The organism is Hoskinsella mucinilytica, assembly GCF_045223415.1.
In the GTDB taxonomy this organism is placed as follows: Bacteria; Bacillota_I; Bacilli_A; order Erysipelotrichales; family Erysipelotrichaceae; genus Hoskinsella; species Hoskinsella mucinilytica.
Window position 1 is genome coordinate 1 of the sequence record NZ_JBEQZJ010000024.1, and the last position, 57,671, is coordinate 57,671.

General features: G+C 36.1%; 55 protein-coding genes, 1 tRNA gene and 1 riboswitch (1 of these 57 running past the window's edge). Of the genes, 22 read left to right on the forward strand and 34 right to left on the reverse strand.

The window, feature by feature from the left end:
- Positions 1-56: 56 nt before the first annotated feature.
- Positions 57-620, reverse strand: coding sequence for a DUF402 domain-containing protein (locus UGRO018_RS09910; protein ID WP_416326322.1), 564 nt, complete (start codon positions 618-620; stop codon positions 57-59).
- A gap of 109 nt (positions 621-729) precedes the next feature.
- Between UGRO018_RS09910 and UGRO018_RS09915 the strand changes: the two genes are divergently transcribed.
- The 3 genes from UGRO018_RS09915 to UGRO018_RS09925 are packed head-to-tail and all read left to right on the forward strand — an operon-like array spanning position 730 to position 1,738.
- Positions 730-927 carry an oxidoreductase gene (locus UGRO018_RS09915; protein ID WP_416326323.1) on the forward strand — a complete coding sequence of 66 codons (198 nt, stop codon included), beginning with the start codon at positions 730-732 and terminating at the stop codon, positions 925-927.
- A complete protein-coding gene (locus UGRO018_RS09920; protein ID WP_416326324.1) occupies positions 924-1,205 on the forward strand; it encodes a spore coat protein in 282 nt (93 codons plus the stop codon). Before UGRO018_RS09915 ends, UGRO018_RS09920 begins: the two co-directional genes overlap by 4 nt.
- A gap of 59 nt (positions 1,206-1,264) precedes the next feature.
- Positions 1,265-1,738 carry a GAF domain-containing protein gene (locus tag UGRO018_RS09925; RefSeq protein WP_416326325.1) on the forward strand — a complete coding sequence of 158 codons (474 nt, stop codon included), beginning with the start codon at positions 1,265-1,267 and terminating at the stop codon, positions 1,736-1,738.
- On the opposite strand, the gene UGRO018_RS09930 is transcribed toward UGRO018_RS09925, so the two are convergent.
- From UGRO018_RS09930 to UGRO018_RS09955, 6 genes are all read right to left on the reverse strand, one after another.
- The gene (locus UGRO018_RS09930) at positions 1,707-2,516 is read right to left on the reverse strand and encodes an AAC(3) family N-acetyltransferase (RefSeq protein ID WP_416326326.1); all 810 of its coding nucleotides are present in this window, start codon (positions 2,514-2,516) and stop codon (positions 1,707-1,709) included. The genes UGRO018_RS09925 and UGRO018_RS09930 overlap by 32 nt on opposite strands.
- Entirely contained in the window at positions 2,489-2,923 is a 435-nt protein-coding gene (locus UGRO018_RS09935; protein WP_416326327.1) for a membrane lipoprotein lipid attachment site-containing protein, read from the reverse strand. The genes UGRO018_RS09930 and UGRO018_RS09935 overlap by 28 nt, the downstream gene beginning before the upstream one ends.
- Positions 2,924-3,117: 194 nt before the next feature.
- A complete protein-coding gene (locus UGRO018_RS09940) occupies positions 3,118-4,323 on the reverse strand; it encodes a tetratricopeptide repeat protein (RefSeq protein WP_416326328.1) in 1,206 nt (401 codons plus the stop codon).
- Between the two features lie 294 nt (positions 4,324-4,617).
- Positions 4,618-5,397 carry an ABC transporter permease gene (locus UGRO018_RS09945; RefSeq protein WP_416326329.1) on the reverse strand — a complete coding sequence of 260 codons (780 nt, stop codon included), beginning with the start codon at positions 5,395-5,397 and terminating at the stop codon, positions 4,618-4,620.
- Positions 5,390-6,025 (reverse strand): ABC transporter ATP-binding protein, encoded by a 636-nt coding sequence (locus UGRO018_RS09950; RefSeq protein WP_416326330.1) that lies wholly within the window; start codon positions 6,023-6,025, stop codon positions 5,390-5,392. The genes UGRO018_RS09945 and UGRO018_RS09950 overlap by 8 nt, the downstream gene beginning before the upstream one ends.
- Positions 6,026-6,090: 65 nt before the next feature.
- Positions 6,091-6,900 carry a Cof-type HAD-IIB family hydrolase gene (locus UGRO018_RS09955; RefSeq protein ID WP_416326331.1) on the reverse strand — a complete coding sequence of 270 codons (810 nt, stop codon included), beginning with the start codon at positions 6,898-6,900 and terminating at the stop codon, positions 6,091-6,093.
- Between the two features lie 143 nt (positions 6,901-7,043).
- Between UGRO018_RS09955 and UGRO018_RS09960 the strand changes: the two genes are divergently transcribed.
- The 3 genes from UGRO018_RS09960 to UGRO018_RS09970 all read left to right on the forward strand — a co-directional run bounded on the left by UGRO018_RS09960 (position 7,044) and on the right by UGRO018_RS09970 (position 9,205).
- Complete coding sequence (locus UGRO018_RS09960) at positions 7,044-7,814, forward strand: HAD family hydrolase (protein WP_416326332.1); 771 nt, start codon at positions 7,044-7,046, stop codon at positions 7,812-7,814.
- Between the two features lie 72 nt (positions 7,815-7,886).
- Positions 7,887-9,110 carry an EAL domain-containing protein gene (locus UGRO018_RS09965; RefSeq protein WP_416326333.1) on the forward strand — a complete coding sequence of 408 codons (1,224 nt, stop codon included), beginning with the start codon at positions 7,887-7,889 and terminating at the stop codon, positions 9,108-9,110.
- Between the two features lie 18 nt (positions 9,111-9,128).
- Positions 9,129-9,205: transfer RNA gene (locus tag UGRO018_RS09970), tRNA-Arg, on the forward strand.
- 43 nt (positions 9,206-9,248) lie between these two features.
- Here UGRO018_RS09970 and UGRO018_RS09975 read toward each other — a convergent pair.
- From UGRO018_RS09975 to UGRO018_RS09990, 4 genes are all read right to left on the reverse strand, one after another.
- Positions 9,249-9,596 carry an MBL fold metallo-hydrolase gene (locus UGRO018_RS09975; protein ID WP_463667557.1) on the reverse strand — a complete coding sequence of 116 codons (348 nt, stop codon included), beginning with the start codon at positions 9,594-9,596 and terminating at the stop codon, positions 9,249-9,251.
- 15 nt (positions 9,597-9,611) lie between these two features.
- Positions 9,612-9,923: an MBL fold metallo-hydrolase gene (locus tag UGRO018_RS09980; RefSeq protein WP_416326335.1), complete on the reverse strand. Its 312-nt coding sequence runs from the start codon at positions 9,921-9,923 to the stop codon at positions 9,612-9,614.
- Positions 9,924-10,283: 360 nt separating this feature from the next.
- Positions 10,284-13,532 (reverse strand): FtsX-like permease family protein, encoded by a 3,249-nt coding sequence (locus UGRO018_RS09985; protein WP_416326336.1) that lies wholly within the window; start codon positions 13,530-13,532, stop codon positions 10,284-10,286.
- Complete coding sequence (locus UGRO018_RS09990) at positions 13,532-14,236, reverse strand: ABC transporter ATP-binding protein (RefSeq protein ID WP_416326337.1); 705 nt, start codon at positions 14,234-14,236, stop codon at positions 13,532-13,534. The genes UGRO018_RS09985 and UGRO018_RS09990 overlap by 1 nt, the downstream gene beginning before the upstream one ends.
- A gap of 156 nt (positions 14,237-14,392) precedes the next feature.
- Here UGRO018_RS09990 and UGRO018_RS09995 point away from each other — a divergent pair, with 156 nt between their 5' ends.
- The 3 genes from UGRO018_RS09995 (at position 14,393) to UGRO018_RS10005 (ending at position 17,571) form a co-directional block, all read left to right on the forward strand.
- Positions 14,393-14,938 carry a chromate transporter gene (locus UGRO018_RS09995; protein ID WP_416326338.1) on the forward strand — a complete coding sequence of 182 codons (546 nt, stop codon included), beginning with the start codon at positions 14,393-14,395 and terminating at the stop codon, positions 14,936-14,938.
- Between the two features lies 1 nt (position 14,939).
- On the forward strand, positions 14,940-15,497 hold the full coding sequence (locus UGRO018_RS10000; RefSeq protein WP_416326339.1) for a chromate transporter: 558 nt from the start codon (positions 14,940-14,942) through the stop codon (positions 15,495-15,497).
- Positions 15,498-15,612: 115 nt separating this feature from the next.
- Complete coding sequence (locus tag UGRO018_RS10005) at positions 15,613-17,571, forward strand: penicillin-binding transpeptidase domain-containing protein (protein ID WP_416326340.1); 1,959 nt, start codon at positions 15,613-15,615, stop codon at positions 17,569-17,571.
- A gap of 60 nt (positions 17,572-17,631) precedes the next feature.
- Here UGRO018_RS10005 and UGRO018_RS10010 read toward each other — a convergent pair whose 3' ends face one another.
- The 5 genes from UGRO018_RS10010 to UGRO018_RS10030 all read right to left on the reverse strand — a co-directional run bounded on the left by UGRO018_RS10010 (position 17,632) and on the right by UGRO018_RS10030 (position 23,095).
- Positions 17,632-19,347: a phage tail sheath family protein gene (locus tag UGRO018_RS10010; protein WP_416326341.1), complete on the reverse strand. Its 1,716-nt coding sequence runs from the start codon at positions 19,345-19,347 to the stop codon at positions 17,632-17,634.
- A 187-nt stretch (positions 19,348-19,534) separates the two neighbouring features.
- A complete protein-coding gene (locus UGRO018_RS10015; RefSeq protein ID WP_416326342.1) occupies positions 19,535-19,918 on the reverse strand; it encodes a hypothetical protein in 384 nt (127 codons plus the stop codon).
- Positions 19,919-20,157: 239 nt separating this feature from the next.
- Positions 20,158-20,427 (reverse strand): zinc ribbon domain-containing protein, encoded by a 270-nt coding sequence (locus UGRO018_RS10020; protein ID WP_416326343.1) that lies wholly within the window; start codon positions 20,425-20,427, stop codon positions 20,158-20,160.
- 106 nt (positions 20,428-20,533) lie between these two features.
- Positions 20,534-21,694 carry a M20 family metallopeptidase gene (locus UGRO018_RS10025; RefSeq protein ID WP_416326344.1) on the reverse strand — a complete coding sequence of 387 codons (1,161 nt, stop codon included), beginning with the start codon at positions 21,692-21,694 and terminating at the stop codon, positions 20,534-20,536.
- Between the two features lie 9 nt (positions 21,695-21,703).
- Positions 21,704-23,095 (reverse strand): YfcC family protein, encoded by a 1,392-nt coding sequence (locus tag UGRO018_RS10030; protein ID WP_416326345.1) that lies wholly within the window; start codon positions 23,093-23,095, stop codon positions 21,704-21,706.
- A 72-nt stretch (positions 23,096-23,167) separates the two neighbouring features.
- Positions 23,168-23,339: riboswitch (Lysine riboswitch) on the reverse strand.
- A gap of 129 nt (positions 23,340-23,468) precedes the next feature.
- Here UGRO018_RS10030 and UGRO018_RS10035 point away from each other — a divergent pair.
- The 4 genes from UGRO018_RS10035 to UGRO018_RS10050 all read left to right on the forward strand — a co-directional run bounded on the left by UGRO018_RS10035 (position 23,469) and on the right by UGRO018_RS10050 (position 28,063).
- Positions 23,469-24,176: an ABC transporter ATP-binding protein gene (locus UGRO018_RS10035; protein ID WP_416326346.1), complete on the forward strand. Its 708-nt coding sequence runs from the start codon at positions 23,469-23,471 to the stop codon at positions 24,174-24,176.
- Complete coding sequence (locus UGRO018_RS10040) at positions 24,166-25,776, forward strand: hypothetical protein (protein ID WP_416326347.1); 1,611 nt, start codon at positions 24,166-24,168, stop codon at positions 25,774-25,776. The genes UGRO018_RS10035 and UGRO018_RS10040 overlap by 11 nt, the downstream gene beginning before the upstream one ends.
- A 35-nt stretch (positions 25,777-25,811) precedes the next feature.
- Positions 25,812-26,183 carry a VOC family protein gene (locus UGRO018_RS10045; protein ID WP_416326348.1) on the forward strand — a complete coding sequence of 124 codons (372 nt, stop codon included), beginning with the start codon at positions 25,812-25,814 and terminating at the stop codon, positions 26,181-26,183.
- A 146-nt stretch (positions 26,184-26,329) separates the two neighbouring features.
- Positions 26,330-28,063 carry a GNAT family N-acetyltransferase gene (locus UGRO018_RS10050; protein ID WP_416326349.1) on the forward strand — a complete coding sequence of 578 codons (1,734 nt, stop codon included), beginning with the start codon at positions 26,330-26,332 and terminating at the stop codon, positions 28,061-28,063.
- Between the two features lie 18 nt (positions 28,064-28,081).
- On the opposite strand, the gene UGRO018_RS10055 is transcribed toward UGRO018_RS10050, so the two are convergent.
- Entirely contained in the window at positions 28,082-28,522 is a 441-nt protein-coding gene (locus UGRO018_RS10055; RefSeq protein ID WP_416326350.1) for a nucleoside 2-deoxyribosyltransferase, read from the reverse strand.
- Positions 28,523-28,642: 120 nt separating this feature from the next.
- Between UGRO018_RS10055 and UGRO018_RS10060 the strand changes: the two genes are divergently transcribed.
- A complete protein-coding gene (locus UGRO018_RS10060) occupies positions 28,643-30,346 on the forward strand; it encodes a plasmid pRiA4b ORF-3 family protein (RefSeq protein WP_416326351.1) in 1,704 nt (567 codons plus the stop codon).
- A 53-nt stretch (positions 30,347-30,399) separates the two neighbouring features.
- Here UGRO018_RS10060 and UGRO018_RS10065 read toward each other — a convergent pair whose 3' ends face one another.
- The 3 genes from UGRO018_RS10065 to UGRO018_RS10075 all read right to left on the reverse strand — a co-directional run bounded on the left by UGRO018_RS10065 (position 30,400) and on the right by UGRO018_RS10075 (position 34,409).
- The gene (locus tag UGRO018_RS10065; protein WP_416326352.1) at positions 30,400-31,245 is read right to left on the reverse strand and encodes a DegV family protein; all 846 of its coding nucleotides are present in this window, start codon (positions 31,243-31,245) and stop codon (positions 30,400-30,402) included.
- A 120-nt stretch (positions 31,246-31,365) separates the two neighbouring features.
- Entirely contained in the window at positions 31,366-31,674 is a 309-nt protein-coding gene (locus UGRO018_RS10070; protein WP_416326353.1) for a hypothetical protein, read from the reverse strand.
- A 281-nt stretch (positions 31,675-31,955) separates the two neighbouring features.
- Entirely contained in the window at positions 31,956-34,409 is a 2,454-nt protein-coding gene (locus UGRO018_RS10075) for a leucine-rich repeat domain-containing protein (protein ID WP_416326354.1), read from the reverse strand.
- A gap of 184 nt (positions 34,410-34,593) precedes the next feature.
- On the opposite strand from UGRO018_RS10075, the gene UGRO018_RS10080 reads away from it, so the two are divergent.
- From UGRO018_RS10080 to UGRO018_RS10110, 7 genes are all read left to right on the forward strand, one after another.
- Positions 34,594-35,487, forward strand: a complete 894-nt coding sequence (locus UGRO018_RS10080; protein WP_416326355.1) for a helix-turn-helix transcriptional regulator — start codon at positions 34,594-34,596, stop codon at positions 35,485-35,487.
- 58 nt (positions 35,488-35,545) lie between these two features.
- Positions 35,546-36,202 carry a GyrI-like domain-containing protein gene (locus tag UGRO018_RS10085; RefSeq protein WP_416326356.1) on the forward strand — a complete coding sequence of 219 codons (657 nt, stop codon included), beginning with the start codon at positions 35,546-35,548 and terminating at the stop codon, positions 36,200-36,202.
- A gap of 2 nt (positions 36,203-36,204) precedes the next feature.
- Positions 36,205-36,960: a GNAT family N-acetyltransferase gene (locus UGRO018_RS10090; protein WP_416326357.1), complete on the forward strand. Its 756-nt coding sequence runs from the start codon at positions 36,205-36,207 to the stop codon at positions 36,958-36,960.
- Positions 36,941-38,308 (forward strand): effector binding domain-containing protein, encoded by a 1,368-nt coding sequence (locus UGRO018_RS10095; RefSeq protein WP_416326358.1) that lies wholly within the window; start codon positions 36,941-36,943, stop codon positions 38,306-38,308. The genes UGRO018_RS10090 and UGRO018_RS10095 overlap by 20 nt, the downstream gene beginning before the upstream one ends.
- Positions 38,309-38,318: 10 nt before the next feature.
- Positions 38,319-38,774 carry a hypothetical protein gene (locus tag UGRO018_RS10100; RefSeq protein ID WP_416326359.1) on the forward strand — a complete coding sequence of 152 codons (456 nt, stop codon included), beginning with the start codon at positions 38,319-38,321 and terminating at the stop codon, positions 38,772-38,774.
- Positions 38,775-38,882: 108 nt separating this feature from the next.
- Entirely contained in the window at positions 38,883-39,683 is an 801-nt protein-coding gene (locus UGRO018_RS10105) for a MerR family transcriptional regulator (RefSeq protein ID WP_416326360.1), read from the forward strand.
- A 65-nt stretch (positions 39,684-39,748) separates the two neighbouring features.
- Entirely contained in the window at positions 39,749-41,083 is a 1,335-nt protein-coding gene (locus UGRO018_RS10110; protein ID WP_416326361.1) for an MATE family efflux transporter, read from the forward strand.
- A gap of 46 nt (positions 41,084-41,129) precedes the next feature.
- Here the strand turns inward: UGRO018_RS10110 and trhA are convergent, their stop codons facing one another.
- The 12 genes from trhA to UGRO018_RS10170 all read right to left on the reverse strand — a co-directional run bounded on the left by trhA (position 41,130) and on the right by UGRO018_RS10170 (position 54,670).
- Positions 41,130-41,783 carry a PAQR family membrane homeostasis protein TrhA gene (trhA, locus tag UGRO018_RS10115; protein ID WP_416326362.1) on the reverse strand — a complete coding sequence of 218 codons (654 nt, stop codon included), beginning with the start codon at positions 41,781-41,783 and terminating at the stop codon, positions 41,130-41,132.
- A gap of 14 nt (positions 41,784-41,797) precedes the next feature.
- Positions 41,798-42,658, reverse strand: a complete 861-nt coding sequence (locus UGRO018_RS10120) for a DegV family protein (protein WP_416326363.1) — start codon at positions 42,656-42,658, stop codon at positions 41,798-41,800.
- Between the two features lie 133 nt (positions 42,659-42,791).
- Positions 42,792-43,229: a VOC family protein gene (locus UGRO018_RS10125; protein WP_416326364.1), complete on the reverse strand. Its 438-nt coding sequence runs from the start codon at positions 43,227-43,229 to the stop codon at positions 42,792-42,794.
- 35 nt (positions 43,230-43,264) lie between these two features.
- Positions 43,265-43,612, reverse strand: coding sequence for a hypothetical protein (locus UGRO018_RS10130; protein WP_416326365.1), 348 nt, complete (start codon positions 43,610-43,612; stop codon positions 43,265-43,267).
- Positions 43,613-43,757: 145 nt separating this feature from the next.
- On the reverse strand, positions 43,758-45,236 hold the full coding sequence (locus UGRO018_RS10135; protein WP_416326366.1) for a sulfatase: 1,479 nt from the start codon (positions 45,234-45,236) through the stop codon (positions 43,758-43,760).
- 2 nt (positions 45,237-45,238) lie between these two features.
- Positions 45,239-46,654 carry a PTS transporter subunit EIIC gene (locus UGRO018_RS10140; RefSeq protein WP_416326367.1) on the reverse strand — a complete coding sequence of 472 codons (1,416 nt, stop codon included), beginning with the start codon at positions 46,652-46,654 and terminating at the stop codon, positions 45,239-45,241.
- A gap of 98 nt (positions 46,655-46,752) precedes the next feature.
- A complete protein-coding gene (locus UGRO018_RS10145) occupies positions 46,753-47,583 on the reverse strand; it encodes a PRD domain-containing protein (protein ID WP_416326368.1) in 831 nt (276 codons plus the stop codon).
- 221 nt (positions 47,584-47,804) lie between these two features.
- Positions 47,805-49,661, reverse strand: a complete 1,857-nt coding sequence (locus UGRO018_RS10150; RefSeq protein WP_416326369.1) for an ABC transporter ATP-binding protein — start codon at positions 49,659-49,661, stop codon at positions 47,805-47,807.
- Complete coding sequence (locus UGRO018_RS10155) at positions 49,661-51,385, reverse strand: ABC transporter ATP-binding protein (protein ID WP_416326370.1); 1,725 nt, start codon at positions 51,383-51,385, stop codon at positions 49,661-49,663. Before UGRO018_RS10155 ends, UGRO018_RS10150 begins: the two co-directional genes overlap by 1 nt.
- A 14-nt stretch (positions 51,386-51,399) precedes the next feature.
- Positions 51,400-51,828: a MarR family winged helix-turn-helix transcriptional regulator gene (locus UGRO018_RS10160; RefSeq protein ID WP_416326371.1), complete on the reverse strand. Its 429-nt coding sequence runs from the start codon at positions 51,826-51,828 to the stop codon at positions 51,400-51,402.
- A 240-nt stretch (positions 51,829-52,068) separates the two neighbouring features.
- Positions 52,069-53,274, reverse strand: a complete 1,206-nt coding sequence (locus UGRO018_RS10165; RefSeq protein ID WP_416326372.1) for an RtcB family protein — start codon at positions 53,272-53,274, stop codon at positions 52,069-52,071.
- 208 nt (positions 53,275-53,482) lie between these two features.
- Entirely contained in the window at positions 53,483-54,670 is a 1,188-nt protein-coding gene (locus UGRO018_RS10170) for a DUF4272 domain-containing protein (protein WP_416326373.1), read from the reverse strand.
- Between the two features lie 202 nt (positions 54,671-54,872).
- Here UGRO018_RS10170 and UGRO018_RS10175 point away from each other — a divergent pair, with 202 nt between their 5' ends.
- Positions 54,873-56,090 (forward strand): iron-containing alcohol dehydrogenase, encoded by a 1,218-nt coding sequence (locus UGRO018_RS10175; RefSeq protein ID WP_416326374.1) that lies wholly within the window; start codon positions 54,873-54,875, stop codon positions 56,088-56,090.
- Positions 56,091-56,157: 67 nt separating this feature from the next.
- Here UGRO018_RS10175 and phnX read toward each other — a convergent pair whose 3' ends face one another.
- Both phnX and phnW read right to left on the reverse strand, forming a co-directional pair.
- Entirely contained in the window at positions 56,158-56,931 is a 774-nt protein-coding gene (gene phnX, locus UGRO018_RS10180) for a phosphonoacetaldehyde hydrolase (protein ID WP_416326375.1), read from the reverse strand.
- Positions 56,928-57,671, reverse strand: partial view of a 2-aminoethylphosphonate--pyruvate transaminase gene (gene phnW, locus UGRO018_RS10185; protein WP_416326376.1) — the 3' portion only. Its footprint extends 366 nt past the window's final position; the window shows 744 of its 1,110 coding nt (coding positions 367-1,110); the start codon falls outside the window, past its right edge; its stop codon occupies positions 56,928-56,930. Before phnW ends, phnX begins: the two co-directional genes overlap by 4 nt.

The following is a 57,671-nucleotide window of genomic DNA, read 5'->3' on the forward strand; positions in this document are numbered from 1 at the left end:
CATACTTCTTCCTGTCAACGCTTTTTTAAATTTTTTTTATTTTTTTCATAAAGCCTTCATCTATGCTGTTTTCCTACAAAACCAGATTTTCCTTCTTCCATAAAACTCAAGTACTTATCATATAGTCTAGATATCTCCTGATGATCAAAAGGTGAATTTCTTAAATGGATATCTACCATTAATCGATCCAGACCTTTATGAATGGCACGATCTAAATCGACGGAATAACGCATTTCTTGCTTATGCTGCTCATATTCATCTTCATCCAGTAAGGTTGTTTTTCCAATTGGGTTCACTTTAACATCTAAATCATAATCTATATTTTTAATGGCCTCTCCATCATATAAAGAAGGGCTGGCTAAATTACAATAATAATGAATCCCGGTCTTTCTTATCATGCAAATCACATTATACCATTTATCTGGATAAAAGAAACAAATCGCCGGCTCTCTTGTGATCCACTTTCTACCATCAGCCTCACTAACCAATGTACGATTCGTAACTGCTACGATTCTTTTATCATTTGCCTCGATTACATACCCCTGTGCCCAAGTACGATGCAGACTTCCATCATGTTTAAAGCTTTGGATATATACATAATCTTTTTCCTTTACCTGCATGCTCTTTCCTCCTTGCGAGTCATTATTATACCATACTTTCTTTTTTGTTGTCGTAAGGAATAGAACTGATTTTAAAGAGCATACTAAAAAACGAAAGGAGTTGTTGAACATGTTAACACCAAAGGACGTCTTATATCTGGAAGATTTATTGGATCAAACATTGGTATTGAACAAACGAATTGCCAATGATGTAACCATGCTTTCTACCCCAGAAGTCAAAACCTGTTTTGAAGATGTAAATGAAAAATTAAAGGAGCATTACCAAGCAATGGTCAAGATCCTTGAAAAGGAGGCAAAAGAATCATGAGTCAATCTAGCAAAAGCTATAGCGAAAAAGATATTGCCACTAACTTATTGGTTACTTTAAAACATATGAAAGCAGAATACAATACCTTCACACAGGAAGCAAGCAATGAAAGCTTATATAGTGAAATCAAGGAATTGTATGACTGTATTTCCACACAACAGCGTAATGTATTTGAAATGATGTGTTCTCAAAGCTGGTATCAAATGACTGCAGATAGTGCAAAAAATATTTCTAAGGCATATACAAAATTCAGTAAAAGTGAAAGCGAGTTATCTTAATTCGCTTTTTCTTTTACTTCCTTCATGATAAGATAACATAAAGAGAAAGAAGGAACTATATGAAAAAAGAAACATGTTATGAGGAGCTATTGGAAAATGCTTTGACGCTTTGTAATCCAGAAGATGATGTAATTGCACGTATGGCAAATATATCTAGTTTAATATATCATCGCCTACCTCATATTAATTGGGCTGGATTTTATCGTAGTCATGAACAACAATTGATCCTTGGTCCATTTCAAGGAAAACCTGCTTGTACTCCGATTGCTTATGGCAAAGGTGTTTGTGGCACTTGTGCAAAGGAAAAAACAGTTCAATGTGTTCCTAACGTACATGAGTTTTGCGGTCATATCGCTTGTGATGTCGATAGTAAATCAGAAATCGTTATACCGTTAATGGAAAAAGACACCCTTATAGGTGTCCTTGATATAGATTCTGATGTTTATCATCAATTTGATGATGTAGATATCTATTATTTGTCTAAATTAGTAAAGATATTACTTACTCATAATGTATATGAAAATAAGATTTAGCCAGATTGACTGCTTCTCTTGCGGAAAACATTCTGCAACGAGTGTTACCAACATAGGTTGATCTAACTGTTTTTCGATCTTCCATGACTTCTCCGATATCTGAGAAGTCTTTTTTATCGTGTTCGATATCTAATAGGTCGATCCAAGTGCATTTATGGTTACTTTCAATTGGTGCAGATACCAACTTGATCGGAAATAGTTCTTCTTGATATTGAGCCATTTCAAACATGGTGCAATCATCATAGCCACTTCCAATCAAAACACAATATCCATTCATTTCATAAATCTTGCCTAAAGGAGAATCTTTTCCAAGTGCAAAATGGAGAGGGTGTTTATCACAAATCAGTTTTGCATATTTTCCCCATGCCGCAAAGCTATAAAGAGGATGATAGCTTCGTATAACCGCTTCGTTTCTTAAAAATTGATAGACAAAATCATCACTTCCCATTGGCTCGCTCAGTTTTTTATCAAACGGTATCGCATGTTCTCTGATTTCCTTCCAATACTGGCGTGGGGCTTTTATCGATTGACAAGCGGGATCTTTATGCTGTGGAGTAAAGCATGGCACTACCAAAGTACCTTCATAACCAACTGTTTCCATTAATGCTTCCACGATTGCTTGTGCTCCTCCATTGATATTTTCCATCATCTTCATATCAACATTCACAAACAACAGCATACCTTTTTGTATACCTAAGTGCTCTAATTGTGTCTGTATATCCTCTTTATGTAGGACACTACCCATAGGGTCTATAAAATATGTAGATTTTTCAGCCATGTTTCATAATCCTCTTTTTCTATATAACCCTGTTTGATATTTTCAGGCTGTAGATTGCCCTTATAGAAATAATACGTCATAGGGTATGTCGTATATTCTCCAATGAATACCTCAAGTTCACTTAATGCCTCTTTGACATCTTCATCTTCTTCCTCAAGATGGATGGTTAGTTCATAAATTTCAAAAGGTTTGATGTTCTGTAATTCTTCAATCACCTTTTTATATTCATCACAGGAATAACAGCTATTGGTCGTAATATATAGTAGAAACGTATCCTGATCTTGATCTTGTAGACGGTCAACAACTTCTCGTGCACTTACTTCAATTGGTTCATGAGATGGTTTATCTGATCCGCTACAACCTGATATAAGGAAGAGAGATAGGATTGCGCATAATATTTTTTTCATAAGCAACATCCTCCTGTTTTTTTTATTTTACCACATTTTTCAATTTTATAATATGTTATCCTAAGAAAATGAATGACACTTTTCAAGCAAGCGTTTATTCTTTCTGTATAGGATCGAGATCATGTGTCAATTCATACTCATATCGTGGAATCTTCTTTTCGTGAAAAAGAAAGAAACATGATCGTCTCTTTCTTTCACTTACTTAATCGTAATAATTCTCTTAGACATTTGCTTTCGTTTTCGTACTTGTTTTCTTTTTGAAAAATATCAGCCAGATCCATCAATATAAACTTTTGAAGCTCATAAAATTCTTCTTCAACAAGATATTCATATAACTTCTGAAGAAAATGTGTACAGCTTTTTTGTTCCATCAGCAATTGTGCATAATACATCATTCCTTGTGCCGCTTTATCCATATCAATCTGTTTGCTGGCAAGAATCCAATGACTAGCCTCATCATTCTTTCCAAGCATCAGATAGGAATAGGAAAGATAAAAATACAAATAAGCATAATTCGTATTTTTCTCTATTGCTTTGCTAGCATAACGTATACATGTATCATAATCTCGCATCTTAAAGCTATTAAATGCCAAATTATCATATGTAGTTGAAATGACATAATCATTTTTATATTGTTGTGCTAAGCGAATGGTTTCTTCTAATTGATTCTTTGCTAATACAAATTCCGCCATTCGTATATAACAGATACCAATGCTTCCATGAGTATATAGAAGACGATTGATATTCCAACTTTTTTCAAACATGCCATATGCCCTTCTGAAATAGTGTAACGCTTTCAAAGGTTCGTTTAGCTTATAATGGAGCATTCCCATATGATAATATAGCATATCCTTATGTTCCAAAGTTGCCAATGCTTCTGCTTTTTTATAATACTTCTTTGCTTGATCATATTGCTTCGCCTTTTGAAGAATAAAGCCATAGTAATCATAGTAAATACATTGTTCTGAAAGAGAGTAAACATCTTTGAATAGTTCAAGATAGCCCATGAGTTTATCGGATGGTCTTTCTTTATTCATCGCTTCATAGATAAAGCGTACCAGAACAAATTTTGGAAATAGGATGGATTGTTTCAATTCTTCTTCTTTTAGCTTTACAAAAAGTTTTTGTTGCTCGTTCATATCATCATAAAGCAAAGCGTGAAGACTATCTTTATATAACTCCTCATAAACATCTTCATTTTTAAACAAGTAAACAAAATCAATGCCTACAGCATCACAAATTCTTTTCCAGGTGCTTAGTAAAACTTCTTTCTTTCCTTTTTCTAATTCTACATAAAGTGGTTTTTGTATGCCTGTCTGTATGCAGATCCTGCCTATGTCCATTCCTTTCTGTTCTCGATAAAAACGAATCATAGGTCCACAAAATTCTAGATTTTTCACACTGAGTCTCTCTGCTTCTTATCCACGATAGTCATGAGTATCCTCCATACGGTATGGAAAATTTGTTGGCGCCTTGATCAGCCTAATCAGGTTGCCATACAATGATGATTTCATTTTCTCTCTCCTCCTTTTCAAGACACACTCATATCATCTTTAACTTATGATAACTGAACACTTAAAACATATATCACAAATACATATGCATTACAAGCAAATAGTATTAAAAAAGCTAAAATGGACATAAAATGTGACCAAAAAGAGATAATCGTTCATATGTCACATACATGTCACATATCACTTCAAAGCATCGCTGTTATTGAAAAACGTGCGATATCCCAAAGAAACGAATACAACAACCGTGATGGCAGTACATCCCAGTATCGCAAGCATGATACCAATTTGATATTTGATTGCGGTCAAGGGAAAGGTTCCGGATAAGATCTGCCCTGTCATCATTCCGGGTAAAGAAACGATACCCATGGTAAGCATATTATTCATGGTTGGTAGGATTGCGGCATCAAAGGCGTCATTGACATATTCATAAACGGCATCTTTACTGCTTGCTCCTAACATGAGTGAATTTTCTATTTCGGCATGATGATCAATCATATTGGAACATAAACGATTGGCTCCCAATGCAATTCCTGTCATCGCATTGCCAACGATCATCCCACTGATCGGAATGACGTATTGCGGATCAAACCATGGCTCCACTTGTAGTACAAACCATAGGAAGACCAAGGATATGATAAGGTATCCAAAGATCATAGAAAAAACCATCAAGCGTTTTAACTCTTTTGACATATCATATTTCACTCGTTTGATTGCATTATATGCCGCAAAGGAAAGCATAACAACGAGCATTGATATCGTGATATACCAGCTTGGATGATCAAATACATACATTAAGATATATCCCATCACGGTTAATTGAAGGGTCATTCTCGTTGTGGCAATCAAGATCAAGCGTTCTCTGCGTATTCCTCGATAGCGAAAAATCAAAAGCAGAACAAGTACAAAAACATATGCAAAGGTCAATTGTAAGATCGATAGATCCATCACGGTATCATTCATGTTCATACCCCCTACATTGTCCATGTTCTATCCTTAAAATATCATCGGGATAGCTTTTTGCTATTTCTTCTGAGTGTGTCACCATGATCAACTGTTTATGATGTTCCATGGCAAATGTTGCCATATTTTCCATAACAAAGCGTTCTGTTCCTTTATCTAAAGCACTACTTGGCTCATCTAATAAATATAATGAAGCATCCATTAGCATGATTCTTGCCAAACAAAGACGTTGTTTTTCACCACCGCTTAATTTTTCAACTGTTTGATCTAAGGATAAGGTAAGTTGCATTTTTTCTAAATATTCTTTCATACGTTTTTGTGATGCAGGTGGTCGTTTGCTGAAGCGCAATCCGATTTGAAGATTATCTTCCACATTACCATGATACATTACAGGTGTTTGAGCTAGCATTACGATATTTCTTCTTAATTCTGTCGGATTCCAAAGTTTGATATCCTTACCTTGATAAAAAATGGTTCCTTCATCAGGATCACTCATTCGATTCAACATGCGCAATAGTGTTGTCTTTCCACTCCCGCTGCCGCCAACGATGCAACTGATATCATGATCGATCTGAAGATGTTCGATATCTAAGATCGTTTTAAATTTCAAGTGTTTGATTTCAATCATATTACCCCTCTTTTCCTTTTATTTCCTTCTTCTTTTAATATAGAAAAGAGATCAAAACGATCTCTTTATGACAGATATGGTTGAATTACATGTGCAATGCCATCTTCGTCATTGCTATAAGTTACTTCATCAGCAATGAGCTTAATCGGCTTAACTGCATTTCCCATTGCGACACCATGTCCTGCGTATTGAAGCATCGTCAAATCATTCATTTCATCACCAAAGGCAATGACCTCTTCTTGAGAAATACCGAGTGTTTCACAAAGCTGACGTAGACTGCTTCCTTTATCGATGCCGTTATCCACCACTTCAATATAGAAAGGTGCAGAAGTACAAATCGTCAACATATCGCCAAAGGGAAGTCGAAAATCTTCTAATTGTGTTTTTAGATAATCGGCAGGCCCGCTTACCAAAAATTTATTCGGATCAAAGTGGTCCACATAAGCATTCAGATCTTCAACCACTTTGATGTTCATATGGCAGATACTTGCTTCATAGTCTGCCTTATAACAGTTTTCATCATCTGTAACTACAAATTCTCCGTCATGGATCATGACCGAAAGATTCAATGCTCTGGCATTGTTGATGATCGGACGTTTACATTTTGGTAGCACTACATGATTATATAATACCGTTTCTTTCGGATATTCTATGACCCTTGCGCCATTAAAGGACATTAGGATACCACCGAATTCATCCATTCTAAGTTGTTTTGCTTCTTTATATAGTCCATGAGTAGGTCGTCCACTGGCTAGTACCAGTTTTGCACCTTGTCGTTGTGCCTCTATCAATATTTCTTGCGTATAAGGTGAGATTTCTTTTTTGCTATTGGTTAAGGTCCCATCCATATCCATGACGATCAATTTATATTTCATAATCCTTTTCCTCTTTTTCTTTCATGTTCATTATAGGGAATCAATCCTGAGATTGCAATATCCGATTGGCTTTGATTTTGTATTTTTTGATTGCTCTTTTCGTATTTTTTTCATACAATGAAGCTGTAGAAAGAGATGATGATATGATAGAAGCAGTATTTTTAGATATTGATGGTACTTATTATGACCATACAAGCAATCAAGTGTTGCCAGAATCAAAAGAAGCTGTGAAACAGCTGAAAAGAAACGGATATCGTGTAGTATTGTGTAGTGGAAGAGCCTTAAGTATGGCAAGAAGTGTTCCTGTCTTTGATGGAATCGAGTGGGATGGTTTTATCGGTGGCGGTGGAAATTTCGTCTATGATAAAAATTTTCAGTGTATTTGGAAGCATACCTTTTCTATGAATCAGCTTGCACAGATTTTTTCCATTCTGAAACAACGAAATATCGCAGCCTATGTCACAGGTGAAGATATCTTCCTTACTAGAGAACTGAACCAACATGAAGAGGCGTTATTGGATATCTTCCATATGCATAAGCCCAAGATCCGTGATTGGGACCATGATGAGGTACATATGATGTCGCTACTTGGAAAGAATGACGATTTATCTATGTTAGAAAATATCGAAAATGTCCTATTGCAACCGAGTTGCGATGAAATCATGGATGTTTTGATCAAAGATGGCAATAAGGCAAGAGGTATTTCTCATCTTTTGACCCATCTTGGGATACCTCAAGGAAATTATCTGGCGTTTGGTGATAACCTAAATGATCTGGAAATGTTACAACAAGCTGAAATCGGTGTTGCTATGGGAAATGGAGCCCCACAGCTTAAAGCATATGCAGACATCGTTTGTGCCCCAAGCCATGAGCCGGGTATTGCTCAAACTTTAAAACAATTAAAACTAATTTAACCGCAAACATCTGCGGTTTTTTTATAAATCTTTCTTTTTCGACCATGCTATTGATAACAATGGAGGATTTTCATGCAACAAGCCAAATTATTTTATGATAGCGTAGATAACCATGCATATGCACTCTTAATCATACAACCAAAGCGCTTTTCCCCAATGTTGTGGAAGTGTCGACAAGAAGTGATAGAGAAAATGACATTGCTTCTTTCTTCTTGTCTAAGCAAAGAGGAACGTATTTTTGTAATAGAAGATGAATTTCATGTATTTTTACGAGCTACTCATCCATTAGACATCATGAATTGGATTGCAATCGCAGATGATACCATCGAACAATATCAGTTTTTTCATATTGCCATCGGTATCTGTTTTTTAAGAGACAGTATTGATTATGAAACAGCTGTTCGCCAAGCACGCTTTGCCTTACATCATAACAATGAGCGATTCCTCTATACGACATCTTATGAATTTTTTCATAAGCTGGATATACAGCAGTATCTAGCATCGGAAACATGGGAACGTTATCTTCCTCAGGCTTTAAAAAACGGACAGTTTCAGATTTATCTTCAACCTAAAGTTGATACACAAACCAAACAGATCAAAGGTGCGGAAGCCCTGTTACGCCTTGTACAAGATGCGCAGGAAATACCATTATCTGACTTTCTTCCTTATGCAAATCAAAATGCGTTCATTCGGATCCTGGATCTTTTTGTACTTGAACAAAGCTGTCGTCTATTACAATATTGTATCAATCATCATTTACCACTTCTTCCCATCAGTGTCAACATTTCGTTTCATTCTTTTCAAGATGGCGCCTATTATTTAGAAGAAAGTAAAAAGATCATACAACAATTTCAGATTCCTTCGACCTATATTGAATTTGAATTAAGTGAGGATATCACGTTGTCTTCTTCTCATTCTTTATTTTCTTTCCTCAATCAGCTACAAACGGCCGGCCTTCGTATTGCTTTGGATGACTTTGGGAGTGGATATGCTTCCCTAGCAATTTTAAGTGAGTTGCCTATTGATATCATCAAATTGGATCAAAGCTTTTTTCGTAAAGGGTGCTCTAACAAACAACGAATTGTTTTACAACATTTGATATCTTTATTAAAGGAATTACATTATCATATCGTTGCCGAAGGTGTAGAAACGAAAGCAGTCGTTGACTTTTTAACCGAATGGAAAGTAGATATGATTCAAGGATTTTATTTCTATCAACCTCTTTCAACTCATGATTATTTGAATTTGTTGTCTCATCAAAATACAAATAGCACAAATGATGATCCTATGATATAATATTGTCATTCTTGCTATGCGCCTGTAGCTCAGCTGGATAGAGTAACAGACTCCGACTCTGTAGGTCGCAGGTTCGACTCCTGTCAGGCGCACCAAAGATATGATAAATGAGTACGTGTGTACTCTTTTTTTATGGCATCATAGATGAATGCTGAATCCATCATAAGAAAAGATACCGGCGCCATGTGTTAGCTTTCCTTCTTGTTCGAGCATATCGAATGCCTGTATGATCGCATCCATGAATGATGCGGTAATCGCTAAGGAATGATGTCCGGGATATACCTTTTGAATGGAAAGTGTTTTGAGCTTGTGTAAAGAAGCTCGATACATAACAGGATCTGTGGTCGGATAAAACGCATCCAAACAACCTTTATAAATCAGATCACCTGAATACAGCTCCTGACGTATTGCTTCATAATAACACACATGTCCTGGAGAATGTCCCGGTGTATGTATCACTTGAAGCTTACGATTTCCTAAGTCAATCGCATCCTGATCCTTTCACTGTTTCGAATAACCTAGCGCATAAATTTGATACGCCTGTTCTTGAAAAGAACTTGGCATTTGACATGGTTCTTTCATCAGATTTTGTTTTACGACCTCAAGTGGAAGTGGGAAATTTCCGGATATCCAGCTAGCCTCTTCTTCATGAACCATAATCGTTTGAAATTCGTGCAGACCTCCGATATGATCCCAATGAGCATGTGTCAATGCAACGATAATCGGAAGTTTCGTCAAAGATCGAACGACAGGAAGAAGCTTTGTGACACCCAATCCGGTATCGATCAATAAGGCCGAAACACTTCCTATCAATACATAACAATTGTTTCTTCCCAGTGCTGATATTCACTGATGACGAATGTATCATGATGGATACATTCTACATGAAACCATGGTTCCATAAGTTACCTTCTTTCTATTCTCTCAATAAAGGATAACGGTATTGCTTGTTTTCATAAACTGTAAGATCAAAGAGATGTCTTTGTTTCAATAGACAAAACGAACTTATTCAAGCAGTACCAAATATGTGTCTGAATCTTTTCATATACAAAATCATCATTTATTCCTATACTTCATTATAAAAATTATACTATATCAACTATCTTTTTCCACTATGTTTCCTCATAACCGGTTGATGTGCAGTTAATAACATAGAAAAGTGGAATAGTTTCACTATTCCACTGATTTCAACGATTCTACCATAGGAATCTTTTGTAATTTACGATACATCACCAAATTGACAATGATAGAGAAGCCCATTGTAATTAATACAGAGTATACAAACGAAATGGTATCGATATTACGTCCAAACATAACGGTATCTAATTCTGCCAAGCTCATGATCATCGCATGCAAGCCGATTCCTAAAATCAAACCGGCCAATGCGCCAATCAGACTTAGGATGATGTTTTCTCGATAGACATATGCGCTTACTTCTTTATCATAGAAACCAAGCACTTTGATGGTCGCAATTTCTCTTAATCGTTCACTGATATTTACATTGGTCAAATTATACAGTACAACAAATGCCAGCATACCAGCGGATATAATTAAGACCACAACGATAAAGGATAGAGATGAAATGGTATCTTCAAAGCTAGAAGCGATTCCACTATAGAATGTCACAGAATCAATACCATCTACTTTCATAAACGTATTTCCAAGCGTTTCTTCGCTTTGTTGATTGACATCTTTCATAATGCCGAGCAATGTTGTATCTTTTGCCGTTGTATGATAGATGCTCTTATAATAGGTCGGTGTCATATAAATCGCATGACCTACATAGTTTTCTGAAATGCCGGTAATCTTGATGTCTTTTTTCACACCATCTCCATTATCGATGGCTATGGTATCGCCAACGGAAATTCCTTTTGACTTCGCCAGTTTTTCGGTCATAATCGCACCATCATTTCCCAATGTCAATGCCTCATGTCCGCTTCGTGTACGAAGTTTCGTAAACTCACGATAAGCAGTTACATCATCCGGCACATAAATATCTACACCTTTATCTTCGCCTGAATCCGCATAAAAGCCATGATAAATTGCGACTCCCATTGCTTTGTCAATATTTTGATCTGCGCTTAATTTCTCTAAAGCATCTTCTCTTTGTGATGCGGTTACGTCAGATGAAAAATTCATACTGACATCATAAGGATTCAATTCTTCATATTGCAATACCACGATTTCACTGATAGAATCCTGAATACCAAAGCCTGCGACCAACAAGGCACTACATCCACTGATCCCGATGACCGTCATAAAGAAACGTTTCTTATATCTAAATATATTTCTGGCCGTAACCTTATGAATGAAATTGAAACGTTTCCAAACAAAAGGTATGCGCTCCAAAAGGATCTTTTTGCCATCTTTCGGTGCTTTAGGACGCATCAGTTGACTTGGCACATCCATCAATTCTTTATAAACTGCTGCAAATGCTGCAGCTATGGTAATCAATGATACGATACCGATCGATAGTACAGCTAATCCTATTTGAAATTGTAATTGTACTCCGGGAAGGGTATACATGATATTCCATGCATTATAAATCACGGTTGGGAATACGATCATCCCGATTACAGAACCAAAGATACCACCGAAAATACTTGCGACACCCGCATAAGCAACATATTTCACCGCAATGCTTGTTTTAGAATAACCCAATGCTTTTAAGGTTCCGATTTCTTGACGCTGTTCATCTACCATTCGTGTCATCGTTGTCAAACATACAAGGGCAGCAACCACAAAGAAGAACAATGGGAACACCTTCGCTATTCCACCCATTCTATCCGCAGCACTACCATAATCTCGATAGGAGTAATGAGAATTACGATCCAACACATACCATTGAGGTGTTTCCATCGCTTTAATATCTTCCTCGCTCTTATCTAGCTTTTCTTTGGCTTCTGCCAATTTTTCCGCACCGTCTTTTTCTTGCTTTTCCAATGTAATTTGTCCACTTATTGCCTGTGCTTTTCCATCATCGATCTGCTGTTGAGCAGCATCAAACTGATTTTGAGCATCTAATTTGGCCTGTGCTAATTGTTGTTTCCCTACTTCGATCTGCTGTTGGGCATTGTTGATTTGTTCATCCAATGCACTCAACTGACTCATACCGGCATCTAAGGTTTCTTGTAAAATATTCAATTGCTGTTTCAAAAGATCCAACGTAGGTAACGCATAGGTCTTTGTCATCTCTAATGTCTTCTTTTTTTCCTCTAACAATGTTTTTTCTAATTCGGTAAGATCCGGTTGCGCAAGTTGATCTTCTACCTCTTTGATTTGTCGATCTAAATCAGATACTTGTTCCTTTGCATCCTCGATCTTTTGATTCAACTCAGCGCTTTGGACATCAAAGCTAGCCTTTTCTTCTTCTAATTTTCCTTTTAGCACATCGTATTGTGATACCAACGCTGTCAACTGTGCTTCACTTTGTTCAATTTCCTGTTCTTTCGATGCTAACATCTGTTGTGTTGATAATTGATTGGCATTTAAGGTTGCCTGTGCGATCAAAGTCTGATCATGTGCATCACTTAGCTGATTCTTCGCTTTCTTGATTTCTTCATGAAAGGCTTTTTCATTTTTCTCATATTCTTTACGGCCATCTTCAACCTTTTTCAAAGCTTTGGCTTTGATTTCTTCAAATCGAATATCTGCACGTTCTTCTCCTAATGACGTAATTTCTGTTTTCACGGAATCAATGGCGTCAAAATAATCCTCACTATAGGAATTATAATCTTTTGCACCCTTGATGGTAACATAGATTTCCGTATATACATCCATCGTAAAATTCCCTTCGGGAATAAAAATATATTGATCAATACTACCACTACCGATCGAAGAGCTTCCTTTTTCATAGGATAAATAATTTGGTGTCGTCACCTCTCCTACAATTGTATACGTCGTATTTTTCAAACGATCCTTTAGATCCTCATCATTTCCACTGCTTAACGTAATGGTTGTTCCGATCTTTGCACTTCCTCCCTTGATTTCTTCGTGCTCGATCACACATTCATTTTCTTTTTCAGGAAGTCTACCATTGATGATACGCATTTGATTGATATAATTGTTGTTATGCTCTGTTTTCCCCATTGGAAAAGACATCACCTTTATGACACTTTGTTTATGATCAACGGTATTCAATGCATCAATGGAATAGCTTGGATATACACCTTCTACCCCATCCACCTTAGAAATGGCATCAGCATCTTCTTTTGTCATACCAATCGTAGACATCAGCTTTAGATCCATAAAGTTATACTCATCAAAATAATGATCCGCACTGTTCTTCATCACCGGAACACTTGCTCTTACACCGGCAAAAAACGCTACCCCAATGGCAACGATTGCAAATATAGAAAGAAACCGCCCTAACGATTTGCGCATTTCTCTTATGATGTCCTTTCTCAGTGCAGAATATTTCATCAATACTCGATCCTTTCTACTGGTAATGGATGTTCATTTATTGTAATACTTTCTATTCTTCCATTGCGAACCTTAATGACCTTATCTCCCATTGCCGTTAATGCTAAATTATGAGTGATGACGATCACACTAACCCCTCTTTGATTACAAGTATCTTGAAGTAACTTTAGAATTTGTTTTCCTGTATGATAATCTAGTGCACCGGTTGGTTCATCACATAATAAAAGCTTTGGATTTTTCGCAATCGCTCTTGCAATCGCAACTCGCTGTTGTTCACCACCGGATAACTGTGCCGGAAAATTCCCACTACGCTCACTCAATCCAACTGCTTCGATCGTTTCATCGATATCTAATGGATCCTTACAAATCTGCGCCGCAAGCTCTACGTTTTCTTTTACGGTCAAATTTTGCACCAGATTATAAAATTGAAATACAAATCCAATATCATAACGTCGATAGGTAGTTAATTGTTTCGCATTATACTTACTGATTTCTTTACCATCTACAAAGATGTTCCCACTACTACAGCTATCCATACCACCTAAAATATTTAAGATCGTACTCTTACCTGCCCCACTCGCTCCGGCGATAACAACGAATTCCCCTTTATCAATCGTGAAATCTACACCACTCAATGCTTCGATTTCCACCTCTCCCATTTTATAAATTTTTTTGACATCTTGAAATTCAATATAGGCACTCATATACATCGACCTTTCCAGTATACTTTCTTTTCTATATTATACAGGAAATTAAAAAACTTTAACAGTACAACCAAAGGTTTTTCACTTTCCCCTTTTGCTTCAACTTTCGTATCTAGTATAATAAGAATGCAATTCTATGAATGAAAGAGGGATCTTATGAATATTTATATGGAATTATTTGTTACTTTTATGAAAATCGGCGCTTTTACCTTTGGTGGTGGTTATGCAATGCTACCTCTGATACAAAAGGAAGTCGTTGAGAAGAAAGGTTGGGCAACGGAAGAGGAAATCATGGATTATTATGCGGTCAGTCAATGTACTCCCGGCATCATCATGGTGAATACTGCTACCTTTATCGGTTATGATCAAAAAGGAGTATGGGGTGGGATCATCGCAACATTAGGTGTCATCACACCAAGCATTATCATTATTTTGATGATTGCTTCTTTATTAACTGCCTTTTCCTCTTTGGCTATCGTTCAACATGCTTTAGCAGGAATCCGTGTAGCGGTTTGTGTCCTGATTTTAAATGCCATTGTCAAGTTGTGGAAAAATGGAATTAAGGATACCTTTGGTATGCTGTTGTTCCTTATCGTGCTCATTGCTGTTACTTTTACCACATTACCGACTGTTTTATTCGTAATATTAGCTGCATTCTGTGGTGTTGTATATCATCGCATACGTAAGAATGGAGGTGCTTGATATGGATCTGACATTGCTTCTACTTGCCTTTTTTGAATTTTTCAAGACCGGATTATTTGCTTTGGGCGGAGGTTTGGCAACCATTCCTTTCCTTTCTGAGATGATAGAAAAATATCATTGGTTCACAACGAGCATGCTAACGGATATGATTGCAGTCAGTGAATCTACTCCAGGAGCGATCGGAATCAATATGGCAACCTATACCGGTTATCATATCGCAGGAATACCTGGTGGGATCATCGCAACACTAGGCCTTGTTGCTCCAAGTATCATCGTTATTTGCATCGTCGCTCGCTTTTTAAAACGTTTTAAGGATAGTAGCATTGTTCAATCTATCTTTTATGGTATACGACCTGCTGTCACAGCTTTGATTGCTTCTGCCGGTATTTCTATTTTCATTACAGCTTTATTTCAAGAGGGAAAACAACTCTTAGATATCATACGCTGGCCTTGTGTCTTGTTATTTCTTGTCATCTTTTATCTTTCCACTAAGAAAAAATGGCATCCGATCTTATGTATTGCATTATCCGCAGGAATCGGTATTCTCTTTCAGTTATAAATCAAAATAAGTTCTCATAAGATAACATGAGAGCTTTTTTTATGATCATAGATATAAAAAAGTTCCCAACAACCTATTTAAAAGTGTTACAATACTTACATAGGAGGCAAAATCTATGAACCTTACAAAAAAACAAATGACCATACTTGGTAGTGCTGTTGTTGCTGTTGTCATCATCATCGGGGGTATTTTCTTTTATAGGAATGCACAGCCATCAGCAGACTCTGCATGGAAAAAGTACCAAGAAGCATGGATCAAAAAAGATTATGAATCGATGTATGCTATGCTCAGTACACAAGCGAAAGAAACTCATGATCATGATACCTTCATCAAAAAGTATCAAAATATCTATGATGGAATTGAAGCTAGCAACATCAAAATAGAAACAAAAGATATCCTAGATAACGATCAAGGAAAAACGGCTGCTTATCATCTGTCTATGGATAGTATCGCCGGTCCCATCGCATTTGATCAAACAGTGGAAATTGTAAAAGAAGATGGCGAATATAAGCTGAATTGGAGTTATGCACAAATATTTCCGCAAATGCAAGACGGAGATGGTATCACCATTTCTACAGAAGATGCAAAACGTGGGGATATCTTAGATCGCAACAATGAACTTCTTGCCACAGATGGCGAAGTACTTGAGGTTGGCGTTGTTCCTGGAAAACTATCATCGAAAAATGAAATCAAAACCTTAGCAAAACGTTTAGACATAAGTGCAGATGCCATTGAACAAGCAATGAGTGCTAGTTGGGTAAAAGATGATCTTTTTGTTCCTGTAAAAACAATCTCAAAGGATACGGATTTTAAATATGATGATTTACCCGGTGTGAGTGTTCACTCAACTACTGCTCGTATATATCCTTATAAAGAACTATGTGCTCATTTCACAGGCTATGTACAGACCATCAATGCCGAAGAATTAGAGGCACATCAAGGACAAGGCTATACTGCGACAAGCATTATTGGAAAAAGTGGTCTGGAGAGTATTTATGAAAGTAAATTACATGGTCAAAGCGGAATTGCGATTCAAGTCGTAAGAAATGGAAGCGTTGTAGATACCATTCAAAAATCAGAAGTAAAAAATGGTGCCAATATCAAAACGACCATCGATGTTAATGTCCAAAAGAAAGTATATGAACAGTTAAAGAAAGATCAAGGTGCCGGTGTTGTCATGAAACCGGATACCGGTGAAGTACTCGCATTAGTATCTACACCTGCTTATGATCCCAATGACTTTTCTCTTGGTATGAGCAATGAAAAATGGAATGAATTAACAAAGGATAGCGATAATCCATTGGAAAATAGATTCACAGGTTTATATGCTCCAGGTTCTACCTTCAAGGCAATCACAGGAGTCGCCGGCTTAGATACCAAAGCCATGAGTGCTGAAGATGATTTAGGTCAAGCAGCAAACAAGAAATGGCAAAAAGATTCCAGTTGGGGCGATTATTATGTCACCACAACAACAGCCTATGATGGAGCGGCAAACCTTGAGAATGCAATGATTTATTCAGACAATACCTACTTTGCGAAAGTTGCGTTAAAGATGGGCGCATCTTCTTATGCCAAACAACTTGATGCATATGGTTTTAATGAAAAGATGGATTTCCCATTCGCAGTGAAAGCAAGTAGTTATGGAGAAGCAAGCGATTTAGAAAAAGATATTACCCTTGCGGATACCGGATATGGTCAAGGAAAGCTACAAGTATCTCCGATTCACTTAACAGCAATGTATGCTATGATACAAAACAAAGGAACCCTTCCTATGCCTTATCTTCTTTATCAAGATGGTAAAGCTAAGGTGTGGAAAGAACAAGCCGTTAGTGAAACAAGTGCTGCTATCATGCAAAAGGACTTAATTGCTTCTTATGCCCAATTTGGTGAAAACCCAGCCAATGCCGGAGGCAAGACCGGAACTGCAGAAGTTGGTGATAAAGAAATCGGATGGTTATGTTCTATCAATCAGGATTACGCTATCACCTTAATGGTAGATCATACAGAAAATGTAGGTGGTAGTAAATACGTCGTACCATTGATGCAATCGCTTTGGAGAAGTTTATTAGAATAACATTAAAAAACAGCATAGCTGTTTTTTTCTTGAATTTAGTCTTGATATTTATGATCTATTTCATATTTCCTTTGTCTTGTGTTTAATATAGAAGATAACAAAATCCGCTGGACGAATCGGCGCAACCCCAATCACACAAATCAATCTGCCTTCACGAATATCATCCTGTGACATCGTACTCGTACCAACATTAACAAAGAATGCTTCATCCTCACTGGATCCTACCAATGCCCCATTTCTCCACAGCGTATGAAGAAACACACGAATGCTTCCCTGTACACGCATCCAAAGATAGATATCATTTTGTTCAAATTCAGCCCATTGTGTAAGAACACGGATACTTTCCTCCATATAAATAAAGAGTCTGCGTATATTGATATATTTCCAAGATGCATCAGAAGACATTGTTCTGGCTCCCCAAACACGGGTGCCCTGACCTGGCAATGTTCGAATCAGATTAATCCCCCTTGGATTTACCATCCCTTGATCCCTCTCATTATAATTTTCACTTAAGCCGGTACTATGACAAACAATCTCGTTTGCAGGCGCTTTATGTACGCCACGGAACTTGTCTACACGTGCATAAATACCTGCCATGGAAGCACTAGGTGGGAAAAAGGTACTTTTTTTTATAATCGGATCAAATATTTGAAGCCATGGATGATAAATGGCAGCATATGAGGAATCAAAATGAGAACGATACGTCATCATTTCTTCTACACTTTGTGTATCCTTTGGCATATCCAAAATCGCAAAACGATTTGCCATATTTTCACAATGCTTGATCAATGCATTTTGTACGTTTGGAATGGTTACTCCCGGTATCGCCATAATACTGACATCATCCACATCCATAAAAGCTTCTAGACCAGTACGTCTACCAGGCCCTTCATCATAACCTAAAAATAATTCTTCACTCTCTTCTATCACGGTTTTCCCACCCTTTAAAAAACCGGTATAGCCTGCATCATCAAGTTGAAACTTCGCCATCCAAGTAATGAGATGATCCATAGTTTCTTCTTTCATAGAAAACATTACATGTAACAAGTTTCCTTCTCCCATAACATGGTTTACATAATCCTCAGCTTCTGGATTCAATGATACATGATAAGTTTCTGCATGATCATCACCTTCTGCTCGCATGAGAAAACCGATTCTATATAATAATATGGAAGGTATTTGATGATCGTCTACATATGGAATCGAAACATTATGTTCCAGCTCTAGCTCTGTTTCACGTATACTGACAATACGGTTGTATTCTCTTCCTTCACCACAAACAAGTTCCACAAGATCTCCTACCATATATCCAAACGTACTTTTGACATGAAAAATCCGCTGTTCTGGATCCTTCGCTTCTTCTAATAGATTTGTTTTCATCAACCGCTCTTTTTCTATCGTGATACGCATTTCATTTCCCCATGCACCTACACTACTTGCTTCCAGATGCAAGTCAACACCTTCATGAGATAGTTCTAAGACAGCCGCCGTATCTTGATTACTTGCGACACGCATAACATAACATTGACTGCCACCATTACAAAAGAACTGTTCCACTCCATACGCCAGATGTCGATATTTTACAGAGTCATCTAAATATCCCCCAAACATACTACAAAAATGTGAAAATGAAGTGATCAATACCGGTTTTCCGATAACAGGTCCTCGCTTTGCTAGTCCGATAAATCCAACTGTTGATGTAGCTACACCTTCCCCTGGTCCTGGTCCCTCGTCAAACTCCTCTACATAAACACCCGGTGATCCATATTCTGCCATGATACTTCCTCCTTTTTATGTACTCATTCATAATGTCTTACTCTATCATATATTGTATCACATCTATCTGTTTTTCACTGAATCATTCCACATTTTAAAATCAGTCTTGAAAAGTGATTTCTATTCTGCAAATCATATAACTCATATAAAAAAGATGCCATTTTTTTGACATCTCGATAGATTTCTTTTATTTATTCCCAGTTTCTTTATGAAATGTTTCCGAAAATATCTGTTCGATATATTTTTCAGCAATATCTTCATGTGTTACATTAACACTCACATAAAAATTTTCTCGAAATTCTGATAATGGTATGTTGATTTCTTTTAGAAATCTCTTGACTGATTTTGCTTGCTCAACGATCCATATTTCATAAATAAAATAATCTACGTGATCCATCACTATCACTTCATATAACATTGGACTCCCTTGTGCACTTCTTATCTCTATAGGTATGCACAAATAAGGGCCTAGAGGAAATACGTTATCTTGAAAAGAATTTAAAACCCTCATATTCTCAGGAGCGGATAAATCTGCACAGATCCCAAACCCATCATGTTTTTTATAGCTCATAGATACCACCTCTTTTATCTACGTTATAATCTTACATATCACTTTTTTCTAGTTGTATACTAACATTGTTTTTCATATCGATTCCTACTTTACCTTATTTACGATGAAATGAAGTTCATCAAAACTTTAATATATCCAAAAAAAGCAAATGAATGCATTACTTTTCATTTGCTTTTTATAACGATACGATTGCTATCTCAGCACTTCATAGCTCGTGATGTGTCGCTGACAGTCGCTTGTTATGATACTTTCTTCCAACGTTTTAGTGTAGGAAACCATGCCATCATTCTTGCTCTGGCTTCCTCTTCTTTTAAATCAGGATTTGCTTTCAACATAGGTTGAATACAATATTCAATCATTTCCTCCATCGTTCCATGGAAGGTATATGCTCCATCCTTATAACAATATTCACAATAATCTTGACTCTTGCTTCCATCTTTATTGGTTCCATATAATTCATCTGTTTCGCCCATTGGCATGCCACAGCATTGACAAAATTTTTCTTCCATCTTGTCGTCCTCCTTTTTATGAACAAAGTATACCAGCTTAAAGTTGACACCCTATGTCAGGTAAAGAAAAGATATCGCTTATTTTGCGATATCCATTTTATAAATCTTATTTCAAAATACTAGGATCTTCAAATATTTGTAATGCTGTAAGCGCCATCGCTTTGGCAGCAACATGTAAGGTATGTTGTGCATGTTCTCCATGAACATACTCAAGAAACGCTTCATGATGTGCGAATACTTTAGGTCTTGCGCCTGTATCAATTTCACAATATACCGTAGGACAAACCTGCGAAACATTTCCGATATCACTGGATCCACTAGCTTCTTCATCTTTTTCCACAAAGGAAGTTACGCCTAAATCCATAAGATTTTGTTTTAACAGGGTTCTCATTTTTTCATGGTAGTTTAGATCATCATAAGAGTTTTCAAAATTATGATACTCTAAGCGTGCTCCACTCATCAACTCTGCTCCTTTTGCACAATCAATGATACGCTTGGTCAGTTCCTTTAGGTAAGCACGATCTTTTGCTCGGATATAGAAACGACAACTTGCTTTATCCGGAACCGTATTGCAAGCAATTCCACCTTCTGTCACGATACCTGCTACACTGGCATCTTTGCGCATATGTTGACGAAATGCATTGACACCGGCAAACATCAGTTGAACACCATCTAGTGCATTCACACCTTTTTCCGGATATGCTGCCGCATGAGCAGCTACACCATGGAAATTAAATTCGATGGAATCCATGGCCAATGTCACAACATTAATGTTATTTTCCGCACCCAAATGCATCTGAAGTGCTGCATCGATATCATCAAAGGCACCACGTTTTACCAAATCACATTTGCCCCCTAGGGTTTCTTCTGCAGGTGTACCGATCACAACGATACTTCCATTGATTTCATCCTTCATTCCTGCTAGCGTAATGGCAGCTCCAAAGGTAGAAGCTGCGATCCAATTATGACCACAAGCATGTGCATTCTGTTTTTTCTCAAGTCCATATCCGGGTAACGCATCATATTCCGCAAGAAATGCTACCTTTACACCTTCTTTACATGGTAGCTCCGCACGAAATGCCGTAGGTATATCCAAATAAGGCATTGTGACAATAAAGCCTTGTTCCCTTAGCTTTTCCACAAGATATGCACTGGACACATACTCTTCGTTTCCTAATTCAGGATGTTCAAAAATAAATTCACTGACCTCTTCCATCAAAGAAGCCTTTTGATCTGCTAATTCAAATAATCTTTTTTTTCTTTCCATATCTTACTCCTAATATCCGATCACAACTGCAATACATAATAATACGATAGAAGCTACAAATAACATACCGAATAATGGTGTTACAAATTTATACCATTTATTGATAGGAAGGCGCATGATTCCACACATCATAAAGACACTGGTTGGCCAGAATATGTTAGAGAACCCATCACCAAATTGATAGGCAAGCACACTGACTTGACGGCTCACACCGACCATTTCTCCTACCGGTGCTAAAATCGGCATCGTGATCAAAGCCTGTCCCGCACCACTTGGTATAAAGAAGTTGATGATATTTTGTACGACCAGCATACCCATGGCACTTAACATACCTTCAAAATTTGTCAATATATTGCTTAACCAATATACGATGGTATCGATGATATAAGAATTATCCATAATGATCGGAATACTTCTACTAATTCCTACCAATAATGCGCCATACATCATTTCCTTACTGGCTTCAATGAAAAACTCTGCAATCTGACTTGGTGTAAACTTTGATATCAACCCGGTTACGATCATCATGATGATAAACAAGGTCGCTATTTCATCAATATACCAACCAAATTGTATCGTGCCGATCAACAGCATCGCAATGGTAAATACAAACAATAGACAACTGATTTTATGAGTCATCGTAAATTTGCTTTTCATAAGCTCCTCTTTGGAACCGACTTCTAACATATCAAGCTTTTCTCCATATAAAACAGAACAAGTTGCATCTTTTTTCACCTTATGTGCATAATGCCAAACATACCATATGGCAATTGCCATGAAAACAGCAAAGCAAACAACACGATAAGCAAGTCCACTGAATAAGGTAACACCAGCAACTTCTTGCGCTATACCGATCGTGAAAGGGTTGATGGTTGCGGATGCAAACCCGATCGCAACACCAAGATAAATGATACTACCACCAACAATAGCATCATAACCAAGGACAACAGCAATAGATATAAATACAGGTAATAACCCATAAGTTTCTTCAAACATTCCCATAGTAGAACCAAGTAATCCAAAGGTAATCATACATACCGGTATGATTAGTTCAATGCGATCACCGATCTTTCGCAAGATAAAACCAACCACAGCATCAAAAGTTCCGTTTTTAATTAAAATATAAACAAATGCATAGGCAAATACAATAAAGAAGATGATTTGCGCCGCATCTACAAATCCTAGCTGAATACTTTTAAACATATCAAAGATAGAGCATCCAACTTTATCCACAGCATGATAACTACCGGGTACAACAATCGTATTACCCGCAGCATCTTCCACACGATCAAATACACCAGCAGGTACTACATTCGCTAAAATCGCAGTTAGTATGGTCATCATAAAAATAATGACATAGGCATGGGGCATTTGAAACTTACGTTCCTTTTTCTTATTCATAAACGAATTCCTCCAAAATAAAAGTCCTTGCATCCCAAAACATGCAAAGACCTACATTGGTTTACTTTGACGTTTTAAGATAGCGCTCCTTTACGTGAATCATAAAGGCAGTGGCATGTCTATTAAACATACCCCCAGCAAATGCTTTGAACACATTTACTTCGGCGTATCATCCTTTCAGATACCCTCATTGACGTTCAGTCTACGATATCCTACTCTTAATCAACGCACCTCCACTTAAAAACAAGGCTTGTATAGTGTACCATCCTTCTATCATAAATGCAACTGATATCCTCTTATTTTAGTGAATCATTTGATTGACAAAGTTTTCCTTTTTCTATACACTAAACATAAATTCATAAGGAGGAATAGAATGCAACTGATATTAGATCAAGTCAAAAAATCCTTTGGTGATAAACAAGTCCTAAAGGATTGCAGTTTTACCTTTGAACAGGGTAAGATCTATGGCTTATTAGGGAGAAACGGTAGTGGAAAAACAACGTTGTTTAATTGTATTGCACAAGAAACACCAAGTGAGGGGCATGTCTTTATCCAAGATCATCAAGGAAAAAGAGAAATCAATGAAATGGATGTCGGATATGCATATAGTTTACCAATTTTACCTGAATTTATGACTGGATATGAGTATATAAAGTTTTATATGGAAATTAATCAAAGTAATTTAGACAAGCGAATAGATATCGATGATTGTTTTCGTCTTATGCGTATCGAAGAGGATGATCGCCATCGTTTGATCAAGGGGTATTCTCATGGAATGAAAAACAAACTACAAATGTTAAGTTTTCTTTTGACCCATCCGGATGTCATTTTATTAGATGAACCACTCACTTCTTTTGATGTCGTTGTCGCAAGTGAAATGAAGCAATTATTATTACAGATGAAGTCAGATCATATTTTATTGTTCTCTACACATGTTTTACAACTAGCAAGTGATCTATGTGATGAAATCATCTTATTGAATCATGGTGAATTAGAGTTATTGGATCATGAGCTATTGAACAGTCCTGATTTTGAAGAGCGTGTCGTAGCCATGTTAAAGGAAGATGATCATGTGGAATGATATTTATCTTTTACATCGTGTAATTGCGACCAAAAAGGTCAATGGCTTTTTATACTTCCTACAAAAACTTCCATGGATCGGAAAAAAAATACCGAACAAAGTGTATCGCTTACTTGGATTGAAACGATTCCTTAGTATTTTGATGATCGTATTTTCCCTACTTGGGAGCCTTTTAAAAAACTTTCTATATTTATTTCTTGTTGTTTTATTGCCTATTTTATTATCAAGCATGGAAAGTGATACCTTAGATTTTGCTTTATCCCAACAATTATGTTTGATGATCTATCTGCTATTTACCGGATGTTGCGGTGCCTTGTTAAATGGTCTGCTTTGGCGTGCAAGTGATGAAACCTATATCATGATTCGTCTATTACATATGGAATCCAAACGATATCTTTTAACCCAAAGTCTATATCAATATGGATGGAATACGTTGACACTTATGATTGCTGCCTTCATCACCAATGTTATATTACGACTGCCCTTTTGGTACGCCATGCTATTCGCATGTCTTTATCTATGTAGCCATGTCAGCTTAGATGCTATCTATTTATATTTATATGAGAAAAAAGCAACCTTATTTATGATGAACAATAAATATAAATCCATAATTCCAATCGTCGTATTCTTCCTTGCGATATTCCTTATTTGGCAGCGTCCTAGCATGCCATATATCTATCACATCTTTTTCATAGTATGCTTTTGTTTTGGTCTACTTAGCCTATGGGCCATCCATTATCTAAAGCAAAGTCAATCCTACAAAAAACTTGTTTTGTTGTTGATTGAAGAAAGTGCTTCTTTGGATCTATTGACCAAATCAAAAGGTGATAATCATCAAGTCGATGTTGTGTTAAATGAAAAAGATTATACCAAAGAAGAGCTTAAACAAGGGATCACCACAAAGAAACATGGATATGCTTATATGAATGAACTCTTTTTCAAACGTCATAAGCGCTTGATCTATAAACCGATCAAACGTAGAGTGATCATCATACTTGTGCCAACCGTTCTTTTGTTTGTATTATCTTTCTTCATAAAAGATGTACTTGAACCGACTTCTCTTATGGCACTACTTCCTCCCTTTGTATTCCTACTTTATTTGTTAAACATCTCAGAAAGAGCATGTCGTGCAATGTTTATGAATTGCGATGTTTCTTTATTACACTATGGTTACTATCGCCAGAAAGAAGCAATCTTCACCAATTTCAGAATACGCCTATGGACCTTATCAAAATACAATTTGTTTCTGGTTGCCCTCGTCTGTTTATCTATCAATCTGATTGCATATGTATACAAGATCACCTTCACTTGGCAAAGTTTACTTTTATTTGATTTCACCTTAATCGTATTATCCTTCTTTTTTAGTCTTCATTACCTTTTTGTATACTATATCTTTCAACCATATAACGAGGAACTAGATATGAAAAATCCATTTCTATCCATCCTTAACGCTATCGTTTATTTTCTATGTTATCTATCTCTACGAATCGAAGGCTCCTATGTATTTACCATTGGCGTATTGATCGTAACCTTACTTTATATTGCCATTGCTTCCCTTCTTGTATGGAAGCTTGCGTTTAAGACTTTTCATTTAAAATAGAAACCGTTATAATAAAAACGAAAGGAAGGATACCTATGAAATTTCATATTGCACATTGCAACATCAATGTAACTGATTTAGAAAAAAGCATTGCTTTCTATGAACAAGCATTGGGACTTCACGTTGCTCATAAGAAACAACAAGAGGATTTTATTCTTTGTTATCTAAAAGATGACAACACTCCTTTTGCATTAGAATTAACTTGGCTCAAGGATCATCCACAGCCTTATGAATTAGGAGAGAATGAGAGTCATATCGCATTTGAGGTTGATGATTTCGATGAAGCATACCAATTGCACAAGGATATGGGTTGTATCTGTTTTGAAAATCAAGAAATGGGAATCTATTTCATCCATGATCCTGATGATTATTGGTTAGAAATTGTTCCTGCATCCAAAAACGCCTAAGCATTAGACGTTTTTTTATATGCTGATCTAAAATCATTCACAAATACTATATGATGATTTCAATTATGGGTAACATAAGATAGGCATCCTCCTTGTAATTTGATAAGGACAAGACTATAATGAGGACGACTAAAAAGTGAGGACCTATGAAACAATTAACGTTAGAAAATTTTACAGAATTAGAACCATATATCAAAGCCGCAAACTATAACGAATATAATTCTAATATCATTACGATGTTGATGTGGCAAACCCGTTATCCTGTCTATTTTGCATGCTATGAGCATTTTGCTATCGTATACAATCAAATGCCTAACATGCCACCTGTATGGTTAATGCCATATTGTGAAAAACAATACCGCTTTGAAGCAATTGAAAAAATCAAGGAACAAAGCCAAACATTGGGGATTGCCTTTGAAATACATTCTATGGTCAAGGAATTTAAAGATTGGCTATTAGAAGCATATCCTCAACAATTTCTTATTTGGGACTGTTACGATGCAAGAGATTATATTTATGAACGTAACCAACAAATGACCTTAGCAGGAAAGAAAATGCAGAAACGAAGGAATCATTTTCATGCATTCGAAAAACAATATGAAAACCGCTATATCTATAAATCTTTGGAAAAAGCGGATATCCCACATGTTTATGAATTTTTAAGCTATTGGAAAACACAAAAAGATGCGATGGATACCATCGATGTGGAAGAAGAAGGTATTCATTTCTTACTTGATCATTTAGATGAATTACCGATCCAAGGTGGCTGTATTTATATTGATGGTAAACTAGAAGCATTCAATATCACTTCCCTTGTCGCAAAGGATACCGTACAGATTCATGTGGAAAAGGCCAATAAAACGATACGTGGTCTATACATTGCGATCTTAAAACGATTCCTTGAAACATTGGATGATTCCATCAAATATGTCAATCGTGAGGATGATATGGGTTTACCTGAACTGAGAAAAGCCAAAACCGATATGCAACCCATCTCAAAAACGCAAAAATTCGGAAGTTGTTATGAGCCATGGGAAATAAGAAAAGCTCAAAAAGAAGATCTTCCTTCGATCAAGCAACTTTGGCTTACCAGTTTTGAAGATGAAACTTTGACATCTACTGAAGTATATTTTGAGCGTTTCTTTCATTTAGAAGATTGTTATGTATTGGCAAATAAGGAAATCCTCATCAGTATGTTACAAATGCGAAATATGGATATCATGCTTCATGGAAAGAAAGAGCATGTTTCCTTTGTTGTTGGTGTGGCGACCAATAAAGAATATGAAGGCTGTGGATATATGAAGCAATTACTAACCTATGCCATGAATAAAGCATCGCAAACACAACATTATACTCTTTTACAAGCCTATCATTGGGATATCTATCGCCCTTTCGGCTTTGAGGAACGCTATCATCTATGGAAAACCAAATTGGATAAGCAAGCCTATTCCCATTGTAATGGTAAACTAGCTCCATGTAGTGATGTAAATCAATTAGCAACACTTTATGAAGCTTTTACCTCAGATAAAGATGGCTATCGTATTCGAGATCATGCTTATTATGAAACGCTATTTCTACCAAATGCTTCCCTTTGGAATCAAAAGGTTCTTCTTTATGAGGAACAAGGAATTGCTTATGGCTATCTCTTATTAGAAGAGACACAAGATGAGATAACTATTTTAGAATGTATCTATACAGATCCACAAAAACTATCTTCTATGTTGGCTGCGTTTGCTCAAGAAACACGTAAGGTGTACGTTTATACTGATCAACAAACAGAAATAGCTGGTAGAAAAAAAGAAGTAACCTCAATGATGATTGCATCCTTGAAAGATACTCCTTTGCCAAGCGAACCTTTATTTATTCATGAAACCCTATAAGAAGCGAAACGCTTCTTTTTATTTTACTATTTCTGACAACTTATCTAAGGCTTGATCAAAACTGTATACAAGATAACCATGTTTTAACACTGCTCCTAACACATAATGATTCATACCATACGTAGGAATGTCATATTGATTGGCACTTTTTAAACGAATATCACTATTGATTCCGATAATGATAGCATTTGTTTTGATGGCAATACCCAATTCCACCATCACACCGGCATCCTCATTGGTTAGATCCGCAATAAAAATATCACATTCTTCTACTGCTTTTGTATCCGCTTCATAAATTTCTTCAGGTGTCGGTAATGTCTGTTTATTTTCATTGAAAGGCTGATCGATCGGATTAAAAATATCTAATTGTGGAAACCGTTGTCTCAACAACTCTCCTTCTCTTTTTCGCTGAGCTACTTCAGCTTCATTAAACAAAGAACCTGCAATATATGTTTTCATTTTATACCTCCTCGTATCGAAACGATTATACACAAATAATAGAAAAAAAGAAAGAAAAAGCTTAAGAATGAGTATACTGATACATGCTTACATGGTACAATAACATCAGGAGGTGATCTTATGAATGGTTACCAAATGAAAATAACAATAAAAGGGAGCAAGCCTCCCGTATGGAGACGAATACTCATTCCTAAAGACAGTAGCTTCTATCAATTACATGAAACAATACAAGCTCTATTTGGATGGATGGATTATCATTTATATGTATTTGATATTCCAAAGCTAAATATACAAATAGGTGGAGATGCATTAGATGAAGATATCTTTCATAAGGTACAACGTGATAATGAACATGCTTTATTTGAGTATCTGGATGAAGGGATGAAGTTTACTTATACTTATGATTTTGGGGATGATTGGACTCATCAGATCGTTGTAGAGAAAGAAATAGAGATGGAAGCATTACACCCTGTCTTAGTTAAATGGAAGGGCGATAATTTCGCTGAAGATGCCGGTAATGTCTGGGGATATGATGACATTGTAACACGTAGTCAGAATACTGCTGATCCTGAACATCAAGAACTGAAGGAATGGTTAGACATGCAACATATTCCATTTTGCGATCAGGATGTGCAAGAGCTATTAAGTGAAATCGAAGTCGATGCCATAGCCAAACGCCTAGATTCAAAACTTTCTCAACAATTAGATGAAGCCATTATGGAGTTAAAACATGCTTTGTCAAAAAAGACCATTGTGAATCTCTCTTTGATCGTGATGGAAACACCACAACAAACAAAATATATAGGATTCAACCAAACCAATCATGACATTACTTTACAAATATATGAGAATGAGACCGATTACCTACAAGGTGTAGATTATGTTTCCTCTACCTCTCAAGGTAACTTGTATGCAAATGCAATATGCTTAATATCTACATCGCTTCCTTTACCTGTTGATTCATGGAAAAGTAGCGATGGCTTGACCATCATAAAGAAAATGCGCACCGGTTATTTACCGATCGATCTCAACGATGAAGAAGCAACTACTGCTATCATTGATTTGAAACATATGACAAGTATCATTCAAATGTGGGATGAAAACGAGTTTCCTACTTATGAAACCAATGAATGTATCTATGCAAAAAAAGATGAACATGGATGGAGCGTTCAAAAGCAACTAATCAAATTAGAAGCGAAACGTCTTAAAATTGCAATCAATCAAAAAGAACTACAGACATTAGAAACAGAAGCAGCACGCAAAAAAGGACAGATCAAAATTGATTTGATTGCCATTCCTCAAAATGAAATATTGAATTATCAAACAGATGTCGTATTGGTGATAGAAGGCATCACAATGAATTCCGATGTAGTATTAACCAGAGAATCACTCAAGGATTTTTATTCCATGAATGAAGAAGTTCTTGAAGAAGTCATTGCTTTTTTATATGATGATGGCATACCTGACAAAATTCTAGTCAACAATGAAAATGTCAGATTTATGTTAAGTGGACTTTGTGAAGCATTGAAGATCAACTTAGGGATAGAATCTTTTATCACGAAGACACAGAAAGAGTTCTCCTATTCTTTTGAAGATGAGAATGACATGGAAATATTAGAAACAATGGCAAATATGGATAATGATGAGTTTATTGATTTTATACAAACATTAGGAGAAGATGAGTTAGTTGACTTTCAATCATTCTTGAAAAAATACATAAACGAGGAAGACTTAGAACAGATTTTCCAAGAAATCGAAGAAGATGATGATGATGATCATGATGAAGATGATAACAATCATAAGACAAGAAGCTTTGATGCCTAATACAAGACACTAAAAAAGAATGCAAATCAGATGCATTCTTTTTCTATGTTTGATTATTTTTCTATATATTGAATTGCGATACAATTCAACCCGGTATGTGCACTGATAACTGCACTGATCGTATTGATTTCAATATCCAATTCAGGATTCTGTTCTTTTAGACTATGCGAGATTTCCTCTGCTTTTGCATAGTAATCTGAATGAATGACAAATACCTTTCCTTGCTTTCCCTTTAAGAAAGCGCTGATATGATCCACTGCGAATGCCGCCGCTTTTTTCTCAGTTCTTACCTTTTCAAAAACATCGATCTTTCCTTTGGTTTCCGGTCCAATATATAAAATCGGTTTGATTTTCAATAATCCTGCTGCCGCTGCCGCTAAAGGTGTTAATCTACCACCACGTTTTAAATGCTGAAGATCATTAGGAAGAATCAAGGTACCACTACGTTCGATTTTAGCTTCAACCAATGCTTTCGTTTCCTCTAACGTCTTTCCTTCATCAACATACTGCTTCGCCAATAAAGCCACATAGCCCTGTAAATCACAAGTCGTATAGTTTTCAATCGTCACAACCGGTATATTCAAATCTTTTCCACAAACCTCTATAGAATTGAAGGTGGAGGACAATCCACTAGACAAAGGCACAGATAGAATTGCATCATATCCATCTTGTTTGATTTCCATGATGGTATCTTCAATCACAGACAAGATCGGCATACTCGTTTTAGGTGTATGATTTTGTCTCAAACGATCATACACTTCCTCTGTTGTAATATCTACGCCATCCTGAAAGGAGGATTCTCCATCAATCACTTGTAACGGCATAAAATATAATCCATGCTGTTTTGCCTGTTCCTTATTTAAGGCACTTCCACTATCTGTTAATACAGCAATACGCATAACAAAACCTCTTTTCTGTCGGTATCTTCATAAAAACACATCATCAAAATACCTATCCATAACAATTTTACACCTTTTTCCACAGAAATGAAAATAAATCGCTTCTTCCTCACCTAAGTGCTATTTCAATTCTTGGTGAAATCGATCCGGCACTTCCTCTTGCAATGAGCAATCTTCTAATAGCTCCATATAGGTATCATACACTCTTTGAGGTGTTTGATGAATACCGCCCTTATGAAACATCTGCATCGGAAAATCTCCATCTAATACCCAATACTCTTCACCGGTATCCACAGTAACCAACCAGATGCATACTTCTTTTCCATCCTCATCCATGGTTTCCTCAAGAACAGCATCCTGTACTTCTACCATGGTCAACATCTGTTGTACATGATCTATAACAGCTTCTTTTTTCCATTGTTCCAGCATAACATCACCTCCTCATACTTAGGTATCATAGCACCATTTCCTAAGAAAGAAAAGTTAAAATAAGGAAACATATTTCATAAAAATACGCTCAAACAAGAAAAGATGGCACAAAAGCCATCAGAATACAAAGGTTTGTTTGTTTCATATAAATGGTATCAAATGAATGATACCACTTGTATAAAGCTTTATATACACTAAATTCCTCTTTTATCTTCTAAACACATAAAAGAAGATTCCATACTATATGGTATTTGTCCTATAGAATGTAATCTTCTTTTGTCTTATCGTTCTTGTTTATTCTTCCCTACGTTTTTTCTACTTAAAACAACTAGCACACTTGTAGATATCCATAGCATTCCTACCCATATACCAAAATTACTCGTATCATAAGTCGCAGGTGTATCAGATAGATTCTCTTTATCCACTGTTGTTGTTTTATCTTCTCCTTTACCTAACACATACTCTCCGGTATAATTACCTTTGAATATAAAACGATATACTGTATATCCATCCTTTTGCTCTTGTGTTACATCAAAATCAATACCAGATAATAATACTTGATCATGATCCATCAATGTAAGATGTTCGATATCATCCAGTTTCACATCTGACTTTACCAATCCATCTGCACTCTTGGGATAAATGTGAAATGGTACTTCTTTTATTTCGATAAGTTCTCCATCATCTCCATAAAGCTCTGCTTTCATTACATAAGAGCCGGCAGCAACAGGTAAACCAGACCATTCCTTACCATCAGGATATACATAATAGTATCGTACTTGACCTCCATTGGTTTTTGCGACAGGTTGAAAAGCCTGATCGCCATACGTCCAATCTTTGATAGAAGGTCCTTCTAGAAAGGTTACATCTGTTTCTTTAATTTCAAAGGTTGTAGAAGCTTTTACAGCACCATAATATTTATTTGCCGGTAAACTTACCATCACCTCATATGATCCTGCTTTTTTAGGAAAATCTTGTGTATATTTTGCGTTTTTATCATTCAATGATTTGTACCAAATAGAAGCATCGCTTACCTCATGTGTACTAGAAGTAATCACAGCTTCATTGGGCTTATGACCTCTTGTCCACCCTTTCATAGAGATACTTACAGATCCCTTTGCTTGTTCGATCGTAAATTCTGCACTTTTTGTGAACATTTGATAAACATCCTCAGCATAAGCCGATTCAGGTATGGTAACCATCACTCTATATGTTCCGGGTGCTGTAGGCATATCTTTCAACTTATTACCAAAAGAATTGTAATAGGTGATTTCTGCCTTATTTAAATCAACATTAGGATCACTCGTTGTTAGTTTCACGATATCTTTTTCTTCAGGTTGTTCTCCATAAGTCCATCCTTTGATAAAGTTCGTAGTAACTTGTGCTTCTTTTTTCATAACAGTAAACGTATCAATACAAGTTAATTCTTTATAATCTCTATCATTACCTTTACTTTCCGGCACAGTTGCCTTCATAGCATACTTCCCGGGTTTTAATGAATTTAAAGTATCTTGATCCCAATCTTCATATGTGATATCTTGTCCATCTACCACTTTACCAAACAAAAGATTTACTTCACCCTTCTCAGAATTCAAACCGGAATTGGGAATGGAAGCTTTTTTCCCATAAGTCCAAGAATGGATGCTGGGCTCTACGATCCACTTATTTTGAAATAAGACATGAATATTCACATGTAAAGTTCCATTCTCATCCTTATAGTCATACTTTATATTAGAAACATATGGTGTAAGCATAGTTCCCTCTAGTTCAGCAACTTCTTCATTTTCCAATGTTATCTTACTGGTATCGATCCCTGTCGCTATACCGGATAGATCTATCTGATGATTTTCATCCGCACTTAATTCTACTTGCATTGTATCAGATGGTATAAAAGATCGATTACTTGCTGATGTTTTTATATAAAGAAGATTATTTCCATCAATGGTTCCCTCTAGATATCCTTGTTTACTCAAATCTAAACCGGTTAATCCAATGTTATATACATATAATTGTGTTAGCTTGGTATTTGCACTTAGATCCAAATTAACAATATGATTAAAATAATTCTCCTCTTCACTACCATGATTATCTAAAGAAAGCATGGTTAATTCTGTTTGATGACTAAGATCTAATGATGTTAATCGATTGTTATTTGCCGCTAACCTAGTTAAACCCGTATTTGTGCTGACATCTAGGCTCGTTAAAGCATTGACCTTACATTCTAATGTTTGTAAAGCTGATAAACCATGAACATTTAGCGTCGTTAATTGATTTTGATTACATTGAAGTTTTGTCAATTCTGTGTTGTTGCTTAAGTCTAAAGATACTAATTGATTGCCAGAGCAATTTAAACTTTTTAACTTCGTATGTTTACCAATGTCTAAAGATGCGAATTGATTATTGGCACAATTTAATTCCGTAATACTTTCAAAAAGTTCGATTCCCTTTCCATCTTTGATATCCCATCCACTGATATTCAAAGAACCACCATATCCTGATAAAATGGCTTTATCGATTTTCCCATCTTGGATGTAGTTTTGAAACATATAAGATATCACAGATCTAAAATTCGCATCCGGAAAACTCAGTTCCATATCAATCAATTCTACATCCTTATTCTTTGTGTTAGTTTCACTAATTTGTGCTGCATGGATGTTTACAAGTGGTGATATCCCTGTAGATAATCCCATATATGCCACTAATAAAATCGCAATCCCTTTGGTTGTACGTTTCATGCAAATCCCTCTCTTTCTCAACGCTTACATTTTATCAAAAAAAGAGTAGTAAAACAGATATGTGATGCATTCTTGAACATTCTTGAAGTTCCAAATGTCTATAGATACGATAAGTGATAAATATATTCTTTTTAATATGACAGACATTGTCATATTTATGTGTTATGATGAAACAGGTGATACAATGCAAACATTAAGATTATTTGAAATTCTCTACATTCTGTTACAACAGAGAAAAGCAACAGCTGCCCAACTTGCAGAACATTTTGAAGTAAGTGTCAGAACCATTTATCGAGATTTAGATGCCTTAACCTTAGCTGGTATACCCATTTATACCAATAAAGGAAAAAACGGCGGTATCTTCTTAAAAGAAGACTATGTTTTAAATCGAAGTTGTTTGAGTGATGAAGAACAAAACAAAATTTTATCTGCATTACAAAGTCTTCAAATTGTAGATAAAGAGGATAGCGAACTATTGCTGTCTAAGCTTTCGGCCATATTTCAAAAACCGAATACGCCTTGGATACAAGTAGATTTTTCTGACTGGTCTGATGATTATGATAAAGATATTTTTCAAATCTTTAGATCAGCAATTCTCAACCATCAGGTTGTCACTTTCCTATATTACGATTCCTATGGTAACAGCAAACAACGTAGTGTGGAACCACTTCAACTTTTATTCAAAGGTCAAGCATGGTACTTAGTAGCTTATTGCAGATTATCTCAAGGGCAGCGAACCTTTAAAATCAAACGCATGCGTAACATTGAAGTAACGGAAGAGCGATTTGTACGAGAATTGATAGAAACAAAGCATCATTATCAACAATACCAGATGGAAATGATACAAGTAGTGCTTCAAATTGATAAAAGCATGGGATATCGTGTATTTGAAGAATTCCCTCGAGAACAGATAGAAGAATATGAAGATCATTTCCTTTTACATACACGAATACCTCAAGGAGAAATGACCATTCCGATCTTATTGTCCTATGGTCCCTCTTTAACCATTCTAGAACCAATAGAATTAAGAGATCGTATGAAAAGCTATTTGAATCAAATGCTAGATCATTATAAGTAATATGACACAGGATGTCATATTCATTGTGTTATAGTAACTACGTAAGGAGATGAGTATTATGGATATCATAGATTTTAAAAAGAGTGAAAAGAAGATTTATATGCCATCAACAAAACCAACGATCATTGAGATACCAAAGATGAATTATATTATGATACATGGATCAGGTAACCCTAATATCGAGGGAGGAGAATATCAAAACTCGATACCTATCTTATATGGCATTCATTATGCAATTAAAATGAGCAAAAAAGGAACACGTGATATCAAGGGATATTATGATTATGTCGTTCCACCCTTAGAAGGACTTTGGTGGATGAATGGATTGCATGGTATTGACTATGTACACAAGGAAAACTTTCACTTTTGTTCCATGATGAGGCTTCCTGAATATGTGGATCAAGAAATCTTTGATTGGGCTTGCGTACAGCTACAAAAAAAGCATCCGGAATATGATCTTTCCATTGTTAGCTTTGAATCCTTTGAAGAAGGAATCTGTGCTCAAATGATGCATAAAGGTCCTTATGATGATGAACCCGCAACACTAAAACAACTGCTTAGTTATATTGATGAGCAAGGTTATGTCACAGATTATGACAGCATCTCTTCCGATGGTCAATTGAGAAAGCATCACGAGATTTATCTCAGTGATCCTCGCAAGTGCAAAGCGGAAACTATGAAAACGGTAATACGCTTACCGATCAGGAGAACGTAATTATGGAATACATCAAACTGACAAAAGAAAACATAGACAAAGAGCATATCTGTTGTGCCTTAAGTGACAAGGAACAGGTCGCAGAAAAAAAACATTGGTTAGCACAAAAAATGGATGATGGTCTTGTCTTTTATCGATTGAACGAGAAAGGGAAGGTATTTATTGAATACTTACCTGTGGAAGCCGCTTGCTTTCCTATACAAGCACGCAATATGATGTTCATTGACTGTTTATGGGTAAGTGGCAAATATAAGGGAAAAGGCTATAGTAGCGTATTATTGAATCAATGCATCAAGGATGCATCAGAAGCAGGAATGGATGGCATCGTTGTGATTTCCAGTCCTAAAAAAATGTCCTATTTAAATGACCCGAACTTTCTCATTCATCAAGGCTTTCAACTCTGTGATGAAGCGCTTCCCTTCCAATTGTATTATCTTCCCATTCATGATTCATGCGAAAAACCTTCTTTTCTACCAAATGCCAAAACCATGCGAACAAAAGAAGATGGTATTGTCCTGTATTATACGCCACAATGTCCTTTCGCATTGAAATATGCACAAATATTAAAACAGAGGGTCGAGGCCGCTGGCATCCCTATACATCTTCATCTTATCACAAGGAAAGAAGAAGCAAACACAGTACCTGCACCTTGGACGGTATATGCGCTCTTTGTCAACCATACCTATGTCACTCATGAAATTCTTTCAGAGAAAAAAATCGACCAATTGATAGAAGCCTATGGAAACCAAGCAAATTGATGATCGCTTTGTGATAGGAATCAGAACTGCACTAAGCAATTCTTTTACACAAAACATAAAGATCATTACAGCCTTTTGGAAAAGCTTCCACCATCTCATTCGTCGTTATCATCTACAACAAGGTGCTGATTATGTGAAATATGGACTTACCTTTCGTGAAAACGGTAGTTTATATTACGCATGTACCATACCTGCCAAAGACACCTATCCAAATGATTTTGAAATTTTTAAAATCCCACGAAGTACCTATGTGATATCAACACACGTTGGACCAATGACCTCTCTTCCTGAAACAATCAACCATTTGATGAAGGAAGCACTTCCCCAACAAGGATATAGCATCAAAGATATCTCTTTGATCTATTATGAATGTTATCAAAAAGGCTTTCTTTTTGAACAAGATACCTCATTGATCACATTAGGCATTCCCATTCATATGTCCAATCCTACACAGATGCTTTCTATTCCAGCCAAATCGATTCTACAAGGAAATGGACAATGTCAAACAGGATGGAATTGGTTTGGTATGGATTACAACATGAATTTATATAAAGGCTGTCCTCATGGCTGTATCTATTGTGATTCACGTAGCGCCTGTTACCAAGTAGATAACTTTGATATCGTCAGAAAAAAAGAACATGAATTAGAGATTTTGGAGAAAGAGTTAAAACGAAAGAAAAGAAAAGGAGTTGTCGGAATCGGCGCTATGTCTGATACTTATCATCCCCTTGAAAAAACACAACAGATGACCAGAGGTGCATTAAAGCTACTTCTTCGTTATGGTTATGGTGTTGGTATCGATACAAAAAGCGATTTGATTCTTCGTGACCTAGACTTATTACAGGCAATTTCAAAACAACATTCTTGTATCATAAAACTAACGATCACCACTGCAGATGACAAGCTTTGTCGTATCATAGAACCTCATACGGCCCTTAGTTCTCGTCGCTTTGAAGTGTTAGAAGCACTACATCAAGTGGGTATCTTCGCAGGCATTCTATGTATGCCTATCCTTCCTTTTATCAATGATACATCTGAAAATGTGAAATCCATAGTAGCACTTGCCGCAAAGCATCATGCAAAATTCATCTATCCCGGCTTTGGTGTAACCTTGCGACAAAATCAACGCAGTTATTTCTACTATCAGCTTGATCATCATTTCCCTGGAAAACGCAGTCTTTATGAAACCTATTACCATAATACTTACTCATGTAATTCCTTACACGAAAAAGAACTATATCATATATTTCAAACAGAATGTGAACGTTATGGTATCCTCTACCACATGAAGGATATCGTACATGCATATAAAAAAGATAAGACCCTAGAACAGTTGACATTATTATAAGGAGGAACCTATGTCATATTATTTAAAAGAAGTCACCATACGTAGTGACAATACCTTGGAAGGATTGAAAAAAATAGAAGAATTATGGAAAGCCGTAATGGATGGTAGCCTTCCTATCTTATGTGATAGTGAACATCAAATGCGCCAGGGAATCCTACCGGTTGCTTGTTACAGCAATTATGCTAGTGATGAAACCGGTGCATACGACTTAGGAATCATGGCAGTAGATCCAAGCTTTTTTCAAACCATGGAAGAGCTAGTTGCGGCAAAACAATATCGAAAATATGAAGCAATCGATGAGGATATCGATGTATGTACAAAAAAAGTATGGGAAATGGTTTGGCAAGATTCCAAGAATCAACGAATTCAAAGAACCTTTACCAAAGATTATGAAATCAGTATGCCGATTGCATTCTCTGAAGATGGAAAAGCACACTGTACCTTATTTATTTCCATAAGATCATGAAACTATGATGAGATCACCTCATCATTTTTATTTGGAATTGACAAAACAAGATAAGCAATATATATTGATGATAACGCTTGTTTATACTTATAAATGGAGGGAATAGAAATGAAAGAAACCTATACCATTGGTGAAGTCGCTAAATTATTAAAGCTTGGTAATGATGCCATTCGTTTTTATGAAAAAAAAGGTTTGGTACACCCTATCATTGATGCTAACAACCAATATCGTATGTACCATATGGATCATATCCTTGAACTTTTAGATGTCATTTATTACCGTCATCTTGATATATCACTTTCTGAAATTCAACAGCTCCATATTGAACCGAATAAAGAAAAAACCAAAGCACTCATGAAACGAAAAAAAGAAGAAACTACACGTAAAATCGCTTATCAACAACAGTTATTGAAAAAAATCAATTATATGTTAGATATGTGTGAACATATCGATCAACAACTTCATACATGCACACTTGACACGATGCCGGCTTTTCATATTTTGTTTGAGGATAAGGAAACTGCATCCTTTTATCAAGAACAAATACAGCACATCAGTGAAGAAGAATTTGTTTTATGTGCAGTACTAAAACAGTTTACGATAGATGAACAAACATTAAAAAAACAAAAAAGTATGATCGTTATGGAACATCAAGTTCTTCAAGATCTTGGCATTCCTTTACGAGAAAAAAACATGTTACTGGAAGAAACACAATGTGTTACTGCCATACTACCTTTACCAGAAGAAGACCTTTCTTATTTACATATCCAACCATTACTTTCATTTGCCAAAACCTCACATTACGAACTTGAATCCACCCTATATGCAAAGGAGATTCCCTTAACCTTTTATCACGATCATGATCATTATTATACACAAATCTATATCCCGATCAAAAAGGGTTCCTAAAAAACACTTTTTCCTTGACCTTAGCCTAACACCAAGGTTTAAACTATGGTCTGGGAGGTATCTTTATGATCGAACAAAATCAGAAAAAAATAATCAATCAGCAATTTTATAGCTATGTTATGCCAAGTATGATCACCATGTTGCTTAGTGGTTTTTATGCAATTGTCGATGGCTTATTCGTAGGAAATGCTGTGGGAAATCATGGATTAGCAGCTATCAATCTTGTTTATCCTATACAAGTGATATTAAGCGCTTCTGCTCTTGGAATCGGAATCGGGGGCGCTGTCATCTATTCCGCATGTCTTGGAAAAGAGGATCAAAAAGGAATGACACATGCCCTTGCATCTACGATGACACTTCTTGTCAGCATAGGTATTCTACTACCTATTGGATTACGACTTGCCTTACCTTGGCTTCTGGAACTGCTAGGGACAACACCTCAACTGTATGATCACGCTCATTCCTACATTGTGATTGCGCTACTTGGCGGTATCTTGCCTGTACTAGGTAATGGATTAAATCCGATTCTTCGAAATCAAGGAAACACCTATCTTGCGACAATATTTATGAGCTGTGGACTCATCACCAATATTCTTCTTGACTATGTATTTGTGTTTGTCTTTGCCATGGGATTAAGCGGCGCAGCTTTAGCGACCATTCTTGCTCAAGGAATCGTAGCATTTTTATCCATCCTATATTTATGGAAACATGATTTTCATACTTTACAGCGACAAGACTTTGTTCCATCCATTTCACTCATTAAAAAAATCGCAAGCATTGGCTGTTCACCCTTTGGACAAACACTGGCACCATCCTTGATCATCGTTCTCACCAATTGGATGTGTTTACGTTATGGTGGCAATGATGCAGTTACCATTTATTCTGTAGTCTCCTATATCCTTTGTAGCGCACAATTACTTCTACAAGGAATCGGTGATGGCATACAACCCTTAATTAGTCGCAACTATAGCGCAAAAAGATTTCATGAAATTCACTATCTTCATCAGAAAGCATTAAACCTCACATTGATCTTTTCTTTATTCCTGTTGTTTGCTATATGGTGGATGAAAGAACCTTTGATTTCTCTATTTGGCGTCAGTGAAGCTTTGATGAAACCGGCAAAGACTGCCGTTATCATCACCGCCCTTTCCTTTCCCTTCCTTGGCTTGGTAAGATTGACCTGTGCAATGTTTTATGCAAGTGAAAAAACGATCTATGCTTCTTTGCTTGTTTATTTAGAACCATGTTTCATTCTTCCTGCACTGCTGATGATATGTACGTTGCAATTCCGATTACAAGGGATTTGGATCGCATATCCGATTGCTCAATTAGTTTTGTCAACCCTATCCATTCTACTTCATGTTTACAGTAAAAGAACAAAACAAATACAATACACATAGGAAAAGGCCAGCGAATCCCTATAAGATTCACTGACCTTTTTTATCATTAAATTAAGAATATGATTGCAATAAAATGAAATAAACTAGCAATATTGATACATACATGCCATATAGAATGAAAATATTTTTTTTGCGGGTATCGATAAAAGAAAGCACCAATTGTATACATTAATCCTCCACCTACAATCAATGCCAGAAAAGGCAATGAACTAGAACGAATCAAATCCGGTATAAACAATACCGCTATCCATCCCATGATCATATAAATCGTCATAGAAAGCTTAGGATAAGAATGAGAACTGATACTCTTTAATAGAATACCACCAAGCACAGCCAACCATTCTATGGCAATGATGACAAACCCCTTTGTTCCTCCTATAACAGTCAAAGCGATAGGAGTATAGCTACCTGCAATAGCAAAATAAATACAAATGTGATCTAATTTACGAAATACGTATTTATGTGTTGTGCCAAAAGGCATTGAATGATACAGAGTAGAAACAATGAACATTAGAAACAAACTGATAACAAAAATAGAATCTCCGATTGCTTTCAGCGTTCCTGCTTGTATATAGCCATAAACAGCAACACAAGGAAGCGCAAATAAACATAAGAGCGCCATCACACCATGAGTAACACAATTTGCGACTTCTTCTCCAAATTTCAACTGATACATATCCTTCATGGATTGCTGTTCCATTTGCTTTTGCCTCCTTAATCTTCCAGGATCTGTACACCAATACCAATTGTGCCAGGTCCAGTATGAACACCTAATACCGGTGTCACCTGATCTTCTAGAAAGATATCTACATTCGGAAGCTGCGGTAAAATTTCTTCTTTGATCTCTTTCGCAAGATCTTTAGCCGCACCATTCATGATCGCGATATTATAGCGTGCATGATTACCAGCAGTTTTTAAAGCCAATTCAATGGTTTTAGAAATAGATTGTTTTCTTCCACGCACCTTTGCGACCGTATAATAGATTCCCTCTTCATTACAGGATATGATAGGTTTGAGATTTAATGCATTCCCAAACAAAGATGCAACCAATCCAATTCTTCCACCCTTTTGTAGATACTCCAAAGTTTCGACAACAAAGAACACTTTACAATTGAAGATCTCTTTTTGAAGCTTTTCACAAACTGCATCAAATGTCATACCAGCCTCTAGATATCTTCCAGCTTGAATGGCATGAAACCCTCCACCGATAGAAATATTTTTGGTATCCAGGATAAAAAAGTTCAACCCTTCATAATCTCTAGATAATAAATGTATCATATTATTCGTTCCACTTAACCCACTAGACAAGGTAATCGTAATTACATTTTCATACCCATCCTCTTTGATTTTATCAAATACAGCAAGGATTGCTTCTCCATCAGGAAGACTTGACTTGGGAATCTCTCTGGACATACTTTCATACACTTCTTCAGGTGTAATATCAATTCCATCTAGGTACTCCGCATCCTTATAAATAACTTTCAAAGGGATCACATACATATCATATTGTTTGACAAAGGATTCCGGTACATTACAACAAGTATCTGTCAGAATCGCTGTTTTCTGTTTATTCATCTTCATTACCTCCATAGCAATTATACACATAGTATATGCTAATTTGCATAATTAGTCAATCTAGTTTTGATAACTAGTAGAGTGATATAAAAAAATGATGTCATGATTATAGACAATGATACACTTTCTCTTCTTACATTTCATCCTTATTCGTATATCTTCCTGTGATTTCTAACACATTATGGTCTGGATCGATAACATTAAAATAATAATATGGCATATGCACATTCACATACATGATCTCTGATACTTCTAAATTTAGATGTTTCATTCTTTCATATTCCGCTTTTAAATCGTCTACAACAAAATTTAAAATCATGATATTATTTCTTTTAGGATCCTCATTTTCATAAAAATCTTTCATATATGCTTGATTAAAATGAACTTTATCCGAAGTTTTTAATAATTTTTCATCATATTTTTTATTATAAAGTGCAATTGAATTTCCACAATCAAATTCTACCCAACGATCATCATTACAAACTATGGGCTCCTGTTGTAATAACGCTTGATAGAAGTCCACTGATGCTTCCATATCTTCCACACAAATATAAGTTGTTTCAAGTTTCATATTACATCGTTCCTCTCTTTTTTTATATTAATAAATCAAATGATATTCTCACCTAAGATGATCTTTGGCATTGTTGTTAAACAGCGATTCCAACGTTTATAAAATTTCTCTATACCAAGTTTAGATACTCTTGCATGTGCCTCTTCATTTTCTAACACCCAGTATAAAACATAAGTAACCTTTCCAACATTTCTAGTAAGACGAATTGGCAATTCTCCCTCTTTTACAGCTTGAAAGTCTTTTTGTCTATGTGTTCGTTTTATATAATGAACATCTATTACACCTTCCTGTTGTAAATAAAAATCAGCGACTTCTTTCATCAATGCTTCTATTTCATCTAGCTTCGTTATCTTTGCTTCATATATGCATATTTCATTAAACATGACCAACCTCCACATGATAGTTTATAGAAACAGTATAACATAGCTTCTATAGCTTTCATACTTCGTAATCAATCTGATGACGCAAAAGTTGAATCGATATCAAATATAAAAGAACTCACGTTCAAATATGAGCCCTTTATATTGTTTACTTTTCTAACCCTAATCGCTCATAAACTTCATCTGGTACTTGCACTTGTTTTAATTTATCCACAAGTTTTCCACATAATGCTTCATATAAGCTATCATTTTGTATAGGGTGTTTCTGTTTTGGATCATTTTTAAGATCAAATATGACATCCTGAATCTTTTGTCTTTCATACCCACATATCATCACTCGCTTAGATGGTATCTTACATACCGGCATACCATGAGAATATTGCTCAGTTTTCACCAATTCCATATCATATAAAAGTTCTTTTTCAAAGAAACCTCTAGCTTTCGTCGGCATTAACGTATATTGATATAAGGTGGAAGCATTTTTCTGTGGTGCCTTCATTAGTGTATAGACGCCATCAAAATAACAAACATAGCTACCAAATACACCATATAAGATATCTTCATGTTGTTTTTGTTGCCCATCCAATAAAGGTAATAGTGATTTTCCCATCATATGTTTTGGTTTTTCTAGCTCAAATATATCTAACAAGGTAGCAGGAAGATCAATGGTCTGACAAAGTGCATCAATGACCATTGGCAATTTATTAGGAACATGAAGGAAACATGGTATATGAATCAGCTCCTCATACATCGGTGGAATATTTTTACCAAGGAATTCATGCTCCCCAAGTAAAAAGCCATGATCTGTGTGTATGAGTAGGATAGTATCTTTCCACATATCATTTTCATCCATGATATCCAAAACTTTCCCTAAATAATGATCGCACATGGTAATCAATGCCGCATATTCTTTTCGTATCAAAGCAAGATCTTTTTGATGCTCTTTACTATTGATTTCCATATATGCTCCCCAATTAAAATAAGGTTCTTGAGTTAGACCATATTGATCTCGATAACATTGTGGAACTTCATATGGTTCATGTGGATCAAAGGTTTCTATCTGAAGGAGCCAGTTATCTCTATCCTTATGACGCTTTATAAATTCTATTCCTGCTTGAAAGGTCTTAACACTACTAAAATCTTCTTCTATCTGTTGTTTTTGCATATTTGCATAATGTTGTTTTACGGAAATACCTGTCTTAGATAAAGGAGAACGTTTTGGAATCGTTTCGTTCATAGACCCATCATGTGGCATCCAACGATCTCCTTCCTGTCCTCGAAAGCCATCCCATGTATCATAACGGTTATGATATGTTGCTCCACCATCTTCCCAATAATGAGAATGATCGCTGCATAAATGTGTATAGATATCGTGCTGTTTTAATTCTTCGATCACAGAAAAATCAAATGGTTCCAATGGCCCCCACCCTCGATGCAAAAAATTGTATTGTCCGGTATGCATCTCTCTTCTTGCAGGCATACAAGGCATACTTCCCCCATAAAACTGATCAAAGCGACTACATGTTTTTTCTAATCGTTTGAAATTAGGTGCGATCACCCATTGATTTCCATAGTTAGGTAGATACTCTCTTGAAAGAGTATCGAACATGATTTGAATAACACGCATAACTATTCCTCTTCCTCTAAAAATTCTTTAGGAACTGCGAACATCCATACTGCCACAAAGGATAGTACACCGGATATGATATTGATGATGATAAATTTAAACAATACAGATGGATTATAGATGTAGAGTAATGTTCCAAGTAAACCATTGATTCCCATCCCCTGAGCATCTACTCCCATCATCATTGCCACCGCACTTGCTAGAGCACCGATCAAAGTACATACAACCAATGGCTTAAAGGAATATCGAATCAAGAAACCAAAGATGGCTGGTTCACCAATTCCTAGAAATTGAGAGGTCATTGCGCCATAGCCGGCTGATTTCATACGCTTATTTCTCATTTTAATCGTAATGGCTAATACAGCACAAGCTTTCACGGTCGTTCCAATGATAACAAGTGTACGAAATGCATTCAAAGAGCCTGAGGCAGTGATACCAATTTCAAGTGCATTAAAAATATGATGTACACCGGTTATAACAAGGAAAGGATGAGCAAAGGCAACAATAAAGGCACCAATTCCAAATGGCAGATACAAGATTTGTTCCACAACCCATAAAATTCCATTTTCGATTCCATGGAATACCGGTCCTATAGCCAACAAAGAGGCCAGTAAGGTACAAACGATGACCAAAAACGGTGTAAACATAAAATCCAATGCATCCGGCATAACGTTACGTAATTTTATTTCCATTTTTGCTCCAATAAAACCTGCTATGATAGCTGGTAAAACACTTCCTTGATATCCTATGATCGGAATAAAGCCAAATAGGTGAATCGCTTCAACTGCAGATTTCGCAACTGCATATGCATTCGGTAATGCTGGATTTACAAGCATCAAACCAACGACAAAACCAATCACTGGTGTACCACCGAAATTTTTAAAAGCTGACCAACAGATGAATGCTGGTAAAAAATCAAAAACGGTATTGCATAATGCATTCAATATCGTCACAAAAGAAGGTGGTAAACTCTCTACTGACATTCCAAATAAACCAAGGAATACATTATTTGTTATAACGCCCTGTAATCCAAGACATAGACCGATTGCTGCCAATATTGGAATCAGGGGCACAAAGATATCACCGAAAACACGAAGTAATTGTTTCGCCTTGCTTACCTCTGGTTCCCCTTTTGCTTTTGTTTCTACAACTGCACCTTCTTCATTGATTCCTTGTTTAACGACCTCTTTATAAACCTTATTTACCGTACCTGTTCCAAGTATTATTTGATATTGACCAGCCGTATACATGGTACCCTTGACCATATCTACTTGTTCCATTTTCTTATCATCTACCAAATCACGATGTTTCAAAATCAATCTTAGTCTTGTTGCACAATGTGTTGCGGATATGATATTCTCTTTTCCACCTGCGATTTCTAAAATTCTCAATGCAATTTCTTCATACTTTGCTGCCATGTATTTTTCCTCCTTAAAAATAAAAACCCAAACAGATACATTCATGATGAATGCGTTGTTTAGGTTTTGCCTGCTTGACCAGTAACACTCCTGATTCGTTATGTGTGTTGAAATATCTTTAATATGTGCATCATGAGATAAACTTTTTCCGCAATTCTACAAGTATAATCATATTCTTCCAATAACATCTGCTCAATCTCATTGATACAAATTTCCATTTTCTCATGTTTTTTTATTAACAGCTCATACATATCATCCACATCATCCATAGCTGATTGTTCCATCGTCATCATTCTTTGATAGAAATATTTCAGATGTGTTGTCATGCGATAATAATCCATTGATTCTTTATCGATGTTTACTGACAATGTTTCCTCTACGACATCCAACACATCCTTTATGAAAGTAATAATTTCCGAAATATCTTCATTTGTCTGTATGGTTGCGTTCAATATATGGATAGCGATATAACCAGCTTCATCCTCGGGTAATTCGATGCCCGTTCTTGCTTTGATATAACGATTTGCCCATAATCCGATCGCAAATTCTTTTGGATATAGTACTTTTGTTTCTGCTTGTATCAAATTAGGTAAAAGGTTTCCTTGTTTTTGCCTTTCGATTGCAAAATGAATATGATCTGTCAATGCTGTCAATACAGATTCATCTACTTCTTTACCAAGCTTTTCCTTTGCTTTATCAAGAATTGCTTCCGCAATTTCCAAATATTCCACAGGAGTCGATTCCAACAATTGATACAGTCGGTCTTTTTTCATATTTTGCATATAGTAACATTTGGTTATCTTGCTTTCATCAATGTCATCTCCAGCTTTTTTCTTAAATCCGATACCTGCCCCAGTTACAAGAGCTTCTTTTTTCGTAGGAGTTATCGCGGCCACGATATTGTTGTTAAATACTTTAATAATTTTCATGAAAATACCTCCTTACATAAAAAAAGCCCTATCATACTAAGAGCATCGCTTAGCTAGAATAGGTTTTGCCTGCTTGACCAGTTACAATCCAAATATTACGTCTTTATATTAATACAATCTAGATTCAATGTCAACGCTTACATAATTTTTTCTCGTTTTTTTTCTTATTCAAATAAAGACCTACTCCCAATGAAGCAGGTCCTACTTATATCATAAAAGTGTTATTCTAATTCAAACTGTCCTGTATAAAGCTGATAATATCTTCCCTGCTGATTCAATAATTCATCATGACTTCCTCGTTCAATGATCTCTCCATGATCCAACACCATAATCGCCTTACTATTTCTTACCGTACTTAATCGATGAGCGATAACAAAGACGGTACGATTTTCCATCAATCGATCCATTCCTTTCTCAATCAATTTTTCTGTACGAGTATCAATAGAGCTTGTTGCTTCATCCAAAATCAATACTGGAGGATTTGCAATCGCAGCACGGGCAATCGCAAGAAGTTGTCGCTGTCCTTGAGATAGATTTGCACCATCTCCACTTAACATTGTATCATATCCTTGTGGTAGGCGCTTGATAAAAGAATGTGCATTGGCAAGCTTACTTGCTTCTATGACCGCATCCATATCGGCATGAAGATTTCCATAGCGAATATTATCTGCAATCGTGCCTGTAAACAAGTGGGTATCCTGTAATACAACGGATATAGACCTTCTAAGATCATCTTTTTTTATAAGTCTTACATCAATACCATCATATGTGATACTACCACTTTCAATATCATAAAAACGATTGATCAAATTGGTTATGGTAGTTTTTCCTGCTCCTGTACTACCCACAAAAGCGATTTTTTGTCCCGGCTTTGCGTATAAGTTAATTCCTTTTAAAATGGTAACATTAGGCTCATATCCAAATACAACATCATGAAATCTGACATCTCCTTTTAATGGCACCAATTCAATCGTATCATCATGTGGATGTCGCCAAGCCCAATGTCCTGTATATTCTTCACATTCTTGCATTTCGCCATCATCCAAAATACGAACACGTGTCAAGGTAACCTTACCTTCATCTACTTCTTCCTGCTCTTCCATCATATGGAAGATACGTTCAGCACCTGCCATCGCCGCAAGCATAAAATTCAACTGTTGGGTAAACTGATTGATTGGCATCGCAGTTTGTCGCACATAAACAAGATAAGAGGCTAAGGCACCAAGACCGATGCTTCCTGATATCGCAAAGAACCCTCCGATACATGCAACGATTGCATAATTGAAATAAGACATAGATACTACAGTTGGAATGGTTCTTCCTGAATAAGTCAGTGCATTGGTGGAAGCTATTCGTAATCGCTCATTTCGTTTCTCAAATTCCTCAAAATTTTGTTGCTCATGATGAAATACCTTTACCACCTTAACACCATCTACCATCTCTTCAATGAATCCGTTTAAACTGCCCATTGCGGCTTGTTGATGAGAAAAATAGTATTTACTGCGTTTACTATAAAACTGAATCATGAGATACATCAGTATCATAAAGATCATCACAATAAGGGATAATTTCCAATTTAGGATAAAAATCGCAATTAAGGTACCTGTAATCATGGTAAAGCTTTGAATCAAGTTATCAAAACAGTTATTCATTGCATCTTGAACCGTATCTAGATCATTCGTAAAATGACTCATGATATCTCCATGAGCATTAGAGTCAAAGAAGCGAAGCGGTAACTTTTGCATTTTATCAAATAGATCCTGTCTGATTTCTTTTACGATTTTTTGTGAAGTATGGGTCATCAATTGTTTATAAACAGCAGTACATAATGCTCCACTTGCATACATGATACCCATAAAGATGACCGCTTGTAATAAGCCATCATAATCCTTTGGAACGATATATTGGTCAATGATCGGTTGTAACAAATAAGTACCAAACAGATTAGCGCCAGCACTTAATATAACCAAAATTCCTACAAACAGCAATGCAAATTTATGATTGCCAAGATAGCCAAGAAAGGTTTTCATTGTTTTCTTCATGTTTTTTGGCTTTTTTCCTGTCATCTGTCTTGCCATTATAGACCAGCTCCTTCCTGTTGAGAAGTAGAAATATCTTGATAGATAGGATCATGCGCCAACAGCTCATCATGTGTTCCAATTGCATGAATTTTTCCATCATCCAAAATCACAATTTGATCCGCATGTTGTACACTGCTGACACGTTGTGCAATGATGATCTTTGTGGTTTCACTTAAGGAAGCCAGTCCTTGACGAATGCTTGCTTCAGTTGCAGTATCTACTGCACTTGTAGAATCATCAAAAATCAATACCTTAGGGCGTTTTAATAGTGCTCTGGCAATACATAAACGTTGCTTTTGTCCGCCGGATACATTCACGCCTCCTTGCCCTAGATCGCTATCATAGCCTTTTGGAAAATGATCGATAAACTCATCTACTGCAGCTATATGACATGCCCATTCGATATCTTCTTGACTTGCATGCTCATCTCCCCAAAGTAAATTTTCTCGTATGGTTCCACTGAATAAAGTATTTTTCTGTAATACCATTCCAACCGCATCACGTAAATGTTCTATAGAGTACTCTTTTACATTCCTTCCATCGATACATACTGTTCCTTCACTAACATCATATAGTCTTGGTATTAATTGCACAAGTGTTGTTTTCGCAGAACCGGTACCACCTAGAATTCCTATGGTACTACCCTTTGGAATATGCAAGGTAATATCAGATAACACATATTCTTCTGCATCCTCTTTATATTTAAAATACACATGTTCAAAATCAATACGACCTTCTTCAATTTGGGCAGTGACTGCCAAAGAATCATCGATATCCGGCGTTTCATCTAATACCTCAACGATACGTTCACAGCTTGCAAGTGATCTGGTTAGCATCAAAAAAACATTAGATATCATCATCAAACTATTTAGAATCTGTAACACATAACTAAGAAAACCAGTCAGTTCTCCGACTTTCATATCATTGATAAAAATCATATTTCCACCAAACCATATGATACAAAGAATCGTAGCATACATGACCATTTGGAATAATGGCATATTCCATACAGAGGTAGAAAAAGCACGTTCACTTGCATTTCTCAAAGATTCATTGACTTCTTCGAATTTCTCTTCTTCATAAGAACCACGTACATAAGACTTTACTACACGTATCGCATTTAAATTCTCTTGTACAATGGTATTGACCTTATCGATGCTACTTTGCATCAAACGATATAATGGTCCTACTTTTTTTACGATGACAAAAAGTCCGATTGCTAAAATAGGTATTGCGATCATAAATACAACAGCTAATTTAGCATTGATCGTGAAGGTTAAAACCAAGGCAGTAAGCAACATGACCGGTGATCGTACCAAAGGACGTACACCATTACTGATTGCTGTTTGTAAAATGGTAACATCACTGGTCAAGCGTGTGATCAAGGAAGATGTGGAAAAATGATCTGTATTCGCAAAAGAAAAGTTTTGAACCTTTCGGAATTCATCTTTTCTAAGTTCTGCGCCAAAGCCTTGACCGGCAGTTGCCGCATATCTTGCGTACATGACTCCCAGAACCAAGGAAATCAAAGCACACGCAATCATTTGCGCACCTTTGATTAAAATATAATCTTTATCTGCATTTGCAACACCTACATCGATGATATCTGCCATCAAAATAGGAATGACCAACTCAAAAACCGTCTCAGCGACAACACAGATACAACTCAGTATCAAATATTTCTGATACTTTTTCATATAAGGAAACAATCGTTTTAACATATGGCTCCTCCATTCTATTCAATCGTTCTACCACTTAGATTGTGATACATACGAGAAAGGTATTCTTCAAACTGTTTTCGCTCTTCCTCATTAAAACCCTTTAAAGAAAGTTCTTCGACATCCTTACAATGTGCATTCCACTTCGTTAAGGCTTGTTTACCTTTGTCTGTGATATTTAACTGTAAGGCTCGCTTATTTTTTTGATCCACCATTCTTGTAAGCATCCCCATATCTTCAAGATTGTTTAACAACTTACTGACAGTAGCACATTCTACATCACATTCTTGTGCAATGTCTTTTAATTTACAATCTCGATGATTTGAAATATAACGCAATACCTTAGGTTGACCCGGATATAATCCATATGCGTCCATATTTTGTCTGATCTTATTTCTTTGTGCGTGAAACACTTTGAAGATAAGAAAATGAAATGGTGTTTTCATATCATTCACCTCTTTATTAGTTAGTTAGCTAACATTTAGCAAGCTAACTATATACCTGTTTTTATGATATGTCAATTGACTAAAAATAGATACCATTCTTTTCTATGATACTCGATATTATCCATATTCTGTAACAAGAAAACGCATGTTTTCGTTTCTTCCTTTTGTTTAAACAAACACTACCAAAAAAGAGCCTGTAATCATTAGATGATTAACATCTATCTTGTTACAGGCTCCTTGTTAGTCTTTACCGGCTTTAAAATTATAAATTGGTTTCAATACAGAGAGAATCTGTGCAGTATTTTGTATCGCTTGTTTGATTTGTTCGGCATTTTTATAAGCCATCGGACATTCATCTAATGTAGAAGCATTTACAGAAGTACTATAAATATCTTTCATTTCCTTTTTATAAGCTGACAAAGAAAAGCTTTGCTTTGCCTCACTTCTACTCATTGCTCTACCTGCTCCATGTGGTGCGGAATAATTCCAATCCGGATTTCCTTTCCCTCTACATAGTAAGGAACCATCTCGCATATTTAAGGGTATGATCATAATTTCATCTTTTTTTGCTGATATTGCTCCCTTTCTTAAAATTCTTTGTTCCATATCAATATAGTTATGAATGGTAGTAAATTGTTTTACAGCATGAAGTTTCATATATTTCATGATTGCTTTTGCCATGATCATACGATTAAGACAAGCGTATTCTTGAACAATCGCTATATCATGCAGATAATGCTCCATTTCCTCTCCTTTTAGATATGCAAATAAATAAGGTAGTTCCGTTTGTTTTGTGTTTTTCAATTTTTTTACTTCATTGGCATATTGATGTTGTTTGCCTTTTGCTTTGAGCTCTTGTTTTAAAGCAGACAGCGTTTTTTCATCACATCCATTGATGTTATCAAAAGCAAGTTTTTGATAATAGGTCGCAACTTCCACCCCTAGATGCCTACTACCTGAATGAATGATCAAATATAAACTTCCATCTTCATCCTTATCTATTTCGATAAAATGATTACCTCCCCCAAGTGTTCCCAAACTTTTATTTGCTCTTAGCTCATCGATATGATCATAACAATACAGCTGTTTCAATCCACTTGTTATTCTTTCCTTTTTCTCTGACTCATGAATATTTCCGCCGGATGGAATCTTTTGGTGGATGAATTTATCCAAACGAGCAAGCTCTATGTGTGTTTCTCTTAATTTCACTACTTCCATACCACATCCGATATCTACCCCAACAAGACTTGGAATGACACAATCGGATAATTGAATGGTCGTTCCAACGCAACAAGATGATCCCATATGGACATCCGGCATCATAACGATCTTGCAGTTTTCCATGCTTTTTTGATTACATACCTGATAGATTTGTGAGATACTGGCCTCGTCTAACTCATCACAATAAATGATTGCATTTGTATAATTCCCTTTGATTTCTAACATAAATTTCTCCTTTTTCATACAAAAAAACACTTCTGATATTCCACAGAAGTGCATAATGAACATAGTAGTTCTATCATAATGATTACAAGATAGAACAATATGACTTCTGTTGTTGATTCCATTGTAGTAGATAAATATTCATCATATTGTTCACCTTCCTTCTTCTACGAGAAATTATATGATAAAAATCATGTTTTGTACAGATTTATTAAGTATTACATTGAATTTCATCCCAATTTTCAGTATCATTTGCTCCTATCAACCAATTCATTGCGTAATGATGTTCTTGTACAACACCATCATCTATGCCATCTAACTCAATATGATGTATTCTGGCTTCTACACAAGACCAATGATAATATAATACTCTGGTATGCATGTCCAACAGCTCTTCTTCACTTTTAAGTTTCGCTAGCTTACACATCTCTTCAAGCGAAGGAAACGAGCGAATCGTTTGTGCCATACTACTAACATCGCATAACTCATCATAATCATTTAGCTCATATAGTCCCAAAGCCCAAAGCAATACAGCACAACATTCATAACGCCAGGAAAACTGTACACTGATGGTTTCCTCTATTTCTTCCATCTTTACATAAGACGTTTCTTGTTCACTTAAATAATCATGACATCCAAAAATATCATCAATTGCTTGAAATTCACGTAAACCGATATCACGACTTCCCCCTTCCATTAAGGTTCCCTCAGCACAAACAGCACAAGCAAACACTGCAATGGCTCGCTTTACGATATCTTCTTTGGAAGGTATATGAAGACTTTGTTTTGTCATCTGCGTAGACATGATATGCGAAATCGTAGGATAGCCTTTATCCTTTAATTCTTTTGTCACTCGCTCAAAACGATCATGATCTTCTTTCTCAAAAGTTGGCTCTTTCCTTAGGATATCCTGATATCCAATAGGTCGAAATGCATCTACTTCACTTGTTCCATCTATTGATAACAGCAATTCACCTTTAGGTGTATAAAGCGACATATCAGGATAAAGCAGAATAGAAGCACTATCTTGGGCAACTGCATAAATTCTTCCAATGATGGCATTGGTACGATCTTCTTGTTCATCTAATGTAAATTCAATTCCACTAATGCAAGTAAACATGGAAATTTGAAGAAGGACCTGTTCTAATACTTCCTGTCGTTCACAAGGAGCTTGCGCAAAATAATTTCTCATTCCTGCTACCTGTTGTTTCACATCGGTTGCGTCTACCATTTGATGTAGTTGAACCTTGGTCTCATCAAATAACGTGATGATAAGAGAATCTTGTGCTTCTTCCATATGGATACTGATATCCTCAAAATGTTTTTTCATTGCATTGGAAATAATATGGTGATCTTTGATGAGCGTATATAAAGTAATATTTGCTTTTTGTAGTTCCATTATTTCCCTCCATTCTTTATATCCAGTATATCATGGCTCCTTTTTTCTTCAAAGAAATCTTTTGATTAAACCTTATATTTTTATCGCAATCATACAAACTAAAAAAAAGTTAAAATTTCGTGAAATAAATCACAATTTGTCGAATTTTATAGTATAATAGAAAACGTAAGAGGTTACAAGCCTATAAGGAGGACAAAAGAATATGCAAAGATTTACGTTACCTAGAGATTTATACCATGGAGAAAATGCTTTAGAAGCCTTAAAAACATTAGAAGGAAAGAAAGCTATCGTATGTGTCGGTGGTGGTTCAATGAAGCGTTTTGGTTTCCTTGATAAAGTTCTTGCCTATCTAAAAGAAGCTGGTATGGAAACGACATTATTTGAAGGTATTGAACCTGATCCATCTGTAGATACGGTTATGAAAGGTGCTGCTGTTATGGCTGAATTTGAGCCAGACTGGATCGTTGCAATCGGTGGAGGGTCTCCGATTGATGCAGCCAAAGCAATGTGGATCAAATATGAATATCCTGAATTGACATTTGAAGATATGTGTAAAGTATTCGGTATTCCGAAATTACGTAACAAAGCTAAATTCTGTGCAATTTCTTCCACAAGCGGAACAGCTACAGAAGTAACTGCATTCTCTATTATTACCGATTATGAAAAAGGAATCAAATATCCGATCGCCGATTTTGAAATCACACCGGATATTGCGATTGTAGATCCTGAATTAGCTGAAACAATGCCAATCAAACTAGTTGCTCATACCGGAATGGATGCTATGACACATGCCATTGAAGCTTATGTTTCTACTGCAAATAGTCCTTATGCAGACGCTTTGGCAATTCATGCAATTGAATTGATTCAAGACAATCTTGTGAAATCATATCAATTAGATATGAATAGTCGTCATGTGATGCATGATGCACAATGTCTAGCTGGTCAAGCATTCTCTAATGCATTATTGGGTATTGTACATTCTATGGCACATAAAACAGGTGCAATCTTTGAAGATCAAGGTGCACATATCATCCATGGTGCAGCCAATGCAATGTATCTTCCTAAAGTAATCGCATTCAATGCAAAAGACGAAATTGCGAAAAAACGCTATGGCGTCATCGCTGATTATATGCATTTAGGTGGCAATAATGATGATGAAAAGGTGGCATTGTTAATTGCATATTTACGTAAGATGAACGATGACTTAAACATCCCTCATTGTATTGCACATTATGGTGCTGATGGATTACCTGCTGAAACAGGATTTGTCCCTGAAGAAGTATTCTTGGAAAGAGTTGAAGATATTGCGGCAAATGCTATTTTAGATGCTTGTACAGGTAGCAATCCTCGTCAACCATCTCAAGAAGAAATGGTGAAATTATTGAAATGTTGCTACTATGATACAGAAGTAGATTTCTAAATTTTATAATAAAGATATCCGAAAGAGTGAAACGGATATCTTTTTTCTTATATGATGATCTTGATTTTTATAAGCGCTTGATCAACGCAGGCAATTCTTTTAGATTTAAAATCACATGATCTGCACCTGCTTCTTTATACTGTTTCCTTAAAGTATCTAATAACACAGCCTTTTCTTCCTTGTCCAAAGCCTCATATTCTTCTTGTTTTAAAGCCATTAAAGAGCTTCCTTCTAACACTCCCACACTCATGACACCTGCATGTACACCTTCCTTGATATCAGAAATGGTATCTCCAACCTTTATGACATGATGAACATCACTTACCTGTAAAGCCTTCATGTTTTCAAATATCATATAAGGATAAGGGCGACCAAAGTTACCCACACTGTTTGGTGTGATCCAAAAATCCGGAGCATATCCGTTTTTCTTTGCCTCACGAACGACAATCTCCATCATTTCATCTGTATATCCCGTGGTAGAACCGATTTTAATCTTCATACTTCTTAATTCATCTACAGCATCCATGACAAAAGGTTTTACATCTACAAATTGATGAAGGATCGCCATAAGTTTTTCTGTAAATAAAGCATGCATTTCATCTACATCTTGATCATTGCTTTCTCTTCCATAAAGCGTTTTCCATTGTGCCTGTATGGTTGGCATCTGAAGCATCGTTTTGATATGATCCCATTTCAACATACCCATTGGTTTTCTTGTTTCGTCCATAGTAACTTCAATCCCATATTGTTTAAAAATTTCCATAAATGCCTGTACAGGCGCAAAACAACCGTAATCTACTGTTGTTCCCGCCCAATCAAAAATGACTGCTTCTATTTTCATTTCACACACTCCTGTTCTACACTTTCCATATAATCTTTCATCAATGCTACCAGAAAACGTATATCATCTTCATAAATCTCACCGATCACACCAATTCGAAACGTTTCCTTATCTGTTAATTTACCCGGATAGATTGCATAACCACGTTCTTTTATATATTGATACATGCGGGAAAAATCAAATACCTTACCTTTTGGATATAAGAAGGTCGCAATGATCGGTCCCTGATATGCTTTATCTATATATAATTGAAATCCTAATTTTTCAAATTCTTCGACTAATACATCCATATTATGTTGATATCGTTGATGTCTAGCAACAATACCACCTTCTTCTTTTAACTCTTCCATTGCTTTTGCGAATGCCAATACGACATGCGTCGGAGAGGTATAGCGCCATTTCCCATCCTTTTCCATGGTCTCCCATTGATCATAAAGATCTAAGGATAAGGTTCTGGCATTTCCTTTTGCTTTCATCAGTTCTGCTCGTTTTGCGATAATGAAAGAGAAACCAGGAACACCTTGGATACATTTGTTCGCACTGCTGATGAGGAAATCAATATGCCATTCTTGCATTGGAATATCAACTCCACCAAAACTAGACATTGCGTCTACGATAAAGTTCAATCCATGTGCATACGCCAATTCTCCTATTGTTTTGATATCATTTAAAATACCACTCGTTGTTTCACTATGAATCATTGCGATATGTGTTATTTCAGGATGCTTTTTTATTGCCAT

Coding starts and splice junctions, on each gene's coding strand:
- UGRO018_RS10120 (WP_416326363.1), bottom strand. CDS start 42,658: ATGAATAAACAGAAAACAGCGATTCTGACAGATACTTGTTGTAATGTA.
- UGRO018_RS10155 (WP_416326370.1), bottom strand. CDS start 51,385: ATGTTAAAACGATTGTTTCCTTATATGAAAAAGTATCAGAAATATTTG.
- UGRO018_RS09955 (WP_416326331.1), bottom strand. CDS start 6,900: ATGAAATATAAATTGATCGTCATGGATATGGATGGGACCTTAACCAAT.
- UGRO018_RS10140 (WP_416326367.1), bottom strand. CDS start 46,654: ATGGCAGCAAAGTATGAAGAAATTGCATTGAGAATTTTAGAAATCGCA.
- UGRO018_RS10160 (WP_416326371.1), bottom strand. CDS start 51,828: ATGAAAACACCATTTCATTTTCTTATCTTCAAAGTGTTTCACGCACAA.
- UGRO018_RS09985 (WP_416326336.1), bottom strand. CDS start 13,532: ATGAAATATTCTGCACTGAGAAAGGACATCATAAGAGAAATGCGCAAA.
- UGRO018_RS10000 (WP_416326339.1), top strand. CDS start 14,940: ATGGATCTGACATTGCTTCTACTTGCCTTTTTTGAATTTTTCAAGACC.
- UGRO018_RS10165 (WP_416326372.1), bottom strand. CDS start 53,274: ATGTTAGAAATCAAAGGGAATTATACAAATGCAATCATTTATTGTGAT.
- UGRO018_RS09995 (WP_416326338.1), top strand. CDS start 14,393: ATGAATATTTATATGGAATTATTTGTTACTTTTATGAAAATCGGCGCT.
- UGRO018_RS10125 (WP_416326364.1), bottom strand. CDS start 43,229: ATGAAACTTGAAACAACTTATATTTGTGTGGAAGATATGGAAGCATCA.
- UGRO018_RS10040 (WP_416326347.1), top strand. CDS start 24,166: ATGTGGAATGATATTTATCTTTTACATCGTGTAATTGCGACCAAAAAG.
- UGRO018_RS10005 (WP_416326340.1), top strand. CDS start 15,613: ATGAACCTTACAAAAAAACAAATGACCATACTTGGTAGTGCTGTTGTT.
- UGRO018_RS09915 (WP_416326323.1), top strand. CDS start 730: ATGTTAACACCAAAGGACGTCTTATATCTGGAAGATTTATTGGATCAA.
- UGRO018_RS10100 (WP_416326359.1), top strand. CDS start 38,319: ATGTCATATTATTTAAAAGAAGTCACCATACGTAGTGACAATACCTTG.
- UGRO018_RS10055 (WP_416326350.1), bottom strand. CDS start 28,522: ATGAAAACATATATTGCAGGTTCTTTGTTTAATGAAGCTGAAGTAGCT.
- UGRO018_RS10110 (WP_416326361.1), top strand. CDS start 39,749: ATGATCGAACAAAATCAGAAAAAAATAATCAATCAGCAATTTTATAGC.
- UGRO018_RS10030 (WP_416326345.1), bottom strand. CDS start 23,095: ATGAATAAGAAAAAGGAACGTAAGTTTCAAATGCCCCATGCCTATGTC.
- UGRO018_RS09945 (WP_416326329.1), bottom strand. CDS start 5,397: ATGAATGATACCGTGATGGATCTATCGATCTTACAATTGACCTTTGCA.
- UGRO018_RS09930 (WP_416326326.1), bottom strand. CDS start 2,516: ATGGCTGAAAAATCTACATATTTTATAGACCCTATGGGTAGTGTCCTA.
- UGRO018_RS09990 (WP_416326337.1), bottom strand. CDS start 14,236: ATGAGTGCCTATATTGAATTTCAAGATGTCAAAAAAATTTATAAAATG.
- UGRO018_RS09935 (WP_416326327.1), bottom strand. CDS start 2,923: ATGAAAAAAATATTATGCGCAATCCTATCTCTCTTCCTTATATCAGGT.
- UGRO018_RS10075 (WP_416326354.1), bottom strand. CDS start 34,409: ATGAAACGTACAACCAAAGGGATTGCGATTTTATTAGTGGCATATATG.
- UGRO018_RS10070 (WP_416326353.1), bottom strand. CDS start 31,674: ATGCTGGAACAATGGAAAAAAGAAGCTGTTATAGATCATGTACAACAG.
- UGRO018_RS10090 (WP_416326357.1), top strand. CDS start 36,205: ATGGAATACATCAAACTGACAAAAGAAAACATAGACAAAGAGCATATC.
- UGRO018_RS09960 (WP_416326332.1), top strand. CDS start 7,044: ATGATAGAAGCAGTATTTTTAGATATTGATGGTACTTATTATGACCAT.
- UGRO018_RS10150 (WP_416326369.1), bottom strand. CDS start 49,661: ATGGCAAGACAGATGACAGGAAAAAAGCCAAAAAACATGAAGAAAACA.
- UGRO018_RS10060 (WP_416326351.1), top strand. CDS start 28,643: ATGAATGGTTACCAAATGAAAATAACAATAAAAGGGAGCAAGCCTCCC.
- UGRO018_RS10065 (WP_416326352.1), bottom strand. CDS start 31,245: ATGCGTATTGCTGTATTAACAGATAGTGGAAGTGCCTTAAATAAGGAA.
- UGRO018_RS10095 (WP_416326358.1), top strand. CDS start 36,941: ATGGAAACCAAGCAAATTGATGATCGCTTTGTGATAGGAATCAGAACT.
- UGRO018_RS10130 (WP_416326365.1), bottom strand. CDS start 43,612: ATGTTTAATGAAATATGCATATATGAAGCAAAGATAACGAAGCTAGAT.
- UGRO018_RS10010 (WP_416326341.1), bottom strand. CDS start 19,347: ATGGCAGAATATGGATCACCGGGTGTTTATGTAGAGGAGTTTGACGAG.
- trhA (WP_416326362.1), bottom strand. CDS start 41,783: ATGGAACAGCAATCCATGAAGGATATGTATCAGTTGAAATTTGGAGAA.
- UGRO018_RS10145 (WP_416326368.1), bottom strand. CDS start 47,583: ATGAAAATTATTAAAGTATTTAACAACAATATCGTGGCCGCGATAACT.
- UGRO018_RS10025 (WP_416326344.1), bottom strand. CDS start 21,694: ATGGAAAGAAAAAAAAGATTATTTGAATTAGCAGATCAAAAGGCTTCT.
- UGRO018_RS09925 (WP_416326325.1), top strand. CDS start 1,265: ATGAAAAAAGAAACATGTTATGAGGAGCTATTGGAAAATGCTTTGACG.
- UGRO018_RS10045 (WP_416326348.1), top strand. CDS start 25,812: ATGAAATTTCATATTGCACATTGCAACATCAATGTAACTGATTTAGAA.
- UGRO018_RS10050 (WP_416326349.1), top strand. CDS start 26,330: ATGAAACAATTAACGTTAGAAAATTTTACAGAATTAGAACCATATATC.
- UGRO018_RS09920 (WP_416326324.1), top strand. CDS start 924: ATGAGTCAATCTAGCAAAAGCTATAGCGAAAAAGATATTGCCACTAAC.
- UGRO018_RS10135 (WP_416326366.1), bottom strand. CDS start 45,236: ATGCGTGTTATTCAAATCATGTTCGATACTCTTTCAAGAGAGTATCTA.
- UGRO018_RS09950 (WP_416326330.1), bottom strand. CDS start 6,025: ATGATTGAAATCAAACACTTGAAATTTAAAACGATCTTAGATATCGAA.
- UGRO018_RS10085 (WP_416326356.1), top strand. CDS start 35,546: ATGGATATCATAGATTTTAAAAAGAGTGAAAAGAAGATTTATATGCCA.
- UGRO018_RS10035 (WP_416326346.1), top strand. CDS start 23,469: ATGCAACTGATATTAGATCAAGTCAAAAAATCCTTTGGTGATAAACAA.
- UGRO018_RS10020 (WP_416326343.1), bottom strand. CDS start 20,427: ATGGAAGAAAAATTTTGTCAATGCTGTGGCATGCCAATGGGCGAAACA.
- UGRO018_RS09910 (WP_416326322.1), bottom strand. CDS start 620: ATGCAGGTAAAGGAAAAAGATTATGTATATATCCAAAGCTTTAAACAT.
- UGRO018_RS09965 (WP_416326333.1), top strand. CDS start 7,887: ATGCAACAAGCCAAATTATTTTATGATAGCGTAGATAACCATGCATAT.
- UGRO018_RS10175 (WP_416326374.1), top strand. CDS start 54,873: ATGCAAAGATTTACGTTACCTAGAGATTTATACCATGGAGAAAATGCT.
- UGRO018_RS10080 (WP_416326355.1), top strand. CDS start 34,594: ATGCAAACATTAAGATTATTTGAAATTCTCTACATTCTGTTACAACAG.
- phnX (WP_416326375.1), bottom strand. CDS start 56,931: ATGAAAATAGAAGCAGTCATTTTTGATTGGGCGGGAACAACAGTAGAT.
- UGRO018_RS10105 (WP_416326360.1), top strand. CDS start 38,883: ATGAAAGAAACCTATACCATTGGTGAAGTCGCTAAATTATTAAAGCTT.
- UGRO018_RS10170 (WP_416326373.1), bottom strand. CDS start 54,670: ATGGAACTACAAAAAGCAAATATTACTTTATATACGCTCATCAAAGAT.
- UGRO018_RS10015 (WP_416326342.1), bottom strand. CDS start 19,918: ATGAGCTATAAAAAACATGATGGGTTTGGGATCTGTGCAGATTTATCC.